Source organism: Fibrobacter sp. UWS1, assembly GCF_002300445.1.
Lineage (GTDB): Bacteria > Fibrobacterota > Fibrobacteria > Fibrobacterales > Fibrobacteraceae > Hallerella > Hallerella intestinalis.
In genome coordinates, this window is the sequence record NZ_NSGW01000002.1 from 1 (window position 1) to 57,441 (window position 57,441).

General features: G+C 49.3%; 53 protein-coding genes and 2 pseudogenes (1 of these 55 only partly in view). 42 read left to right on the top strand and 13 right to left on the bottom strand.

Going from position 1 to position 57,441, the window contains the following annotated elements:
• From BGX14_RS16135 to BGX14_RS16145, 3 genes are all read left to right on the top strand, one after another.
• The coding region (locus tag BGX14_RS16135; RefSeq protein ID WP_233126500.1) for a hypothetical protein at positions 1-225 on the top strand (225 nt) is incomplete at its 5' end.
• A gap of 501 nt (positions 226-726) precedes the next feature.
• Positions 727-885, top strand: coding sequence for a hypothetical protein (locus BGX14_RS16140; RefSeq protein WP_233126501.1), 159 nt, complete (start codon positions 727-729; stop codon positions 883-885).
• A gap of 226 nt (positions 886-1,111) precedes the next feature.
• On the top strand, positions 1,112-1,357 hold the full coding sequence (locus tag BGX14_RS16145; RefSeq protein WP_233126502.1) for a hypothetical protein: 246 nt from the start codon (positions 1,112-1,114) through the stop codon (positions 1,355-1,357).
• A 79-nt stretch (positions 1,358-1,436) separates the two neighbouring features.
• On the opposite strand, the pseudogene BGX14_RS09945 reads toward BGX14_RS16145, so the two are convergent.
• A pseudogene (locus tag BGX14_RS09945) lies at positions 1,437-1,742 on the bottom strand (HU family DNA-binding protein); the annotation flags it as partial.
• 127 nt (positions 1,743-1,869) lie between these two features.
• Here BGX14_RS09945 and BGX14_RS16150 point away from each other — a divergent pair.
• Both BGX14_RS16150 and BGX14_RS09950 read left to right on the top strand, forming a co-directional pair.
• Positions 1,870-2,049, top strand: coding sequence for a tRNA-dihydrouridine synthase (locus BGX14_RS16150; protein WP_233126504.1), 180 nt, complete (start codon positions 1,870-1,872; stop codon positions 2,047-2,049).
• A complete protein-coding gene (locus BGX14_RS09950) occupies positions 2,046-2,954 on the top strand; it encodes a tRNA-dihydrouridine synthase (RefSeq protein ID WP_233126505.1) in 909 nt (302 codons plus the stop codon). Before BGX14_RS16150 ends, BGX14_RS09950 begins: the two co-directional genes overlap by 4 nt.
• Here the strand turns inward: BGX14_RS09950 and atzF are convergent.
• The 3 genes from atzF to BGX14_RS09965 form a co-directional block, all read right to left on the bottom strand.
• The gene (gene atzF, locus BGX14_RS09955) at positions 2,944-4,647 is read right to left on the bottom strand and encodes an allophanate hydrolase (RefSeq protein ID WP_095879740.1); all 1,704 of its coding nucleotides are present in this window, start codon (positions 4,645-4,647) and stop codon (positions 2,944-2,946) included. The genes BGX14_RS09950 and atzF overlap by 11 nt on opposite strands.
• Positions 4,648-4,787: 140 nt before the next feature.
• Complete coding sequence (locus BGX14_RS09960; RefSeq protein ID WP_073304856.1) at positions 4,788-5,783, bottom strand: ROK family protein; 996 nt, start codon at positions 5,781-5,783, stop codon at positions 4,788-4,790.
• A 121-nt stretch (positions 5,784-5,904) separates the two neighbouring features.
• Positions 5,905-7,113 (bottom strand): IS4 family transposase, encoded by a 1,209-nt coding sequence (locus tag BGX14_RS09965; RefSeq protein WP_095878730.1) that lies wholly within the window; start codon positions 7,111-7,113, stop codon positions 5,905-5,907.
• A gap of 384 nt (positions 7,114-7,497) precedes the next feature.
• On the opposite strand from BGX14_RS09965, the gene BGX14_RS09970 reads away from it, so the two are divergent.
• The 8 genes and pseudogenes from BGX14_RS09970 (at position 7,498) to uca (ending at position 16,904) form a co-directional block, all read left to right on the top strand.
• Positions 7,498-8,481, top strand: coding sequence for an ABC transporter substrate-binding protein (locus BGX14_RS09970; protein WP_078775928.1), 984 nt, complete (start codon positions 7,498-7,500; stop codon positions 8,479-8,481).
• Between the two features lie 29 nt (positions 8,482-8,510).
• Positions 8,511-9,455, top strand: a pseudogene (locus BGX14_RS09975) (ABC transporter permease); the annotation flags it as partial.
• Between the two features lie 106 nt (positions 9,456-9,561).
• Positions 9,562-10,401, top strand: coding sequence for an ABC transporter ATP-binding protein (locus tag BGX14_RS09980; protein ID WP_095879822.1), 840 nt, complete (start codon positions 9,562-9,564; stop codon positions 10,399-10,401).
• Positions 10,402-10,437: 36 nt separating this feature from the next.
• The gene (locus BGX14_RS09985) at positions 10,438-11,154 is read left to right on the top strand and encodes an urea amidolyase associated protein UAAP1 (RefSeq protein ID WP_095879823.1); all 717 of its coding nucleotides are present in this window, start codon (positions 10,438-10,440) and stop codon (positions 11,152-11,154) included.
• Positions 11,155-11,168: 14 nt separating this feature from the next.
• Positions 11,169-11,822 (top strand): urea amidolyase associated protein UAAP2, encoded by a 654-nt coding sequence (locus BGX14_RS09990; RefSeq protein ID WP_095879824.1) that lies wholly within the window; start codon positions 11,169-11,171, stop codon positions 11,820-11,822.
• Complete coding sequence (locus tag BGX14_RS09995; RefSeq protein WP_073304845.1) at positions 11,819-12,454, top strand: DUF1989 domain-containing protein; 636 nt, start codon at positions 11,819-11,821, stop codon at positions 12,452-12,454. The genes BGX14_RS09990 and BGX14_RS09995 overlap by 4 nt, the downstream gene beginning before the upstream one ends.
• Positions 12,447-13,274 carry an alpha/beta hydrolase gene (locus tag BGX14_RS10000; protein ID WP_095879825.1) on the top strand — a complete coding sequence of 276 codons (828 nt, stop codon included), beginning with the start codon at positions 12,447-12,449 and terminating at the stop codon, positions 13,272-13,274. The genes BGX14_RS09995 and BGX14_RS10000 overlap by 8 nt, the downstream gene beginning before the upstream one ends.
• Positions 13,275-13,301: 27 nt before the next feature.
• Positions 13,302-16,904 carry an urea carboxylase gene (gene uca / locus BGX14_RS10005; protein ID WP_095879826.1) on the top strand — a complete coding sequence of 1,201 codons (3,603 nt, stop codon included), beginning with the start codon at positions 13,302-13,304 and terminating at the stop codon, positions 16,902-16,904.
• A gap of 110 nt (positions 16,905-17,014) precedes the next feature.
• On the opposite strand, the gene BGX14_RS15565 is transcribed toward uca, so the two are convergent.
• Positions 17,015-17,188 (bottom strand): hypothetical protein, encoded by a 174-nt coding sequence (locus BGX14_RS15565; protein WP_158223293.1) that lies wholly within the window; start codon positions 17,186-17,188, stop codon positions 17,015-17,017.
• 12 nt (positions 17,189-17,200) lie between these two features.
• Positions 17,201-18,721 (bottom strand): hypothetical protein, encoded by a 1,521-nt coding sequence (locus BGX14_RS10010; RefSeq protein ID WP_073304839.1) that lies wholly within the window; start codon positions 18,719-18,721, stop codon positions 17,201-17,203.
• 80 nt (positions 18,722-18,801) lie between these two features.
• On the opposite strand from BGX14_RS10010, the gene BGX14_RS10015 reads away from it, so the two are divergent.
• From BGX14_RS10015 to BGX14_RS10030, 4 genes are read left to right on the top strand one after another with little or no spacing between them, the layout of a single operon-like run.
• Complete coding sequence (locus BGX14_RS10015; RefSeq protein ID WP_073304837.1) at positions 18,802-19,839, top strand: hypothetical protein; 1,038 nt, start codon at positions 18,802-18,804, stop codon at positions 19,837-19,839.
• A gap of 2 nt (positions 19,840-19,841) precedes the next feature.
• Positions 19,842-20,603: a phosphoribosylformimino-5-aminoimidazole carboxamide ribotide isomerase gene (hisA, locus tag BGX14_RS10020; protein ID WP_073304835.1), complete on the top strand. Its 762-nt coding sequence runs from the start codon at positions 19,842-19,844 to the stop codon at positions 20,601-20,603.
• Positions 20,548-21,975 carry a glycosyltransferase gene (locus tag BGX14_RS10025; RefSeq protein ID WP_233126506.1) on the top strand — a complete coding sequence of 476 codons (1,428 nt, stop codon included), beginning with the start codon at positions 20,548-20,550 and terminating at the stop codon, positions 21,973-21,975. Before hisA ends, BGX14_RS10025 begins: the two co-directional genes overlap by 56 nt.
• Positions 21,976-22,033: 58 nt before the next feature.
• Complete coding sequence (locus BGX14_RS10030; RefSeq protein WP_143159425.1) at positions 22,034-23,041, top strand: A/G-specific adenine glycosylase; 1,008 nt, start codon at positions 22,034-22,036, stop codon at positions 23,039-23,041.
• A gap of 52 nt (positions 23,042-23,093) precedes the next feature.
• Here BGX14_RS10030 and BGX14_RS10035 read toward each other — a convergent pair whose 3' ends face one another.
• A complete protein-coding gene (locus BGX14_RS10035; protein ID WP_095878741.1) occupies positions 23,094-24,053 on the bottom strand; it encodes an IS30 family transposase in 960 nt (319 codons plus the stop codon).
• A 173-nt stretch (positions 24,054-24,226) separates the two neighbouring features.
• On the opposite strand from BGX14_RS10035, the gene BGX14_RS10045 reads away from it, so the two are divergent.
• From BGX14_RS10045 to BGX14_RS10065, 5 genes are read left to right on the top strand one after another with little or no spacing between them, the layout of a single operon-like run.
• The gene (locus tag BGX14_RS10045; RefSeq protein WP_095879828.1) at positions 24,227-25,714 is read left to right on the top strand and encodes a succinate CoA transferase; all 1,488 of its coding nucleotides are present in this window, start codon (positions 24,227-24,229) and stop codon (positions 25,712-25,714) included.
• Between the two features lie 59 nt (positions 25,715-25,773).
• Positions 25,774-27,327, top strand: coding sequence for an acyl-CoA carboxylase subunit beta (locus BGX14_RS10050; RefSeq protein ID WP_073304829.1), 1,554 nt, complete (start codon positions 25,774-25,776; stop codon positions 27,325-27,327).
• A complete protein-coding gene (locus BGX14_RS10055) occupies positions 27,324-28,100 on the top strand; it encodes a hypothetical protein (protein ID WP_073304827.1) in 777 nt (258 codons plus the stop codon). The genes BGX14_RS10050 and BGX14_RS10055 overlap by 4 nt, the downstream gene beginning before the upstream one ends.
• 18 nt (positions 28,101-28,118) lie before the next feature.
• On the top strand, positions 28,119-28,511 hold the full coding sequence (locus BGX14_RS10060) for an acetyl-CoA carboxylase biotin carboxyl carrier protein subunit (RefSeq protein ID WP_073304826.1): 393 nt from the start codon (positions 28,119-28,121) through the stop codon (positions 28,509-28,511).
• Positions 28,512-28,524: 13 nt separating this feature from the next.
• On the top strand, positions 28,525-29,688 hold the full coding sequence (locus BGX14_RS10065; protein WP_073304824.1) for a sodium ion-translocating decarboxylase subunit beta: 1,164 nt from the start codon (positions 28,525-28,527) through the stop codon (positions 29,686-29,688).
• A gap of 120 nt (positions 29,689-29,808) precedes the next feature.
• Here the strand turns inward: BGX14_RS10065 and BGX14_RS10070 are convergent, their stop codons facing one another.
• Positions 29,809-30,687 carry an IS30 family transposase gene (locus BGX14_RS10070; protein ID WP_095879463.1) on the bottom strand — a complete coding sequence of 293 codons (879 nt, stop codon included), beginning with the start codon at positions 30,685-30,687 and terminating at the stop codon, positions 29,809-29,811.
• Between the two features lie 230 nt (positions 30,688-30,917).
• On the opposite strand from BGX14_RS10070, the gene pta reads away from it, so the two are divergent.
• The 7 genes from pta to BGX14_RS10100 all read left to right on the top strand — a co-directional run bounded on the left by pta (position 30,918) and on the right by BGX14_RS10100 (position 38,428).
• Positions 30,918-32,351, top strand: a complete 1,434-nt coding sequence (gene pta / locus BGX14_RS10075; protein WP_073304883.1) for a phosphate acetyltransferase — start codon at positions 30,918-30,920, stop codon at positions 32,349-32,351.
• 196 nt (positions 32,352-32,547) lie between these two features.
• A complete protein-coding gene (locus tag BGX14_RS10080; protein ID WP_073304881.1) occupies positions 32,548-33,354 on the top strand; it encodes a hypothetical protein in 807 nt (268 codons plus the stop codon).
• 14 nt (positions 33,355-33,368) lie between these two features.
• On the top strand, positions 33,369-34,082 hold the full coding sequence (locus BGX14_RS10085; protein ID WP_073304822.1) for a response regulator transcription factor: 714 nt from the start codon (positions 33,369-33,371) through the stop codon (positions 34,080-34,082).
• Positions 34,082-35,884, top strand: coding sequence for a sensor histidine kinase KdpD (locus BGX14_RS10090; protein WP_095879829.1), 1,803 nt, complete (start codon positions 34,082-34,084; stop codon positions 35,882-35,884). The genes BGX14_RS10085 and BGX14_RS10090 overlap by 1 nt, the downstream gene beginning before the upstream one ends.
• A gap of 248 nt (positions 35,885-36,132) precedes the next feature.
• Positions 36,133-37,482, top strand: a complete 1,350-nt coding sequence (locus BGX14_RS10095; protein WP_073304818.1) for an ATP-dependent 6-phosphofructokinase — start codon at positions 36,133-36,135, stop codon at positions 37,480-37,482.
• A 44-nt stretch (positions 37,483-37,526) separates the two neighbouring features.
• Complete coding sequence (locus BGX14_RS15570) at positions 37,527-37,670, top strand: hypothetical protein (protein ID WP_158222186.1); 144 nt, start codon at positions 37,527-37,529, stop codon at positions 37,668-37,670.
• Between the two features lie 11 nt (positions 37,671-37,681).
• On the top strand, positions 37,682-38,428 hold the full coding sequence (locus BGX14_RS10100; protein WP_095879830.1) for a hypothetical protein: 747 nt from the start codon (positions 37,682-37,684) through the stop codon (positions 38,426-38,428).
• 104 nt (positions 38,429-38,532) lie between these two features.
• On the opposite strand, the gene BGX14_RS15315 is transcribed toward BGX14_RS10100, so the two are convergent.
• The 4 genes from BGX14_RS15315 to BGX14_RS10120 all read right to left on the bottom strand — a co-directional run bounded on the left by BGX14_RS15315 (position 38,533) and on the right by BGX14_RS10120 (position 41,709).
• On the bottom strand, positions 38,533-39,015 hold the full coding sequence (locus BGX14_RS15315) for a hypothetical protein (RefSeq protein WP_143394216.1): 483 nt from the start codon (positions 39,013-39,015) through the stop codon (positions 38,533-38,535).
• Complete coding sequence (locus BGX14_RS10110) at positions 39,015-39,809, bottom strand: hypothetical protein (RefSeq protein WP_095879832.1); 795 nt, start codon at positions 39,807-39,809, stop codon at positions 39,015-39,017. The genes BGX14_RS15315 and BGX14_RS10110 overlap by 1 nt, the downstream gene beginning before the upstream one ends.
• 1 nt (position 39,810) lies before the next feature.
• On the bottom strand, positions 39,811-40,146 hold the full coding sequence (locus BGX14_RS10115) for a hypothetical protein (protein ID WP_073304810.1): 336 nt from the start codon (positions 40,144-40,146) through the stop codon (positions 39,811-39,813).
• Between the two features lie 252 nt (positions 40,147-40,398).
• Positions 40,399-41,709: a replication-associated recombination protein A gene (locus BGX14_RS10120; RefSeq protein ID WP_073304808.1), complete on the bottom strand. Its 1,311-nt coding sequence runs from the start codon at positions 41,707-41,709 to the stop codon at positions 40,399-40,401.
• 183 nt (positions 41,710-41,892) lie between these two features.
• Between BGX14_RS10120 and nuoB the strand changes: the two genes are divergently transcribed.
• From nuoB to BGX14_RS10185, 13 genes are read left to right on the top strand one after another with little or no spacing between them, the layout of a single operon-like run.
• On the top strand, positions 41,893-42,540 hold the full coding sequence (gene nuoB, locus BGX14_RS10125) for an NADH-quinone oxidoreductase subunit NuoB (RefSeq protein ID WP_353889894.1): 648 nt from the start codon (positions 41,893-41,895) through the stop codon (positions 42,538-42,540).
• Positions 42,540-43,193, top strand: coding sequence for an NADH-quinone oxidoreductase subunit C (locus BGX14_RS10130; protein WP_073304804.1), 654 nt, complete (start codon positions 42,540-42,542; stop codon positions 43,191-43,193). Before nuoB ends, BGX14_RS10130 begins: the two co-directional genes overlap by 1 nt.
• Positions 43,190-44,383, top strand: coding sequence for an NADH dehydrogenase (quinone) subunit D (nuoD, locus tag BGX14_RS10135; RefSeq protein WP_095879833.1), 1,194 nt, complete (start codon positions 43,190-43,192; stop codon positions 44,381-44,383). The genes BGX14_RS10130 and nuoD overlap by 4 nt, the downstream gene beginning before the upstream one ends.
• Entirely contained in the window at positions 44,380-45,471 is a 1,092-nt protein-coding gene (gene nuoE, locus BGX14_RS10140) for an NAD(P)H-dependent oxidoreductase subunit E (protein ID WP_095879834.1), read from the top strand. Before nuoD ends, nuoE begins: the two co-directional genes overlap by 4 nt.
• Positions 45,472-45,473: 2 nt before the next feature.
• Complete coding sequence (gene nuoF, locus BGX14_RS10145; protein ID WP_073304798.1) at positions 45,474-46,784, top strand: NADH-quinone oxidoreductase subunit NuoF; 1,311 nt, start codon at positions 45,474-45,476, stop codon at positions 46,782-46,784.
• Between the two features lie 22 nt (positions 46,785-46,806).
• The gene (locus BGX14_RS10150) at positions 46,807-48,393 is read left to right on the top strand and encodes a 2Fe-2S iron-sulfur cluster-binding protein (protein ID WP_233126508.1); all 1,587 of its coding nucleotides are present in this window, start codon (positions 46,807-46,809) and stop codon (positions 48,391-48,393) included.
• Positions 48,390-49,751 (top strand): complex I subunit 1 family protein, encoded by a 1,362-nt coding sequence (locus tag BGX14_RS10155; RefSeq protein WP_233126509.1) that lies wholly within the window; start codon positions 48,390-48,392, stop codon positions 49,749-49,751. Before BGX14_RS10150 ends, BGX14_RS10155 begins: the two co-directional genes overlap by 4 nt.
• Complete coding sequence (locus BGX14_RS10160) at positions 49,751-50,317, top strand: NADH-quinone oxidoreductase subunit I (protein ID WP_233126510.1); 567 nt, start codon at positions 49,751-49,753, stop codon at positions 50,315-50,317. The genes BGX14_RS10155 and BGX14_RS10160 overlap by 1 nt, the downstream gene beginning before the upstream one ends.
• A complete protein-coding gene (locus BGX14_RS10165) occupies positions 50,317-50,862 on the top strand; it encodes an NADH-quinone oxidoreductase subunit J (RefSeq protein WP_073304794.1) in 546 nt (181 codons plus the stop codon). The genes BGX14_RS10160 and BGX14_RS10165 overlap by 1 nt, the downstream gene beginning before the upstream one ends.
• The gene (gene nuoK / locus BGX14_RS10170) at positions 50,862-51,170 is read left to right on the top strand and encodes an NADH-quinone oxidoreductase subunit NuoK (RefSeq protein WP_073304792.1); all 309 of its coding nucleotides are present in this window, start codon (positions 50,862-50,864) and stop codon (positions 51,168-51,170) included. The genes BGX14_RS10165 and nuoK overlap by 1 nt, the downstream gene beginning before the upstream one ends.
• A gap of 6 nt (positions 51,171-51,176) precedes the next feature.
• The gene (nuoL, locus tag BGX14_RS10175) at positions 51,177-53,135 is read left to right on the top strand and encodes an NADH-quinone oxidoreductase subunit L (protein WP_078775954.1); all 1,959 of its coding nucleotides are present in this window, start codon (positions 51,177-51,179) and stop codon (positions 53,133-53,135) included.
• Positions 53,135-54,796 carry a NuoM family protein gene (locus BGX14_RS10180; RefSeq protein WP_078775955.1) on the top strand — a complete coding sequence of 554 codons (1,662 nt, stop codon included), beginning with the start codon at positions 53,135-53,137 and terminating at the stop codon, positions 54,794-54,796. The genes nuoL and BGX14_RS10180 overlap by 1 nt, the downstream gene beginning before the upstream one ends.
• A complete protein-coding gene (locus BGX14_RS10185; RefSeq protein ID WP_078775956.1) occupies positions 54,783-56,186 on the top strand; it encodes an NADH-quinone oxidoreductase subunit N in 1,404 nt (467 codons plus the stop codon). The genes BGX14_RS10180 and BGX14_RS10185 overlap by 14 nt, the downstream gene beginning before the upstream one ends.
• A gap of 352 nt (positions 56,187-56,538) precedes the next feature.
• Here BGX14_RS10185 and BGX14_RS10190 read toward each other — a convergent pair whose 3' ends face one another.
• Positions 56,539-57,441, bottom strand: the 3' portion of a protein-coding gene (locus BGX14_RS10190; RefSeq protein WP_073305235.1) for a fibrobacter succinogenes major paralogous domain-containing protein. It continues 201 nt past the right edge of the window; the window shows 903 of its 1,104 coding nt (coding positions 202-1,104); its start codon lies off the right edge, out of view — the gene reads right to left on this strand; the stop codon is at positions 56,539-56,541.

Below are 57,441 nucleotides of genomic sequence, written 5' to 3' on the forward strand. Positions count from 1 at the left end.
GATTTCCGAGGAAGATGCCGACTCGGATTTGAAATTGCCGGAGGATTTCGAAGAGCTGGCAGCAAAAAGGACGATTTCGATTCCGAAAATCCATGGAAGGAATCCCTGTCGGAAGAAAAGACAACGCGTCCGCTTGATGCCGGTGAAAATTGCAGCCCGCTTCTTTTTGAAAAGAAGAGCGATTCGGCTGCTGAAAAAAATACTTCAGCGACAAAAAAAAGGTAGATAAGAGAAAAAAACGAAAAGAAGAAAAGCCAAAAAAGAAAATTCGGATCGAGAATTTTTGACCTTGATTGTCGAACCGGTTTTTGAAAGAAAATTCTAAAGGCGTTTTTCGTTTGGGCCGGTCGTTTTTTCGTTTATTTCATTGCCGCTTTGAGCCGACTGTTGTGGAGGGAATCCGTTGGAATGAGGACTATGAACGAATGGGCTATGTGGTCGGTGGATTGAATGCGATGAGTGGAATTGTCCCGTTTTTTTGAAAATTGGATTTTTCTTGCGGATTGGACGGGCGAAAAGCCTTTGAGGATTGAAGGCGGATTTGTAGCCTCTTTTTCAATTGCTAGAATTTTGGGATTTATTTTTATCAGTGCTAAAACGATTGCGGAATTGAGGTGTATTATTTTTGGAATCGACGGCGATATCGAAAAAATCGGATAGCGTTCGGCTGTGTTCTGGCGGCGTTGGATTGTTCGTTTTTTTATCTTCCCTTAAATAGAGATTTGTATGCAAAAATTAACCGTAGAAAGATTGCTGTCCCGCTTGGGATTTGGAACCCGGAAAATTGTAGGGATGGTGCGCTTTGGATTGGTTGCCATCGCGGAAGAATATCGAAGATCATTTGAAGAGTTGGAAAGAAACCGGAATCCTCGAGGTCAATGGTGAGAGGTTTCGACCGGGAAGAACTGTATTTGATGATGAATAAACCTTGCGATATGAAATGCAGCATCACAAGAGACCATGAATCCGTATTTGACTTGCTTCTCGGATGGATTGAAATGGGTTTGAATTGTGTTGGGCGTTTGGATGCGGAACTCACGTCTTCTTTTGTTTCAATCAGGGGCAGTTTATCCATCGGGTGGAAAGTCGAAAAAAGGAATGCTCAAAACTTATGAAGCGCGGCTGGCCCGTCCGATTACGAGGCGCAAGTTCGGATTTTGAAAGAAGGCGTATTGTTGAAAGGAGAAAAGAAGCCTTTCATTGCTCGGAAATTGGAAAAATTTCTGATACACTCGTGCGCATTTCGATTGCAGAGGGCGTGTATCACGAAGTGCGCCGGATGTTTGCCGCGTGTCAATCACGTGGAAGAGCTTCAGCGGATTTCGATTGGGGCCTTGCTCTTGGACTCTTCGCTTGAAAAAGGCGCATGGCGAAACTTGACTCCGGAAGAAGTCGCCCTGTTTATTTAAAACGATAGCTCGCCGATTGTCTTGGTGTCAGACTGTTTTTGCTGTGGAAACTTTTTCTGTTTGAAGTTCCACTGAACGTGCGATAGCCGCTTTGAGTTCCGCGGAAAATTTAAATGTCGGTATGGTTCTGGATTTTAAAAATACCGGTTCGCCCGTTCGAGGGTTGCGCACAGGACGTGCTTTCCGAACTTTATTGGCAAACGTGCCAAATCCACGGATTTCAATGGAATTTCCCTCGACGAGGGATTCTCCCACGAAATCCAGGAATTGTTCCACAACAACACGCACTTTGTTTTTGACAATGCCTGTGGATCGGCTTACCGATTGAATTAAATCTTGTTTGTTCTATTCGTCACGTTCAAAATATAAGAACCTATGGCCGAAAAAATTACATTTGCTGCGAGATAAATTCTTTTTTTGTCTTGTAATTGTTGGCTATTTCGTGGATAAATGTGAAGAAATGTTGAAAAATAAATTTCAGTTTGCCGGAGTCGGCGTTTCTCCCTGTACGGTGCTTTCTCCTATGGCCGGCGTGACCGACGCTCCTTTTCGCCGATTATGTCGGATTTTGTCCGGAAATCGAATGGGACTTCTGGTTTCGGAATTTGTATCGACAGATGGAACTTCGCCGTTTGTTTGAAAAATCGCAAACAGCTCCATTTTTACCCGGAAGAACGCCCCTTTGGAATTCAAATTTTTGGCCGGGATCCGGAGCGGATGGCTTATGCGGCTCAAGTTCTTGAATCTTTGCGGCCCGATTACATTGAAGTCAATGCGGGCTGTCCTGTTCCAAAAGTCGCTGGAAAAGGCGGAGGCGCGGGGCTTTTAAAGGACTTGCCGCGACTGGCCAAAATTCTTTCGGAAGTCAAAAAGGCGATAGCGATTCCGATGACGCTCAAATGTCGTGTCGGCTGGGATGAAAATTCCATCAATGTCATGGAAACTTTGAAAATTGCAGAAGCGGAAGGGGCTGATATGCTGACGGTCCATGGCAGAACACGAGTGCAGGGGTATAACGGTTTTGCGGACTGGAACTTGATTGGCGAAGTTGCTGCTGCGGCAAGGATTCCTGTGGTCGGCAACGGCGATGTTTCCAGCGTTCAATCCGCTCTTGAAAAATTGGAAAAATATGCGATTAGCGGAGTTTCCATTGGACGAGGAGCTTTGCACAATCCGTGGCTTTTTGGTGAAATTGCGGACGCATTAGAAGGCAAACCTGCGCGGGATGTGTCCGCACAAGAAGCTTGTGGTATTTTCAAAATTTATTACGAATTGATGGCGGAAGGATGCGAATCTTCGCCTTTTGGAATGCTTGGGCGATTGAAACAGCTGGCGGCCAGACTATGCAAGGGCTTTGAACCGGACTCGTCGGAATTTCGGCAGCGGGTATTGACAAGCCAGAGCTTAGAAGAGCTTTTTGAAAATGCGGACAGGTTTGCAGAATTTGCGCAAAGCAACGGAATACGCTTTAATCCTTCGCGCTTGGTTAATTTGAACGGTCGCAAGGAAAATTCGGTTTCGTTTGACAGGCAATTCAAAGGCTGAGGAAATACTTTCGCCAGTCGCCAAATTCGGAAATATTCTTGCCGATTTTTTGCACTATTGGTTCTCCTAAAAATCCGGAAACTTCCGTTCCGTTTTCCAAGCGGATTTTCCCGATGCTGAGTGGCGCGGGGATCTGGGAAATAAATTTTCCGAATTCTTCCGCTGGGAGCGCGTAGAGCTCTACATGGAAGGAACTTCCGCCTTTTTCCGCACGGACGAGTGCTGGTTTGGGAATGTTCCCAGGAAGGGCGAACATGGTGTATTCCGCAGCAGTTTTTTGGGTCCCTAGAAATTCGGCGTCTTCGAGTTCCCCATGAAGAGGCATTCCCTGTAGATGCGCTCCGCAAACGGCAATCGCCATTTTGGGCGCTAGGAACGAACGGAGCTTTTCTGCGGCGGAGAAAAGGACATTTTCCGCGAAGGCTTTACCGACGAGAGTGACACCGAATGGCAACTTCCCCGCAAATCCCACAGGAATGGCTAGCGCCGAAAAGTCGAGGAGATTCATGTAGTTTGTATAGTATCCGAGATTCGAGTTGAGGCGGATCGGATCGGCTTCGACTTCGGCTGTCTTGTAGCAGGTGCCGACGGTTGGCGTTATAAGAAAATCGACTTGATCCATCTCCCGGTCGGCAAGAGCTTTTGCGTGGCGCAGTTTGTGAAATGCGTCGAAGATTTGCGACGGATGCGGCGTTGATGGAGGAATAATAATTTTGCGTGTCACGGGATGAATTTGTGCGGAATGCTCTTCGATGAATTTTCCGACAGCGGAATGCCGTTCAAAAACCCAAGGTCCTTCGTACAAGAGTCGAGCCGCTTCGAGAAAAGGTTTAAAATGGATTCGTCGCATTTTTCCGCCGGCTTTTTCCGCAGCTGTGATGGAGTCTTCGAAGAGCTTCCGATAATTTTCGTTTCCAAAAAAATTAAGTTCCGATTCTTCGGGAACGCCGAACGCCCAATTTTCCGGAAGATGCGCCAAGTTTTCAGGAGCTTTTCGCGAATAATCGTCGTCTTCGTCATAGCCTTTTGCAATTTCGAGAAGCCGCTTTGCATCGCTTAAATTGAGCGCAAAGAGAGAAACGCAGTCAAGACTTCGGCATGCGGGGACGACTCCTTTTGTGCTTAAAAGTCCACAAGTCGGTTTCACGCCATAAAGATTGTTGAATGCCGCAGGGACGCGCCCGGAACCTGCCGTGTCCGTTCCGAGGGAAAAAGAGCAAAGTCCATAGGCGAGTGCTGCTGCGGACCCGCTGCTAGATCCTCCAGAAATGTATTCGGGAGCGAATCGGTTGGGGATTGCGCCGTAGGGAGTACGCACTCCGACAAGACCTGTGGCGAATTGATCCATATTTGTCTTGCCGAGGGGAATGGCTCCTGCGCGAATGAGCTTGCCCACGACGGTTGCGGAACGGTTTGGGGTGTAGGCGAATGCTGGGCAGCCGGCTGTCGTTTCGCAGTTTTCGAGGTCGATGTTGTCCTTGATGGCGAAGGGAATTCCGTAGAGCGGAAGATCGCGGGGAGATTTCAAATGCAGGTTTTTCAGATAGCGGGAAAGGGATTCGTCGGAAGTATGCGAAATCCAAATGGAAGCCGGCGCTTCAGCGATTTTTTTCTTTAATTCGGTTATAACTTTTTCGGGAGTCGTGGATCCATCGCGATAGGCAGAAAGCAATGAGCGGATGTCGAGTTTCATTAGGAACCTCTTGACTTTATAAAAACCTTTTATAAAGTAGTTTTGCGGAGAGAAAAAATAAAGAGAAATGCAAAAAAAAATCGATCCAAAAATGTGAATCGATTTTCAAATTCGTTCAAAAATGTTGAAACAAGCCCCGATCAGATTTTTAAAAGCCTTTGAATGGATAGTTGCGCAATTCCGGCAAAGTATTCTTCTTGCGTATTCGGCTGGATGAGGAGCTTGGGCAATTTTGATTTAGCGAATCGCATTTGTAAACGTTTTTCAAAGTTCAGCTTTTTTAGATCTTCCGAGAGGCTGCCGGTGAGAAGAATGACTGCGGGGTCGAAGAAGACGATTGTCGCTTGGACGACTTGCAAGATGCCGGGCAGTGCTCGCTTTGCGTTGTCGAAAAATCGCCGCTGGCTCCCTTTGGGAAAGGGGAAGGGGAAATAGGAAAGTTCGCCGGAAAGACTCGAATGTCCGCGGACGATATTCCCATCGACGAGAAATCCTCCGGCAGGCGGGTTGCCTTTTGGAAAAAAGAGAATGGCTATGTCTTTTTCGTTTTGGTTTACGCGCGAGTAGCCTAGTGCGATGGAATTCATGTCGTTTTCGACGAAGACGGGAATTTTGAGCGCGCTTTCTAATTCGCTTTGGACTGCGCGCCCGTCTAATTCGGGGAAATCGCTAAAGGCGACGATTCCTTCGTGGACGCAGCCTTGAACGCCGAGGGTGACGAGTCGGATAGCCGGATTCTTTTTCAAAATTCCCATTGCCATTTTTTTCAAGGTGGGAAGATTCACTTGGCGGACGAGGGAGGAACCTTGGCTGTGCGTTTTTTCAGCGACATCGACAACTCTGTAGTAGATTTTTTCCGTACCATTCTCGGAAATGGCGAGAAGGCTGAGAAATTGCGTTTTCTCGGCGCAGTAGCGGTAAGCTTGTGCCGGGCGCCCGCCATTGGAGAATCGCAGGTTTTCCGCTACAGCGTCTCCGGATTTGGCCATTTCGTTTAGCAGGTTTCCGCAAGTGGCGACTGTCAATCCCGTGTGTTTGGCGATTTCGGGTTTTGTCGCAGAACCGAGCGCAATGAGTGCCCGTTTGATTTGCAAAATGTTTTGCTGTTTGATTTTTATAATGGAATTGGAGGACATCTTGGTTAAAAGATAAATTCAAATTATTGTTATCCGCTAAACTTTAATTCATGAATTCATAATCCCCAAAACGTCCCGTTTTCAAGGAAAACGGGACTTGTTTCAAAATACGAGCCCCCCCTCAGTTCAGTTGGGACAGGAATGACTGCTGTGATTGCGGTGGAGCGAGTCCACCGACGTATGCATCCCTTACAGCCTTTATTGGAGATTCCAGGAGTTTGTACAGGTCTACGTAGTAGGTTGCACACTGGCGTATCAGCAGAACCGTGCTGGAGAAACTCAGCTTCCTTTTTGTCTGCGCACGAACAATGGCTGTCAGCAGGTTAGCTATCATTACTATCCAGATCTGTATCCGGATCGCATTCTCGCTGTCTCCGTAAAAGAAATGAAGCGGAAAATTCTGCTTGAGACTGCGGTAGAAGGTTTCTATCTGCCAGCGTCTTCGATAAATTTCGACTATTTCCTTGGCAGGAAGTTCATTGTTGTTCGTAAGCAGCCGCCATGTCTTTCCCGTCTCCTCGACATAATGTTCGACTATGCGGGCCCTGTGAACTCGCTCCTTCTTGCGGGAGACAAAATGAAATTGGACATTCTCGTCCCGAAGTATGTTGTCTGAAACGGGGTTGTCCGACACATGGTCGTACTTGAGGTTCTTCTTCATCCTGGTCACGTAGGTCGTTTTCTTTTTGGAGAAGCTCTCGAACAACTTGTAGTCGATGTATGCCCTGTCTATAGCAAGAAATGATTCCGAGGGAAGCTTGACTTTCTTGAGTTCAGTGCTGTCATGTTTCGCTGCCGGGGTCACGATGACGAACTCCGGCGCTCCAGACGAATCCTTCATCACGGTGTGCGCCTTGACTCCGCCCTTCTTCTTGCCCAGCTTCGGGTTCCTGCCGGCACCCTTCATCACGTCGGTGAAGAGGGAGACAGTCGTCGAGTCCATGACATAAAGCCTTTTGGACCAAAAATAGTCCCGGCTGTCCGCTAAACAGTGCTCGTACTTCTTGTGCAACTCATGGTAGAGCCGTTCAAATATCGCGGCCGGTCTCCGTCCGTTCGCGTCAGCGAATGTGCTTCTTTTGGGGATCTCCGTAAGTCCGGCGTGGACTAGTCGTCTCGATTCCGCTTCGAGCCCCAGCAAGATTTGATTGATGGACTTGTACTGCTCCATGACGGAAAACAAGAGCACAAGCAAATGCTGGTACGCATCGAACTTCTTGACATAGCGTTCCCCGCCGTTCTGTCTAGATAGGGACAGGACAAGGTTCTTGGGAATAAGCTTCATTATCTGGGAAAATACCGGCTGTCCGCTAAAGTTGCTATCTTTCATACTGCTTTTGGTTCCTTTTATTTGTGGTTATTTAAAACGATACCAAAAGTGACGGCTCTCGATTATCGGGAACCGTCTTTTTTTATAACTTTTCTACGAAATTGATTAACTTTTAGCGGACACTATTAAATTCAAATTTTAACGTAATGAGAAAAATCTTTATAAAAATGTTTTACAAAGTATGCTTGATTTCTGGGAAAACGACGAAAAGGGCTAAAATGTTTTTTCTCTCTACAAATCTGTCAGGACTTTATAAAAAGTTTTTATAAAGTCGGAGTGAAAAAAAAATAAAAAGCGGCGAAATTCGTTGAAAAAACGGAAACTTTTCGATTTTGGCATTGCTTTTGCTTTGTGGACTGCAGAAACTCTTCACGCGAGGTACTTATGAAAATGCCAAAAATCCTTCTTGCCGCGGCCATGGGTCTTGCGGCGACACTTTACGCTGAAAAGCCGGTCTTGAAAATTGCTTATAGCGATTGGCCTGGCTGGACTGCTTGGGAAATTGCCGACAAAAAGGGATTTTTCAAGAAGCACGACGTGAATGTAAAACTCGAGTGGTTCGAATATGGGCCGTCTATGGATGCCTTTGCCGCGAAGAAAGTCGATGCTGTTGGAGTGGCGAATGGCGATGCGATGGTCTTGAATGCAACGGGTGCACGGAACGTGACGATTTTGATAAATGACTATAGTAACGGAAATGATAAAATTGTTGGAGCTCCGGGAATTTCTTCCATCAAGGATTTAAAAGGGAAGAAAGTCGGCGTGGAAATCGGTTGCCTTTCCCATGCACTTCTCATCAACGCCCTTTTGAAGAATGGTCTCAAGGAATCGGACGTGACTCTGGTGAACATGCCGACCCACCAAGCGCTCCAAACTTTGGAAAGTGGCGAAGTCTCGGCAGTTGTTGCCTGGGTTCCGCATTCCGTAAACGCACTTGAGAAGGTGACGGGTTCCAAGGAGCTTTACACGAGTGCTGACGAACCGGGCATCATCTATGATGTCTTGGCCGTTTCGCAAGAATCGCTGATGAAGTACAAGGACGAATGGATGAAAGTCGTTGCTGCGTGGGACGATGTGGTCGCCTACATGAATGATCCTAAAAACAAGAAGGAAATGGTCAAAATCCTGGCGGATCGCGTTGGTGTTCCGGAATCGCAATATGCGAAGTTTATCGGCGGAACGCGTTTCTTGCGGCTGAACGAATCGATCAAATTCTTCAACAAGAAGGATTCTTCTTACGGGTCGATTTACGGTTCGAGTAAACGAGTCGATGAATTCTTTGTGAAGAACAAAGTCTATGACAAACACGTTGATGTGAACCGCTATATCAATCCTTCGTTCACAGAAAAGCTCGTTAACGGAAAGTAGAAAAGACAAATTAACCCGGGACGTAAAACATGAACTGTCCAATTGGAATACGAAAGGAAGCCGGGAAGCGCGGAAGAATAATTTTGGCCATTCTTTCGTTCGCCTTGCCGCTCGCGCTTTGGTGTGCGGTAAGCTATATCCCGTTTATTTATCATCCGCTGATTCAAATAACGGGTGCGGGCGGAAGTATGTTTTGCGAACCGGGCGATGAAATCGCCAGGGAAAATTTTGAGGAAGAGAATGCGAACTTGCTTGCAGTGGGAGAGGTGCCGATGAAAGGCGTGCGCGTGAATCCCGCTTATCTACCGGCTCCCCATTCTGTGGCAAAAGCGCTGGTGACCGCTTTCCGCACGCCGCCGAAACGCGATGGGGACGTCTGGTTTTACGAAAGTATTTTGCATTCGATAAAAATCGTTTTCCTAGCGTTTTTCCTTTCGAGTCTTGTCGGACTTCCTCTTGGCATTCTCAGCGGTTCCATTCCTTTTGTGGAAAGGCTGACCGCTCCCTTTATCGAGTTTTTTCGGTATTTTCCAGCTCCGGTTTTTGGGGCGCTCGCTGTCGCTGTTCTCGGCATTAACGATGCCCCGAAAATCGCAATTATCATTATTGGAACTTTTTTTCAACAAGTTCCGATGCTATCCGCAACGACGCGTCATGCGGATCCGGCTTTGACAGAAGCGGCGCGGACTTTGGGTGCGTCTCCTTTACGCGTGCTGATGAAAGTCATTATTCCAGAAATTGCGCCGAAAATTTACAAGGATATGCGAATCCTGCTCGGTTGGGCTTGGACGTATTTGATTGTCGCGGAAGTAGTCGGTACGAGTTCCGGCATTACCTGGTTCATTAATCAACAAGCGAAGTATCGGAATTTCGATAACGTTTATGCGGCGATTGTCATTTTAGGAATCATCGGACTCGGTTGCGATCTTGTTCTTTCAAGAATAGGAAAGGACTTGTTCGCTTGGGAAGATGGGCGCGTGAGTTTCCTCGTGAAATTGCGTCGGGAACTAACCGCTCCAAAGAACTACGTATTTTCCTTTCGCTTGACAGAAGCGGAAAAAGAATTGAAGGAAAAGAATAATGGAAAACTTTGATTTCATTATTGAAGCGAAAAACATCGTGAAAGATTTTCCTGAAAGCGATGGCGGCTTGCGTCGCGTCCTCGACGGAATTTCTTTTGGAGTGAAACGTCGCGAATTCCTTTCGATCATCGGACCATCGGGATGTGGAAAGTCAACGCTCATTCGCATTGCTGCCGGTCTTGAAACGGCGACGGATGGATGCTTTTTGTTGGACGGCAAGAAAGTTTCCGGTACGGGAGCCGAGCGAGGAATGGTGTTCCAAAAATACACGCTTTTCCCTTGGCTTTCGGTGAAGCAAAATGTGATGTTCGGACTTGAATCGTCGGGATTCGGGAAGGATGAAGCGGAAGAAACGGCGAGGCAATGGCTGGAAATCGTCGGGCTTGACAGGTATTCGGAATACTATCCGAAGCAACTTTCGGGTGGTATGCAACAACGCGTCGCCATTGCCCGCGCGCTTGCCCCGCAACCTCGAGTTCTTTTGATGGACGAGCCTTTTGGCGCTCTGGATGCACAAACGCGTTCGCAAATGCAAAAATATTTGCTCGAAGTCTGGAAGAACATCGACATCACGATTCTTTTTGTGACGCACGATTTGGACGAAGCCGTATTCCTTTCGGACAGGATTCTGACTCTCCAGGCGAACCCCGGCAAGGTAAAAGAATTTGTAGAAGTCGATGTGCCGCGTCCGCGGAACGAAGAAAGCCTGTTCCTTCCGCAATTCGTAGAAACGCGGAAGTATGTGGAAGACCTGATTCATCCGACGGTGGAAAACAAGGTTCCCGTGGAAACGTTTAACATCGTGAACATGGTTGGGAAGAAAAACTCGACCAAGTAAAATTCACCAACAAAATTCCAACAAGAGGTAAATACTATGGAAAACGAAAAAGTTTTGACTTCAAAAACGATTGCGGGTGGCTGGAACTATTCCCGCATTGTGAAACGCGGTCAGAAAATCCGACTTACAGATTTGGAAGGCGGCGCAAACGCTTCGCTCCTTTGCTACAACGCAAAGAATTTTACGGAACGCTTTAACTTGGGCGATACTTTGAAAATTCAACATGTCTTTCGCATTGCCGAGAATTGCTGCCTTTACAGCGATATGGGACGCATTCTTTTGAGCGTTGTCAAGGATACAGTCGGCTGGCATGATCCGCTTTGCGGTTGTACGCATGCGAACTTGATCAAGGAACGCTTTGGTGAGCACGACTATCAACATTATCAAAATGATTTTTTCCAAAATGGTTACGATTCCCTTTTGGTGGAAATCGGCAAATATGGAATGACCAAACGCGATTTTACGGAACTCGTGAACTTCTTCTCGAAAGTCGTGGTGACATCGGACGGCAAGATGACGTTTGTCGAAAACAATTCAAAACCCGGCGATTATGTGGAACTACGCGCCGAAATGGATACGCTTGTCGTTATCGACACGGGAATGCACCCGCTGAATCCATCGAAGGAATATCTGCGGAAGCCTGTCAAGGTGGAACTCTTGCCTTGCGAATTTTCGGAGGCAGATGATCCATGCTTCATCTGGTGCCCAGAAAATGGACGCGGATTTATAAATACGGCAGATTACAATCTTTAAAGGATGGTTTCAAAATGGTGACGAAATATTTGGAAAGCTCCCTTCGGGAAGAAGACGCCGTCTATTCGGAAGATGTGCCTGCAGGCGAGGGCTGGATGCACTTAATTAAAAAAGGCCAGATTTTCCGCATTTTGGATCTCGAAGGAAACCAGGCCGTTGATACGCTATTCATCAGCGCAACAAATCCAGAAGAACGCTACAGTGTGCAGCAAACTGTGCAACGTCAGTCGAATTGTTTGGTGGGTGTAGGCACGAAGCTCTATTCAAATGACGACAATCCGATGCTTACCGTTATTGCGGATACCTGCGGCGATCATGATACGCTCGGGAGCGCATGCTCTTGCGAAAGCAACACGTGCCGCTATGCTTTGGACAAACGTTACATGCACGCATGCCGTGAATCATTTCTCAAGGTTTTGCTTGCGAAGCCTGGATTTGACAAGCGCGATCAAGTGAACAATTTGAACTTTTTCATGTACGTTCCCTTTGATGAACAGGGAAATTTGAATTTCGCAGATGGCATTTCGAGCCCGGGAAAGTATGTGGAAATGAAAGCGGAAATGGATGTGTATGCCGTTGTGAGCAATTGTCCGCAACTGAACAACCCCTGTAACGCGTATAACCCGACTCCGGTGAGAATGCTCATCTGGGACGAGGAGGATCTATGAAGCTGAAAGAAAGCGATCGGAAATTGGAAGAAGCGGTCTATGATGTGACCGTTTATGCGGGCGAAGGCAAGATGCTCCCGCTTCGGAAAGGCCAGGTTCTTCGACTGATCGATGTGGAAGGAAATCAGTCCGGAGACGTTCAAATTTACAACGCCCACGATACGGCAGAACGCTACAGCGCTCCGAATACGATTACCGCACAGAGGAATACGATGATTGAGGTGGGGACGGTCATTCGTTCCAACGACGACAATCCGATGCTCACCGTGATTGCGGACACTTGCGGAGAGCATGATACTCTCGGCAGCGGATGCTCCGCCGAAGGAAACGTCGTGCGTTATACGGACAAGACGAGATATATGCACAGTTGTCGCGACACATTCGTCCGGACTCTTGAAGATTTTGGGATGAGTAAGCGCGATCAGGTCTGCAATTTGAATTTTTTCACAAAGGTCATTTTGGACGACAAAGGACGCTTGGAATTTGCGGACGGCATTTCGGGACCGGGAAAGTATATCGAAATGCGCGCGGACATGGATGTTCTTTTTTTGCTTTCGGATTGCGCACAATTAAACAATCCGTGCAATGATTACAACCCGACTCCCATCCGGATGGTCGTTTTTGATGCGTGAAATTGTCTATAGAGAATTTTCCCAAGAAGATTTGGACGCTGCATACGACAATACGCGTGCAGTTTTTGAAAGTGCAAAAATCTTGGAAGGATTTGAAATTCGCAGCGCAGAAATTGCCGCAGCGTTTCCGGACACGATGGATATTCCATACGGAACGCTTCCGCGTGAGAAAATAGACTATTTTCCGGGAAATCCAGGAAGTCCGATCCTTGTCTTTATCCACGGCGGGTATTGGCAAATGCGGCGAAAGGAAACTTTTCGTTTTTTGGCGAAGGGTCCGCTTTCTTTGGGATTCCACGTGGCATCGGTTGGCTATACTCTCGCACCGAATGCATCGCTGACGGAAATTGTCCAAGAAATCCGTTCTGCGTTGGATTTTCTTCGTAAGAATGCGGGGCGTTTCGGTGCCGATGTCTCCCGGATATTTGTTTCGGGATGGTCCGCCGGGGCGCATCTAGCCGTTTCCGTTCTCTCCGAGGAAAGTGTTCGAGGAGCTCTTGCGATTAGCGGAATCTACGATTTGCTTCCGATTTCCAAGTCGTATTTGAATAAAGCTCTGTCTTTTTCGGAGTGCGAAATCCAGAACTTGAGCCCGATGCGTTCCCCTTGCATTGCAAAGCCCGTTGTCGTCGCTTGCGGTGCGGATGAACTTCCGGAACTCCGGCGTCAAAGCTTGGAATTTGCAGAGTTGCGATCCCGTGAACGAATCCCCGGGTATTTTGCCGAACTGCCGGGCAAAAATCATTTTTCCATTCTCGAGGAGCTAGAAAATCCGAATGGCATTTTAACTCTTCTGTTGAGAATTCTCTCCGTTTCTTAAAAAGTTTTCATTATTCAAGGAGTTTGTATGTTTCGCAAAATTTTGATTGCCAATCGAGGCGAAATTGCGTGCCGAGTGATCCGTACGTTGAAAACGATGGGAATCCAATCCGTTGCCGTCTATTCGGATCCAGACGAATCTGCGGCACACGTTCTGATGGCGGACGAAGCGGTTCGCATCGGGCCTGCTGCAGCCAAGGACAGCTATCTGAATGTGCCTGTCATTTTGGAAGCGATTAAAAAGACAGGAGCCGAAGCAGTGCATCCGGGCTATGGATTCCTTAGTGAAAATGCGGATTTTGCGAAGGCTCTAGAAGAAAATGGAGTCTCGTTTATTGGACCGACTCCGAAACAGCTTGTGGAATTTGGCATGAAGCATCGCAGCAAGGAACTTGCCGAGAAATTCGGCGTTCCCCTGGTTCCCGGAACAGGTCTTTTAAAAGACATTGAAGATGCGGTTCGTGGTGCAGATGAAATCGGCTATCCGGTAATGTTGAAAAGTACGGCGGGTGGTGGTGGCATCGGCATGACGATTTGCCGTTCCGAAGAAGACCTGCGAAATAGCTTTGACAAAATTCGACATTTAAGCGAAAATAACTTTAAGGACTCTGGACTTTTCGTCGAAAAGTATGTGGAACGCGGTCGCCATGTTGAAGTACAGATTTTTGGAGATGGCGAAGGAAATGCCGTTGTTCTCGGTGAACGCGATTGCTCTGTGCAAAGGCGCAACCAGAAAGTCGTCGAAGAAACTCCGGCCCCGAATCTGCCGGAAATGACGCGCGAAGCTTTGCACGCTGCAGCATTGCGATTGGTTCAAGGAGTCAAGTATCGTTCTGCGGGAACCGTAGAATTTATCTACGATGCGAAAAATGACAAGTTCTATTTTCTGGAAGTGAATACCCGCTTACAGGTGGAACACGGAGTGACTGAAACCGTGTTCAATGTTGATCTTGTTCGCTGGATGATCGAGCAGGCTGCGGGAATCCGCCCGTTTGAAATCGGACAGAAATTTGCCCCTCAAGGGCATGCGATGGAGTTTCGTGTTTATGCGGAAGACCCCGGCAAAAATTACCGCCCTTCGAGCGGTCTTTTGACGGAAGTTTCTTTCCCGGAAGGAGTGCGCATTGATACCTGGGTTTCGTGCGGGACAGATGTTAGCGCATTCTACGATCCGCTTCTGGCGAAGGTTATTGTCGCTGGCAAGGATCGGGACGAAAATATCGAAAGGGCGAAATCGGTTCTTGCGAAAGTGCGACTCTGCGGATTTGAAACAAATATCAAGCTTTTGAAAGACGTTCTTGAAATGGCCGCTTTTGTCACGGGAAATGTTTCTACTTGGATTCTGAACGATTATCAATACAAGAATCGCACGTTCGAAATTCTCGCACCGGGCCTCCAAACGACTGTCCAAGATTATCCGGGTCGCTTGAAGTTATGGGATGTTGGCATTCCACCTTCTGGCCCGATGGACAATTACAGTTTCCGCTTGGCGAATAAAATTGTCGGCAATGCGGAAGGCGCTGCCGGTATTGAAATGACGATTTCCGGTTGCTCGGTGTGCTTTCATACGGAAACGGTTATCGCTTGGACGGGCGGCGATTTTCCGGCGAAACTGAATGGACAGGCGTGTCCGAAAAATGCTCCGGTCAAAATTTCGGCAGGCGATGTTCTGAAATTCGGCATGACGAAATGTGGCAACCGCGCTTATTTGGCAATTCGCGGCGGAATTGACGTGCCGGATTATCTGGGCAGCAAATCGACGTTTACGCTAGGCGGTTTTGGCGGCCATGGCGGTCGCGCTCTTTCGGCGGGCGATATTCTCCATATTGGAAACGACATGGATGGACATCCGGTTACGTCCTCTCCGAAGGCGATTCCTGAATTGACTTCCGAATGGAATATCGGCGTGGTATATGGTCCGCATGGCGCTCCAGATTATTTGACGGAAAAGGATATCGAAGAATTTTTCGGTGCGACTTGGGAAGTGCATTACAACTCGTCGCGGACTGGCATCCGCTTGATTGGACCGCAACCGAAGTGGGCTCGCCCGGACGGCGGGGAAGCAGGTCTGCATCCTTCGAATTTGCATGATAACGCGTATGCCGTCGGAACTGTCGATTTTACGGGAGATATGCCGATAATTCTCGGTGTCGATGGACCAAGTCTCGGCGGTTTCGCATGCCCGGTGACTATCGTTTCAGCGGAACTTTGGAAAATGGGTCAGCTGAAGAGTGGAGACAAAGTTCATTTTGTTCCCATTTCCGTGGAAAAAGCAGAAGAAATCCGGTTGGCCCGGGAAGCGAATTTGCAAAATCCGGAAAAGGCCTCTGCAGAAATTCCTGCTCTCGAAGCCGTGCCGGTGACGACACCCATTATTGCCGAATTTCACAAAGAAAACGAGATGGAGCGCATTGTCGTCCGCGCCGATGGCGACGACTATTTGCTGCTCGAATTCGGACCCGCGGTAATTGACTTGCGGCTCCGTTTCACAGCGCATGCCTGGATGCTTGCCGTAAAAGATCGGATGCAGGATTTCGTTATCGATGTGACGCCCGGCATTCGTTCCATCCAGATTCATTATGACATCAGGAAGATTCGCCAAGGCGAAGTTCTAAAAATTCTCAAGGAACTTTCGGAACATTTGAAAAAGAACAAAGTGACGAAGGTCCCGACAAGAACGGTTTATTTGCCGCTTTCTTGGGATGATCCGCAGACTCGCATCGCCATTGAAAAATATGTGACAACAGTTCGCCCCGGCGCGCCTTGGTGCTGCCCGAACAACATCGAGTTTATCCGTCGCGTAAATGGACTCGATTCGATTGAGGACGTCAAGAAAATCATTTTCGATGCGGACTACCTCGTAATGGGGCTTGGCGATGTCTATTTGGGTGCGCCTGTCGCGACTCCTCTCGATCCGCGACATCGCCTGGTGACGACCAAGTACAATCCTGCGCGCACGTGGACTCCGGAAAATGCCGTGGGCATCGGCGGAGCTTACATGTGCGTCTATGGAATGGAAGGCCCGGGCGGTTATCAATTTGTAGGAAGAACGGTGCAAATGTGGAACCGGTTCAAAAAGACTGCAGACTTTCCGTTGCCGTATTTGCTGCGCTTTTTTGACCAGATTCGCTTTTACGAAGTTTCTGCAGATGATCTTTTGCAGATGCGGAAGGATTTCGTCGCGGGTAAGTTCCATGTCAAAATCGAGGAAAGTTCGTTCGACATCACGGAATACGAGAATTTTCTCGCGGACAACGCTCAGTCGATTGCCGCTTTTGAAATCAAGCGGAAAACGGCTTTTGAAGAGGAAAAGGAACGCTGGATTCGCACGGGGCAATTCACCTTTGAAAGCCACAGTGCCGAATCGGCGCCTGTTGCCGAGGTGACGCTTTCCGAAGGCGAAGAAGGTGTTTATTCGCCGGTCGCCGGAAGCCTGTGGAAACTTGTCGTCAGCGAAGCCGGGAAGCGTGTCAAGGCTGGCGAGACTCTGGCTGTCCTTGAAAGCATGAAGACGGAAATCCCCGTTGTCGCGGACGAAGATGTCGTCGTTTCGCAGGTCTTTGCGAAGCCCTCGATGGAAGTGCGTTCCGGCCAGTGTCTGTTTGCTGTTAAACCTTCGCCGTGTTCTTAAAAATATCTCTGTCGCGATTTATTCCACTTATAAAAAATCCTTGAAAAAGTCGTGAGCTTTTTCAAGGATTTTTGCTTTTCGCCAGACTTTATTTGGCGTGCTGATAGGGATTACTCTTCGGAATCTTCCGAAGAGTAATCCCTATCAGCAGACGAACTGCTTACATAACCGCTTTCGTTGACAATGCCGGAGTTGTTGTAATCTCCGGATACAACGTCGGCACTGCAAGCGATAAACAAAGAAAGAGACAGAAGGAATAAAAATGCAATCGTTGTTTTTTTCATTTTTCAATCTCCTTAGAAGTTCAGGAAAAATCCCATATTGAGGAACAGGTTTTCGCCATTGAATGCCGCCGCAAAAGACTTTTCATAGACAACGTCTTCGAGGCTTGCTTCTACGGCGAGCATCTTCCACTGGAAGCGCAGACCGAGTTGGGCTTTGGTTTGCGAGGAGTGGATTTGCATTAGCGATTCTTCGGAATCGTCGTCATATTTGACGGTTTCATAGCCAAACACCAGGATATTGTGGGAAAGGCCGCCGAATGCGAACCAGTTGTCTGTGATGGCAACGTCCGCCCAGATATTCGGCGTAATCTGGAGACCAAATTCCATGTGTTCTTTATAAGTGTCCGAAGCGGCGTCGCCTTTGTCAAAGATTTGCACGGCAAACATGTTATTGGAACCGAGCATTACGCGGGCCATATCGTTTTGAAGAACTTTAAAGGCGAAGTTGAAATACGGGTCGATTTCGATGCGGCTATTCGGAGAGGTGATGTCCACCGTTTTTCCGCCAGAGGTAAGCTCCTGTGTTTCCGTGTTCCGTAAAAATTGCAATCCTGCGGACCAGCCGAAATCTCTGGCACTGGGATTATTTGTCAAGCCGATAGAGCCGCTTAGACGCCAAAGATCATTTTCTTCTTCATCGGTTGTTTCTTCGTCGCCTGTGGTGAGCCAATCCGCGCTGATGGCAAGAGCCAGTCCACCGATGGGCATAGCGAAATTCAAACCTACGTCGTCGCCAACGTTGATGGTCGTCGTTTCCACTTCATCGCCGCCGTCCGGTTTTTCGGTACGATAATTTTTGGAAATGCCGATATCCACACCTAAGCCGAAAGAAGGCGAAGCGATACCGATGGTCATCAGGCCGACTTCTCCAACGGAATTGTCGAGGCCGCCATAAAAGGTCAATCCCTTTTTGAAAGAAACATATCCCTTATTGTTTGTAGGTTCCACATAGAGGAATTGGTCAAAGGACATCATATAGGGAAGTCCGAGACGAAGGCCGACGGTGGGTGCAGCGAGTTCGTTTCCCACGAAATTGTACGAGTTGCCGCGAAGAACCGATAGCTTGGCATCTAATGGGCTGAGCGGTTCAAGCTTTTTTTCTTCGACAGGCTGAACGGCTGGAGCGGCTTGCATTTGCGTTCCTTGAACCGGCTGGGCGACAGGCATCATCTGAACGCCTTGCGCCGTTTGAACGGGCACCATCTGCGTCGCTTGCGGTTGATCGGCGGTCTGCATTTGCGTTCCTTGAACCGGCTGGGCGACAGGCATCATCTGAACGCCTTGCGCCGTTTGAACGGGCACCATCTGCGCTGCTTGCGGTTGGTCGGCGGTCTGCATTTGCGTTGGCTGAGCGGCTTGCATTTGCGTTCCTTGAACCGGTTGAGCGACGGGCATCATTTGAATGCCCTGCGCTGTTTGAACGGGCACCATCTGAACGCCTTGTACGGGCGCCGTCTGTGTGTATGAAGCATCTTGTGCAAAAGTTGCGGATGCGATAATCGCCCCGCAGCTAGCCCATAATTTCAAGTTCATGAATCCTCCGTATGGTGATAGAACGTGTACAGAGAAATATAATAACTTAACGGACATTCACTTTTTCTAATTTTAAGAATATGCGAATTTTAAATTCTTTCGTTTTTATTTTTGCTTTTGCAGGAATCGTTTTGGCAGCAGCCGGAAATGAAATTCAACAGCCCTCCGGCAATTTTCGCCATACGGATAATTCGGATTTTTTTGCTAAAGCGATGAAGTCTGAAAAATCCACCGAAGCGTGGACCTATTCTTTCGTATTTGATAATGGTACGCGCGCCTATGTAAATTATGCGACGATCATCATTCCGACTTCGGGGAAGAAAATCGGTTGCGATATTGCGTTTGTCGGGCTAAAAGGCAAGAATTCCAATATCGGTCGGCAATATCCGCTGGAGCGTTTTTCCGAAGACAAATCCAAAGTTCGCATTTCCATCAAAGAGGAATATCTGATGGAGAATAAGCCTGGTAAGGGACATCGGGTTCTCTTTACGGCGAACAAGGAAAATTTTGGTTCCTTTCTTTTGGATGTGACATTTTCCAGCGCGCATAAGGGAATGGTTCCGGGCAATGGCAATTGGAAAGTCGGCGATAACCAGTATGGCTCGGCGATTTTGATTCCCTACGGACGGGTGAGTGGAAAAATCGCTCATGACAAGGACACGCTGGAAGTGAAAGGCTATGGCTATATGGAGCATACCTGGCAATCAGGAAATGCGACGGACATCGCCGTTCGGGCATTCAATTTGAGCGAAGCGACAAAAGGCGCTTATGCCGGTCGTATCGCAATCGACAAGAAGGGAAATCCTTTCGGGTATTTGTTGCAGCAAACGACCGACGGAACGCAGATTCTTTTTCCGAAAAGAATTGTTGCAGACGGTAAAGATTACAACGGCAAGAATTTTCCTAAATCGCCTTTTCAAGTTTTGTGGCAAAATGCGTCGGATACGCTGACCATAGATATGACCAAGCCCCGGCAGAAATTTTCCATGCTCGAAAATTTTGATGGTTGGTTTGCCAAAAAAGCGACAAAACTGATGCTCGGCGGAGAAATCTATTTTTGGCGCGGACGCTCCAAGGCGAACGGCAATGTTTTTGATTGGAGCATTACAGGATTTTAAATATGACTTTATTTCGCCCCTGTATCGATATTCATCAAGGCAAAGTTAAACAGATTGTCGGCGGGACCCTTTCGGATTCGGAAACGCCCCTGACGCATTTTACCAGCGAACATTCTCCGGCTTATTTCGCCCATCTTTACAAAAAAGACGGATTGAAGGGCGGGCACGTCATTATGCTCGGCAAGGGCTGCGCAGAAGCTGCCAAGGAAGCTCTGCAAGCATATCCGAACGGGTTGCAAGTCGGCGGCGGCATTACTCCGGAAAATGCCAAGGAATTTTTGGATGCTGGAGCTAGCCATGTGATTGTCACCAGCTGGATTTTTAACGGCGGAAAGTTGGATATGGAAAAAGTCAAGGCGCTTTCATTTGCCGTCGGAAAAGAAAAGCTCGTTCTGGATTTGAGCTGCCGCAAAACCGCAAACGGTTGGAATGTCGCCACAAACCGCTGGCAGACGATTACCGATTCCGAAGTGGACGAAAAACTTTTGGAATCCCTTGCTGCATACGCCAGCGAATTTCTGGTTCACGCAGCCGATGTGGAAGGCCTGGAAAAAGGAATGGATGAATCGCTCATCCGCTTTCTCGCTCAAAAAAGCCCGATTCCTGTGACTTATGCCGGCGGAGCAAAAAGTATTGACGATTTAATCCGCTGCAATGAAATTTCAAGTGGACGGGTGGATTTGACAATCGGCAGTTCTTTGGATATTTTTGGCGGAACAGGTACTCGCTATGCAGAATGCGTTCAATTCAACAACCGACACTAGGCCTTCGATTTTCGGAAGAACGGTCACGAGCGTTTTTCCCAAGTTTTTTTCGTTCAAACATCAGCCGCCGGGCAACATTCGCACTTGCATGATTCCGCCCATTGTCTTTTGGGAAATTCTCAGAAATTTGCCGAAACTTTTAAAGCTCCGCTTCTATTTGAAAAAAAAACGGGCGGAACATTCTGCAGACGATATTTGTGTCGCGTTCTACTCGGACAATTTGGATGAAGTGAACGGCATTGCCAATAATTTGCGCCATGTCATTTCTTTTATGCGAGGACACGGCTATAAGGCGGCTCTTGTCGGAAACGCTTTTAATACGCGGGAAAGGGGAGTGGTGGAAAATGGCTACGTCATTCTTTTGCCTCGCATTTTTAGCATGGAACAGCTGGGTTATGCAAATAGCGAACTGGCCATTCCGCATATTGCGCCGGCACTTCGTCTGCTGAAGCGTTATCCCGTTGATTTGATTGAAGTGGAAACGCCGAGTCCCGGAGCGTGGGCGGTTGCTTTGTGCGCCAAAGTTGCGGGAATCAAGGTGATAAGCCATTATCGCACAGACGTTCCGACTTACACAAAGACGCTGGTCAAAGCGAAGTGGATGCACCGTTACGTTTTAATGCTTATGCAGATTTTTTACGGTTTTACGCGCCCGGTCATTAGCCCGTGTAAAGACTATATGAACATTTTAAATAAGGACATCAAAGTTCCATTCAAAGATATTGAAATTATTCGGCGCGGAATCCCCCTGGACAATTACAGCCCGGATTTTCGTGGCAAGGGAACGTGGGAACGCTTTTCGGATTCCAAAAACAAAGTTCGCTTTGTCTATGTCGGTCGTATTTCCAAAGAAAAAAATCTTCCGCTGCTTAAAAATCTGTGGCTGGAATTTAGAAAGTCGCATGATGATGCGGAGCTGATGTTTGTCGGTGACGGCTGGTATTTGGATGAGCTTAAAAAGGATTTTGCTGGTGCGCCGGAAGTGCATTTTGCAGGTGTTCAGGGCGGTGAAATTTTGGCGGGTCTTTACGCCGATGCGGACTTTTTGCTTTTCCCCAGCACCACGGATACCTTTGGAAATGTTGTTGTCGAAGCGCTTGCTTCGGGAACGCCCGCCATTGTAAGTGATAAGGGCGGACCGCAAGATATTGTTTTCGGCAAGGACTGCGGTTACATCCTTCCCAGCGACGATGCGACGGCGTGGATGAATCAGCTTGACGAATGTATTCAACTGCGTCGAAACGAGTCGTCTTATTTGCCGATGCGCGAAAACGCTTACAAGCGCAGTAAGGATTTTACGTTGGAAAAAGCGGCTGCCGCTCAATGGGAATTTTATAAAAAGGTTTATCACGAGTATTATTTCGGCAAATAGATCCCTGTGCAAGTGGTTTGTAGAGAGCAGGGAATCGTTTCCTTGGCGTTTGGAGAATTTGTACGAATTTCGAAATCCTTATGCGGTTTGGATAAGCGAAACGATGTTGCAGCAGACGCAGGTTTCTGCGGTGCAAACGGCATTCAAAAAATGGATGCAGGATTTTCCGGATGTATTGACGCTTGCAAAGGCAAAAGAAAACGATGTTTTGCAGCATTGGCAAGGGCTTGGCTATTACAGTCGGGCGAAAAATATTTTACGGACAGCAAAAATTCTTGCGGAAAACGGAGGAATGTTTCCGCAGGCGCGCAAAGAATTGGAACAGTTGCCGGGAATAGGCGCTTATACGGCGGGAGCCATTTTAAGTCTTGCTTTTCACCTGCCCGAAGCGATTTTGGACGGCAATCTTGTACGCATTTTTGCCAGATTGCGACTGTGGGATTTTTTACCCGCCGAAGGAAAAAAGGAAAGAGATTTTTATTGGGATGAAGCGTTTCGTTGGGCGAAAGCGGATAAGGCGTTTTTAACAAACGAAGCTTTGATGGAACTCGGACGGAAAATTTGCAAACGCTCAAATCCGGATTGTGAAAACTGTCCGCTTCAAAAAATCTGTCAGGCAAAACAGGAAAATCGGCAAAATGAATTTCCGAAAAAGAAAGTAGTCCGCTACGAATCGTGGACGGGTTTTGCGCTTGTCGTTTGCGACAAAAATGAAAATTTTTTGTTGCGAGTCTCTCCTCGTTCTCCGTTTCTTAAAAATCAGTTGATGTTCCCGCTTTTTGAATACGCCGACGCGTTTCGCAATCGGATTCCTGGAATTGTAGAGTCCGTGATTCCTTGGGAAAAAATCGACCAGTGCAGTTGGGCAGGAATTGTAGAGCATTCCATTACCCGTTACAAGATTCGCTGCCGAGTGTTAAAAGTGCAAATCAAGCCGAACGCGGGTTTAGATGGAATCTGGGTTTCTGCTTCGGAACTTTTTGAAAAACTCCCATCTAGTTTTGCGCAAAAAATCGCTCAAGTGGCAGAGGAAGATGCTGGGTTGTCTAAGAATCCCCTTTTCTGAAATACGCGCGATAGGATCTTTTTACAAGGCGGATTTTCGTCGCTAACGCGACTTAGGTTTGTAGTTTAACTTGCGTATAAATATACTCTAAAGGGGTCATAAAGTCAAGCCTTTTTCGAGGCCTGTTGTTCAGTTTATCCTGTATCCAGCGAACTTTCCGGGGAGAGATTCCCTTGAACGACTCCTTCTTGGGAAGATATTGGCGTATTAGACCGTTCATGTTCTCGTTGGCACCGCGCTCCCAGGAGTGGTACGGGTTCGCAAAGTAGTAATCCGCCTTCATAGCTTTCGCTATTTCTGCGTGACAGGCGAACTCCTTCCCGTTGTCCGAAGTGATTGTGAGAATCTTGACTTCGAACGTTTTCTCAAAGTCCTTCAGCGCCCTCACAAGCGTTCTCTTCAGGTCTTTCGCGTTCTTCGTCGGAAGATACCTTATCAGGCTGTAATTCGTCATCCTGTCGTTGATCGTGAGCAGGTTCGCGTCATGGTCCGCGCTGTTTATCAGGTCTATCTCGATGTCGCCTACGCGTGATTTCTCGTCCACGATTGCCGGACGTTCCTCGATGGGCACGCGGCCTACAATCTGGCCTCTCTTGTCCTTCTTCTCCCCGCGCTTACGGTATGGTTTCTTGCCGTGCCGCAAGTGCTTCTTCAGGTCCTCGTCCTTGTTCACATGCCTGTATATCGTGGCGACGCTAGGGACACCCATCCCATCGAGTTTCGCGCGTCCGTTCACCTGTTCGGGAGAGTAGTCTTCCTTGATTTTCCCGTCCACGATTTTCCAGTCGTCCTCGTCGTAGTCGTAATGCAGGTGACTTGTCGCGGCAAGGAGGTCTGCCCGTTCCTGCGACTTGACCGGGTCGTAATGCTGGCGGCCGCCGCCCCTGTTTAGTTCCCTGTAGATTGTGGATTTGTGGACCTTCAGCTGCAAGGCTATGTTTTTCGGGGGGATCTTTGCCGCATTGAGCGCTCGTATTTCGTATCTTTGTGCTTGGTTGAGACTCACCGCCATGTCCTTTTTTGGTAGAATCGGCAAGGTAGAAAAGTTTCGGCCAGGTTCCCCAGGGGCTAGCCCTAGGGAACTTTTTTTCTTCCCGATTCAACCTATATCAGTCGCATTGACGGTGAAAATTCGCGCAACAAGAAGGCGCAATATACTGCGGAAAAATATATACATTCGGGGTGATGCAACTGTCTTGTAAAACGATGTCCGCAGAAGAAGCCGCGGAACTGATTCGGCACGATGAAATTCTCGGCGTTTCGGGATTTACCCTTGCCGGTTATCCCAAGGCGGTTCCAACAGCGCTTGCAAAACGGGCGGAACGCCTGCACGCTCAAGGAAAGCCGTTTCAAGTATCCCTTTTTTCAGGGGCTTCGACCGGGGACGAATGCGATGGTGCGCTCGCTCGGGCCAACGCTATTCGGTATCGCGCGCCCTACCAATCGAATAAAGATTTGCGCTCCGCTATCAATCAGGGAAAAATCTTTTATACCGACGCCCATCTGGGTATAATGGGACGTTGGATTCGTTCGGGAGCTTTGCCGCATCCGACGACAGCCATTATAGAAGCGACGGAAGTTTCTGATGACGGAAAAATTCGGCTTTCCACTTCTTGCGGAAATTCGATGGAATTTCTGCAAATGGCTGACCGCATTATCGTCGAGTTGAACTCCCTTTACGGCGATGCTTTGGCGGGCATTCACGATTGTTATTTACCCGATATGCCTCCTCACGCTCGTCCTATTCCCGTCTCTCATGTTTTGGATCGTGTCGGAACGGATTTTGTGCAAGTCGATCCGGAAAAAATTGTGGCGATTGTCCACACGCAAGCGGGCGACAGTGTGCACCCTTTTACAGAACCCGACGAAATTTCTAAAACCATTGCCGGGCACATTTTGGAATTTCTTGCGCACGAAAGAAAAAAGGGACGGCTGCCATCGGGACTTCCTTATCAGAGTGGGGTGGGCAACGTGGCGAATGCCGTCCTCACTGCGATGGCGCGCAATCCGCTGCAAGAGCCGATAAGCCTTTTTACCGAAGTCATTCAAGAAGCCGTCTTTGAACTGATTCAGTCGGACAAATTGCTCGGTGCGAGCGGGACTGCTTTGACGTGTTCCGCCAAAGCTCGGAAATATTTTCTGGCGAATGCGTTTGCGCTTAAACGGAAATTTGTTTTGCGCCCTCAGGAAGTGTCGAATCATCCCGAAGTCATTCGGCGATTGGGCGTTATTGCGATGAATACGGCAATCGAATGCGATATTTTCGGGAACGTCAATTCGTCCCATATCTGTGGTTCTTCAGTGATGAACGGCATCGGCGGCTCTGCTGACTTTTCGAGAAATTGCCTGCTGGGATTCTTTATGACGCCTTCTACGGCAAAAAACGGGACCATTAGTGCGATTGTGCCGCTGGTTTCGCATTTGGACCATTCCGACCATGAAACTGATATTTTTGTTACGGAACAGGGGCTGGCCGACCTGCGCGGACTGGATCCCGTTGCTCGTGCGCATCGCATAATTGACGCCTGTTCGCACCCCGACTACCGCCAACAATTAAATGATTATTTAAACTATAGTGTGAAGTCCGCCAAAGGAAAGCACATTCCCATTGCTCTTGACCGAGCGTTCAATATGCACTTGCGTTTTCTTTCCGACGGCTCCATGAAGGAATAACAAAATTCTTTGGAATTCTATTTTTCATTTGAAACTGCAAAATTTCAAAGGAACATGAAATGGCAATTAGACAAGAATTACTGGATCAACTTGAAGAACGCAGAAAATCTGCTCTTTCCTCCGGCTGTGGTCCGGAGAAAGCGGAAGCTCGTCATGCGAAAGGGCTTTTGACCGCTCGCGAACGGATTGATGACCTTGTAGATGCGGGTTCCTTCCAAGAAGCGGGAATGTTCGTGGAACATGATGTCCGCGGATTCGGCTTTGAAAAAAAACATCTTGCCGGTGACGGCGTTGTGACAGGAATAGGCAATGTGGATGGTCGGCCGGTGACCGTGATTTCTCAGGATTTTTTGGTGAGTGGAGGTTCCCTCGGCAGCCGTCATGCGCAAAAAATGTCCGAAGCCATGCAACGCGCGATTGAACTCGGTACGCCGATTATTTCGGTGAACGATTCCGGTGGAGCGCGCATCCAGGAAGGCGTCAAGAGCCTTGCTGGTTATGGGAAAGTCTTTCGGGCGAATGTTCTGGCATCGGGAGTCGTTCCTCAGATCGCGGTCATTGCGGGACCTTGCGCTGGCGGTGCATCCTACAGTCCAGCATTGATGGACTTCTGCATTCAGCTCAAGGACAATTCCAATATGTTCATCTGCGGTCCGCAGGTGATTAAAGCTTCTACCGGCGAAGAGGCTCCTCTTGAAAAGTTTGCTTCGGCGACGGCGCATGCCACGGTTTCCGGCAACGTTCATTTTGTGGCGAACGACGACAAGCACGCGACCCAGATTATCAAAAAGCTTCTCAGCTTCTTGCCGTCGAATAATGCGGAGCAGCCTCCGCACAAACTCACCGACATCGTTTTAGACGATGATTCCGGCATGAACGAAATCATTCCGTCCGATTCTAACCATCCGCTTGATGCGTACAAAGTAATCGAACGTCTGGTGGATCCGAACGAATGGCTTGAAGTCAAGCGCGACTTTGCGAAAAATATCATTACGGGCTTTGGCCGCATTAATGGTATGGTCGTGGGCATCGTTGCGAACCAGCCGACTTACAAAGCGGGTTGCTTGGACATTGATTCGTCGGACAAGGGCGCTGAATTTGTGATGTTCTGCGACGCATTCAATATCCCTATTGTCACTTTGACGGATGTGCCGGGCTTTATGCCGGGACTCGCTCAGGAACGCGGAGGTATCATTCGTCATGGGGCGAAAATGCTTTATGCGTATGCGTCTTGCACGGTTCCTCTGGTGACGGTGATTATGCGCAAGGCTTACGGCGGAGCTTACATTGCTATGGCATCAAAGGATCTCGGTGGCGATGTCGTTTTCGCTTGGCCCACAGCGGAAATCGCCGTGATGGGCGCGGAAGGCGCAGCAAAGATTATTTACAAGAAAGAGCTTGCCGCGGCTGAAAATAAAGACGAGCTGTATAAATCTCTCGTTGCCGACTACCGCGAAAAATTTTCGAAGCCTTACCAGGCCGCGGAATCTGGAATCATCACTGATGTTATCAATCCCGCGGAAACAAAGGCAAAAGTTTCTCTCGCTTTGAGGACTTTGCTTTCGAAGCGGGTAAAACGTCCCAATAAAAAACACGGATTGAGTCCCCTATGACAACAACAGAACAACAAAAAAGCATAGTCGGCCCTTATCCCGTTCCTGAACGGTTTAAGGAACAGTTAGCGATTATGCCTGACTCGATTAGCGCGCCCATTAAAGAGCAGCTGACCTTAATGCCCGATTCGACGGTTCTCGAAATTTACGAAGGCGGGCACAAGACTTCTGTCCTTTACAAGACGAATGCGCAATCTCGTGAAGCGAACGCTCGTCAAGACAGCATTAGAACGGAAAATGGTTCTGGCAATGTTTTGCCGATTGCTAAAGCGAAACTCGGTTCCCAGTATATGACGGAACAGGGTGAAGTGCAGACGTTCTCTTTCGGAAAGCTCGTGGAATTTCAGGCGACGGGTCTGATTATCGTGATGATTGTCATTATCAGCATCATGATTCTCACCTACCTGATGGGCTATGTCGTGAACAAATTCGTTGTTCCGATTACCACCAAAAAATCTGCGGCCCCTACTGCGCCGGCTGCTCCTGCGCAGGCTTCCGTGGCTCCTGCTCAATGTTCTCTAGATCCGAACGCTCCGAGTGTTCATCCTGGATTTACGAATAAGCAGTTGCAGGCTTTCTTAAGCATTGCGGCCATTTCCGCTTTGGATATTCATCCGGGTCTTACGAACGAACAGCTGGCAATGATTTTTGCTGTTGCTGCCGCCGAAGTTCTCGGATCTCCCGTGAATGTCGTCAAATTCAAACCCCAAAATTCGACCGAATGGGCATGGACAGCTCAAGGTCGTGCAGAACTACAAACCAACGGGCTCTAAGCTCAAGAGGAAAATACCATGAAGAAAACCCTCCGTATCAGTTTTGAAGGTAAGAGCTACGATGTCGAAGTCGAAGTTCTCGATAACAATCAAATTGCTCCTGTTGCTGTTGCTCCTGTTGCCGCGGCTTCAGTTGCTCCCGCACCTGCTCCGGTTGCGGCTCCGGTTGCCGCGCCCGCACCCGCAGCTCCTGCTGGCGGCACCCCGGTCCCAAGCCCGATGATGGGCATTGTATTCAAACTCAAAGTCAAAGTCGGCGACAAGGTGGCTAAGAATCAGGAAGTCGCCGTTCTCGAAGCGATGAAAATGGAAAACTCCATCATCAGCCCTTGCGATGGAACGGTAGCATCTATCGCTGTCAAGGAACAGGAATCGGTCTCCGAAGGCCAGGTTCTGATGACCATCGCCTAAAGGAATTTTACCTATGAGCGGTATCCTAAACTCAGTCGCAGAGATGTTCTCGTCCGGTACGGGATTTTCCATGATTACCGGACCGATGATCATCATGTGGATTGTCTGTTTTGTGCTGATGTATCTGGCCATCGTCAAGAAGTATGAACCATTGCTTCTTTTGCCGATTGCGCTGGGTGCGCTCGCCGTAAACATCCCAAGCCGAGGCTTCTACGAAGGGGGCTGGGGTATTGAAGGAATGTTTACTCCGACAGCGGGCCTTTACTACTATATCAGTCAAGGCATCCATCTAGAACTTTTCCCTCCTATTATCTTCCTTGGTGTCGGTGCCATGACCGACTTTGGACCGCTGATTGCCAACCCGCGTACTCTGATTCTCGGAGGCGGTGCGCAATTCGGCGTGTTTATCACGATGTTCTGCGCGGTTGCCTTTGGCGGATTTACTCTCGGCGAGGCGGCTTCGATTGGCATTATCGGTGGCGCGGATGGACCTACATCCATTTTTACTGCGAATAAACTCGCTCCCCATCTTATTGGACCGATCGCGGTTGCTGCATATACCTATATGGCTTTGGTTCCTTTAATCCAACCGCCGATTATGCGGGCGATGACGACTCCTAAAGAGCGCGTGATTCGCATGAAAAGCCTGCGCAAGGTTTCCAAATTGGAACGCATCGTTTTTGCCGTTATGGTGATGGTTGTGTGCATTTTGGTCGTTCCAGATGCGTCGGCTTTGATTATCATGCTCATGATGGGAAACATCTTCAAGGAGTCCGGTGTGGTGGATCGCTTGGTGAAAACTTCCCAGAATGAACTGATGAACATTGTCACCATTTTCTTGGGAACTTCCGTTGGCCTTACGATGTCCGCTGATATTTTCCTTCAACCGAAGACGTTGATGATTATCGCGATGGGCGTTGTCGCTTTTGGATTCTCCACGTTTGGTGGACTTTTGCTTGCCAAAATTATGAACAAGTGCTCGCCCAATAATCCGGTGAACCCTTTGATTGGTTCCGCGGGCGTTTCTGCGGTTCCGATGGCGGCGAGGGTTTCTCAAGTGGAAGGCGCAAAATATGATCCGCAGAACTTCCTTCTGATGCACGCGATGGGACCCAATGTCTCCGGCGTTATTGGAACGGCGATTTGTGCGGGATATATGATTTCTCGGCTCGCCTGATTTTGCCGAATTTATTTAGGCCTCGACATTTGTCGGGGCTTTTTCTATTGGCGAATTTTGTGCGATGTCCGGTTGAATTTTCTATAATAATGATTGGCGGATTTTCGTCGCTAACGCGACTTAGGTTTGTAGTTTAACTTGCGTATAAATATACTCTAAAGGGGTCATAAAGTCAAGCCTTTTTCGAGGCCTGTTGTTCAGTTTATCCTGTATCCAGCGAACTTTCCGGGGAGAGATTCCCTTGAACGACTCCTTCTTGGGAAGATATTGGCGTATTAGACCGTTCATGTTCTCGTTGGCACCGCGCTCCCAGGAGTGGTACGGGTTCGCAAAGTAGTAATCCGCCTTCATAGCTTTCGCTATTTCTGCGTGACAGGCGAACTCCTTCCCGTTGTCCGAAGTGATTGTGAGAATCTTGACTTCGAACGTTTTCTCAAAGTCCTTCAGCGCCCTCACAAGCGTTCTCTTCAGGTCTTTCGCGTTCTTCGTCGGAAGATACCTTATCAGGCTGTAATTCGTCATCCTGTCGTTGATCGTGAGCAGGTTCGCGTCATGGTCCGCGCTGTTTATCAGGTCTATCTCGATGTCGCCTACGCGTGATTTCTCGTCCACGATTGCCGGACGTTCCTCGATGGGCACGCGGCCTACAATCTGGCCTCTCTTGTCCTTCTTCTCCCCGCGCTTACGGTATGGTTTCTTGCCGTGCCGCAAGTGCTTCTTCAGGTCCTCGTCCTTGTTCACATGCCTGTATATCGTGGCGACGCTAGGGACACCCATCCCATCGAGTTTCGCGCGTCCGTTCACCTGTTCGGGAGAGTAGTCTTCCTTGATTTTCCCGTCCACGATTTTCCAGTCGTCCTCGTCGTAGTCGTAATGCAGGTGACTTGTCGCGGCAAGGAGGTCTGCCCGTTCCTGCGACTTGACCGGGTCGTAATGCTGGCGGCCGCCGCCCCTGTTTAGTTCCCTGTAGATTGTGGATTTGTGGACCTTCAGCTGCAAGGCTATGTTTTTCGGGGGATCTTTGCCGCATTGAGCGCTCGTATTTCGTATCTTTGTGCTTGGTTGAGACTCACCGCCATGTCCTTTTTTGGTAGAATCGGCAAGGTAGAAAAGTTTCGGCCAGGTTCCCCAGGGGCTAGCCCTAGGGAACTTTTTTTCTTCCCGATTCAACCTATATCAGTCGCATTGACGGTGAAAATTCGCGATTGAAAAATTCTCGGAGTAAAAAAATGAAACATATCTTTCTCGTTGCGCCGGCTGCTGTCGGCATTGATTTGGCTTACGCCACAAAATCCGTTTTTGAAACCGTCCAAAAGGAATCCGCCTCTGCTGAAATGTGGGTTGCCGCTGAAAAAGTGCCCGCGATTCTCCAATCTGTCGAAGCGGACTCCGCTATGGAAGCCATTGTGGGGATTGTTCAGGAATCTTCTGCAGAGACGTTGGTCGTTGCCGGGGTTTCTTTTCAGGAAAGCGTCCGCGCGGAGCAAATAAATATGCTGTTGGCAGCGGCTCTTGATGCGGATGTCGTTCTCGTTGCGGATTCCGACGAGTCGGGAGCTCTTGTTGCTGCCGACTTTGCTCTGCAAAAAATTCGGGTGGCTTTTGTTTGTGCCGAGGGCGATTGCGCCCATGCGGAAGCGGTAAAGAAAATTCTGGACAATGAAACCGAGCATCGGATTTCCCAAGCGGAATTTCGTCGGAATCTGATTCGGTTGGCTTCGCGCCATCTCAAACGGATCGTTCTTCCAGAAGGAGCCGAACCTCGTACGCTGAAGGCGGCAATAGAAGCTTACAATCGCAAAATCGCCATTCCCGTTTTGATTGCGAAAAAGGCCGATGTTGAAGCGGAAGCCGCCCGGCAGAACTTGACGATTCCCGACGGATTTGAAATCATTGAACCGACTGCGGAATTGGCTGAAAAATATGTGCCGCTGCTGGTGGAACTTCGCAAAGCTAAAGGGATGACCGAAGAAAAAGCCCGAGAGACTCTTAAAGATTCGGTTTTCCTCGGTACGATGATGCTCAAGAAAAATGAAGTGGATGGGCTGGTTTCGGGTGCCGTCCATTCGACTGCTGATACGGTTCGTCCCGCCTTGCAGATTATCAAGTGCGCGCCTGGCGTCAAATCCATCAGTTCCGTATTTTTTGTGTGCCTCCCTTCGCAGACTTATGTGTTTGGCGATTGCGCAATCAACCTGAATCCGACCGATGAAGAACTCGCAGGCATTGCTATCCAGAGCTACGATACGGCCAAGGCTTTCGGTATTCCGGCTCGGGTTGCCATGCTCAGTTATGGCACGGGAAAAAGCGGCAAGGGCGATGATGTGGAATTGGTCGTTAATGCGACGCAAAAAATTCGGGAAGCCCGCCCTGATATTCCTGTCGATGGACCGCTGCAATACGACGCGGCTACCACGGAAGACGTTGCAAGGCTGAAGGCTCCAGAAAGCAAGGTAGCTGGCAAGGCGACTGTGTGCATTTTCCCCGATCTTTCGGCGGGAAACATCTGCTATAAGGCTGTCCAGCGTTCCGCTCCGGGAGTTATCGCCGTGGGGCCTATGCTTCAGGGACTTGCTAAACCCGTGAATGACCTTTCCCGCGGTGCGCTCGTCGAAGATATCGTATATACCATCGCTCTGACTTCGATTCAAGCACAGGCCTAATTCTTTTGCGCGGAAAGCGGGGTGGATGCTCCGCTTTTTTACGCCAAAGTTTTTCATTTTGGCGTAATTTGCGTTTTTTCTGCTCATTTTCGTATTGATGCAGGATACAAGCCGTGCTTTAAAGGAAAAAAATTATCCGTTTTTCGCCGTTTTAATATACTTTGGGGGTAAACCTACTCACCGAGGAGTTTTCGGAATGAATTTTAAAATATTTGCCGCCGTTGCAGCCCTTTGTGTTGCCCCGTCTTTTGCCATTGTTGGAATCGGTTTTCATTACGCTCCGAATTTCGGTACTAGCATGGATGCGGTACAGAACGAACATTTGCTCGATTTGTCCGCGAGCAAAGACGGCTCTTCCCTCTCTCTCGGTTCGGTGGATTATCGCCACGGCTCCTTTAGCGGCGTTCAGGGATTCGGTATTAAAGTTTGGGTGGACTTCCTTCCGATTATCGATGTGGAAGCGACTTATAATTTGCAGTGGGGTTCCTACAGTTCGACCCTGACTTTAAACGGTGCAGACGGTTCGGTAAAAGAACAGGATATCGAATTGGAATTTGACGGGGTTCCTTTCGGCAAGGCTTCTCCGAAATTCATTGCGATGAACGGCGACCTTTCTATCACCTATCCGATCACGAGTCTTCCGATCATTCGACCCTATATCGGTGGCGGTATTACTTACTATCTCAGCACTCCGGTGATGACGACAAAATTCATCAAAAAATATACGGACCATCTTGATGGTGAACTTAAAACGGCATTCCTTGCAGGAACGATGACCGAAGATCAGATGAAACAGCTGGCTCATAATCTTTCCGAAGAATTGCAGGACGACGGATTGAATACGAATTTGGGCGGACACATTCTTGTGGGTGTTCGCGCCAAGCTGCCGATTATTCCGATTGCGGCTTATGTGAATGGAAAGTATTATTTTGGTGTGGACTATGATTCTGCCGTTGACGCTTCTTCTTTTGTTTTGGAAGCCGGCGTAGGCTTTGCTCTTTAATCGTTGGAGTTTTCATGGATAAAAAGAATTCAAATGTGACGATTCTCGTTATAGAAGACGAAATTGCGATTGCAGAAGGTCTTGTGGATCTTTTGGAATTTCAAGGCTATCGTGTAAAGCATGTCGCTGATGGCATTTCAGGTTTGGAAGAAGGTTTGAGCGGCAAATACGGGCTGATTCTTTTGGATTTGATGCTCCCCGGCATGGACGGCTTTACCGTTTGCGATAAAATCCGCGAAAAGGACAAGGATATTCCGATTATCATTCTTTCGGCAAAAAATACCGACAAAGATATTATCGACGGGCTCAAATACGGAGCGGACGATTATGTTCCAAAGCCTTTTGCCGTCCCCATGCTGCTGGCTCGTATTTCTGCGGTTTTACGCCGTGCGCGCCAGACTATGGAAGGCGATGGCAAATTGGTTGCGGGGAATCTCCGGGTGAATTTCCGGGAATACAGCGGTTTCCGCGGTTCCGAAAAATTGTCGTTCACGCGAAAGGAAATTGAAATTCTGGAATATCTGTGGAATAATCGGGATCGTGCGGTTCCCCGGGCGGAATTGCTGAATAAAGTCTGGGGCTACGAAAACGCAGAATCGGTTGATACTCGAACCGTGGATATCCACATTACAAAGCTTCGCAAAAAAATTGAAGACGACCCGTCGCATCCGTGCCTGCTGGTCACATTCCGCGGCGAAGGCTATCAACTCAGAGAAACACCGGACTGATGAATCGGCTCAAGCTGATTTTCATCTTCTTGTTTTTGGTGATAGCGATTCCGGTCGCTATCCTTTTAGTTAATTCCTATCAGCATTTTGAAACGGAATCCCAATACGCTTACAAGGAACAGGCGTATTTTATTTTGCAAATGCTGAATCAGCGTATTTACGATGATTTGGCTATCGAAGAGCAACGCTCGTATTCGGAATATCGTTTTATTCGGGCGGTTCCCATTATCGGCGGCGAGGAAGTCACCATTTCCAAGCTGGCGGAAATGCCCATTCGCAGTCATTATGGCGGCATGATCGGCTATTTTCAGCTGGATCCGGACGGTGGAATGCACACACCTGTTTTGCCGGATGGGATTCTGGAAAAAATCCCCGTGGAAGATCGGGCGAAACGGGAAATCGTGCGGGACAGCATCCAGAATGTGCTGAAGCAATTGGATTTGCACAATGAAGGTTTGCAGCGGACGCAGGTGCAGGCCAGCACTCAAGACAGTTTGGATCGCCTTTATGGAAAAAATCTGAAACTCGCCGTCAAATTGAATGATTCCAAAAAATTCCAGCGGCGTTACGAGCAAAGTTCCCAAACGGAAAGTTTTCTTTTTGATGTGGAATCGGCGAGAATTCTCCGCATTTCGGAAAACGGGCGGGAAGAAACCGAAGACGATTCTCTTCAGGTGCCCAATATCCTTGAAGTGGAAATCGATCCTTTTCAGGCGACTCTTAACGAGAATTACATCGTCTATTATCGTAACGTGTGGAGAAACAACGAACAGTTTATCCAAGGTTATGCCGTGCGAGTCCGTCCTTACTTGGAAAATCTGGTCATCAATGAATTGCAGTTCAATCCGGCGGAACAGGGCATTTCCTTGGAATTTGGCACCAAGCAAAAACCCTTTGTGACTTTTGGTAGCAAAGCCAATTCCCGAGGTGTCTTGCTGGAAATCCCGCTGCAATTCCCTTTGAACGAAATGCTGCTTTCCGTTTATTTGACGGATGCGGGTTCCAGTCACAGCTGTTTCTTTTTGATTTTAATCGGTCTGGTGATGTTCACTGTCTTGGCGGGGGGATTTATCGCCGTTTTCCGTTCGACGAGGAGCCAGCTTCAGCTTGCCAACAAGCGGCAGGATTTTGTTTCGGCGGTAAGTCATGAATTGAAAACGCCGCTGACAGCGATTCGGATGTATGCGGAACTGCTGCAAAATTCCTGGGTCGCCAATGAAACAAAACGCCAGAAATATTACGGCTTAATTGTGGGCGAAACGGAAAGGCTTTCCCGGTTGATTCAGAACGTGTTGAACCTTTCCAAATTGGAACGCGGAAACTGGAACGTGCAATTCACCCGGATCAATCCCAAGACGATTCTCGATACTTTTGTTTCGACCTACACGCAAAACGTGGAAAAGAACGGATTTGATTTGACGGTCACGAGCGATATTTGCAATATGCAGCTGACTTTGGATAAAGACGCCGTGATGCAAGTTCTGATGAATGTGGTGGACAATTCTCTCAAATTTGCGAGAAATTCTGCCTACAAGATGATTGCGCTGGAGTTGCGCGTTGCCGAAAACGATGTGTATTTTGTGGTTCGGGATTATGGACCCGGCATTCCGCCCAAGGAAATGGAGCACGTCTTTGACGAGTTTTATCGGGTGGGTAACGAAATGACGCGCACGACGTCGGGAACGGGAATCGGCCTTTCCATGGTCAAAAAGCTTTGCGATAAGACCAATATGAAGGTGGAAATTGAAAATGCGAATCCCGGATTGCGGACAAAACTGCACTTGCCGATGCTGGATATTTAAGACCGGCATTTAGACGTGAACGAACTTTATCGGCGAGCCTTTGAAGAGAATGCTTCGGCTATTTCTGCGGCCAGAGAGAATGTTTTGTCTTCGGAATTGTAATTCTGTTTTTTGTTAATGAATGTCCGTTTATCTTGGCCGAAGACCTTTTAAGAATCAAAAAAATCCAGCAAACATTTTATCTCAAAATGGTTATACCTTTGTCGCCCATCTTTTTTTAAATTTCCAAGCAGAAAAGCGAGGCTCTTATGACAAAGGAAGACATTCTCGAAAACCCGGACAACTACGATCTTTCCATTGAAACCGTTGGCAAAGGCACTTTGGTTTCCCCGATGAAAGGACTGAAATTCGTTGACGACAGCAAACGCGTCAGTTTGGCAACGGATGTGGAGTCCTTGGAAAAATTTGTCCATTCGAGCAAAGGGATTCCTTCGCTGGAAGCGGCGGGGCCTCGCGAAATGATTTATCATGACCCGTCTTGGACTCGGGCGGCGATTGTCACTTGTGGCGGGCTTTGCCCCGGTTTGAACAATGTGATTAAAAGCCTTGTTCGTGTTCTGTGGTTTGATTATGGCGTGCGCAATATCTTCGGCATTCCTTACGGATATCGCGGATTGAATCCGGATTATGGATACGCTCCCAAGATTTTGGATCCGGACATTGTCGATAATATCCAGGAAGACGGCGGCACGATTTTGGGCAGTTCCCGTGGCGAACAAAGTTCCGAAGTGATGGTGGATACGCTCATGCGCTTGAACATCAATATGCTTTTTTGCATTGGCGGGGACGGTACTCTTCGGGGAGCCCGTGATATCGCTAAAGAAGTCAAGCGCCGTCATCAGCCGATTTCGGTGATAGGCATTCCCAAAACCATTGACAACGATTTGAATTTGGTGGACCGGACGTTCGGCTTTGAAACCGCTGTTTTGGCCGCTTGTGCAGTCATCAATAGTGCGCATTGTGAAGCGAATGGCGCTTACAATGGGCTTGGACTTGTCAAGCTAATGGGAAGGGATTCGGGATTTATTGCTGCCGATGCCGCTTTGGCTACGACCGTTGTGAACTTTTGCCTGATTCCCGAAGTTCCTTTTAAATTAGAGGGTGAAGGCGGGCTGTTTAACGCTTTGGAAAATCGCTATGCCATCGGCAAAACGCACGCCGTTGTTGTCGTTGCCGAAGGTGCGGGACAGCATTTGTTCAAAGGCCTTCCGCAAAGAAAGGATGCTTCGGGAAATATCCTCAAATACGATATTGGCGACTATCTGGTGGAAAAAATCGATGAGCATTTCAAAAAAATCGGAATGGAAATCAACATCAAATATTTTGACCCAAGTTACACGGTCCGCAGTATTCCCGCCAAAGGAACCGATGCCATTTTTTGTCATCAGCTTGCAGAAAATGCCGTCCATGCGGCGATGGCTGGCAAAACGAATATGGTCGTGGGCAGCATGAATGGAAAATTTACGCATGTTCCTATCGACTTTGCTGTCAGCGAACGCCGAAAAATCAAGCCCGATAGCCCGCTTTGGCACGCCGTTCTCGGCTCTACTCGGCAATTGGATTACTTTAACGGAAAACAAAAACGTAAAAAGCAATAAATCGTAACAAACAAGCGGACAAAGATTTTTAATTTATAGCTACTATGCTCAAGAAAGAAGAAAAAGTCATCATCCGCACAGCTCTTATGGAGTATCGCAACCTTCTTTTTAAGGCATTCCATGGAACTGAAGAAGAAAAAAGCCGGATTGCTTCGGTGAACAAGCTTCTTCAGACTTGGAAAATCTAGCCGGGAAAGCGATGCTTCGCATTGTTGTTTGCCTTTTTTTGCTGGCGGGAATCGCTCTTGCCAACAAAGATTTGGAAACGGGAAATTATTGGTTTGATAACCGAGCGCAAAATTCCAAAAACGACCATGCGGATTCTTCCATTGTTGAAAAGATGATCAACGCTTATAAACGTGCGCTGAAAGATTCTTCGGTGCAAGAAAAAGCGGCAGAGCGTCTTTTGTATGCCTATTATTTTAAGGGCTGTTATGCGGTTTCGGATCACAAGACCCGTTTGAAGCTTTTTGCCGAATCCAAAAAATTCGGCGAAGAAATGTATGCGAAATACCCGAAAAACAAGGTTATCATTTCGCTTTATGCTCAAAATCTTTCGCTGTGGGCGAACGAATATGGAGCGTTTCAGGCGGTTAAAGAAGGCATTGCCAAAAAAGTGCGGGATCTTTCCACAGAAGCGGAAAACTGGCAGTTTTTGGGACGAGTGCATCAGTTGCTCCCTTACATTCCCATTCTTTTGAACTGGCCCGATAAAGATTTGGCAGATAAGTATTTAGTGATGGCGCATCAAAAAGAACCGGAGGACATCAATACGATGCTCTTTATTGCGGAATTGCGAACGGACCAAAAGCGTTATCAGGAAGCTTTGCAAATGGTCGAAGAAGCTTTAAAACGCGGAGTGCGCCCGACGTTTGTCGTCGAAGACAAGCGAACCCGCTGGAAATTGAAAAATCTTCGCCAGAAAATCAAAGAAAAGATGGAATAAGGCTGAGGTCGGAAGACCGCCCTAACTGCCGACAAGTCGCCCTTTCTTATTTTCACTAGCCCTTTGGTGGATAAGGCGGCGACAGAGCTTCCCTTTGTTAGACTTTATTCAATCGACGGATAAGATTCCTGATCCGAAATGGCTTCGTCCAAATCTTTCAACGGGAACTTCAAAAGGGCTTCCCAATTCGCCACATACAGGGTATCACCGACGGCAACCATATCAAAAGAAGCGGCATGAGCTAGACAAATAAGGTGGGAGCAAAAGTTGCCAAAAATCCATCGCCAGCCCTTTTCCTCATTTCCGTATGGAGGCCCATAGTCACCCATGTAAACATAAGGTGCCGCATCGCTACCTGCAACAAACAAATGTTTTCCATCTGAAGCTAGGGAAAAACGCCGGTACGGCCCATTCTTATAAACTCTATGTCCACGATAGGGGTCGGCAAAAGGGTCCGTCGTGTCAATAGTCTCGTCGTAGGTCTCAATGACGCTGTCTATAGGGTTCCACAAGTCCAATGCTTCGTCATATTCAAGGATGCTGGTAGAAGAATATTGACCTATAACATAGATTTTACCCTTATGCACTACATGTCCATAATTCCTTCTGTCGTATCATTTTCATCAAGCCATGTTGCCCAACTAGGGTATGGATATTTCGCCATCTTTTTCCAGCTGCCGTCATAGCGCCACATGCCACGGGCACCGCTAATCGTGTACAACTTGCCATTTAGCTCAACCCCCTTGTGGAACTGCATCGGGTTTTCCTTGGGCGAATCGTAGTTATACGTGATATCCACCCATCCGGTATCCGTCTGCATTTTCATCGTAAGCTTTATGGTTTCGTTGCGCTTATCGGTACGGTCCTCGAAGCCGGCGAGGCATACAACGGGGCGGCCTTGGTAAATGGCAATTCCATAGACGTTGTACAAACCGAGCGAATCAAACGGGTGCGCATATATTACGTCCCACTTGCCGCGATCGAAATCGTACTTCAGGGCCTTGCCGCTGAGCTGGGTTCCGGCATAGAGGCCTGTGGAGGCCCCGTACACGTAGCGAATCCACTCGGAACTGGCAAGCGTGTCCCAATGAGTCGATCCAATTTTTGAGGCAAATACCCTTGGGGTATAGGTGACAGACTCCAGGGAAGTATACTCGTTGCTGGACCAGTAATCGTCAACCAGAACAATCCTGTCGCCGACATGATAAATAGATTTCAGGCCTCCAAACGACTTGGATTCGTCTAGCACCGGGATGAAATCCCCCTTGCGCCAGCCAAAATCCGGATCGTATTCTTTCTCTCTGTAGGCCTGCGTTACCGAAGATTCGTCGAAACAGGCGAACAGAAGCAACGCCAAAAGGAAAATGCACAGATTCTTCATGTCAAATTCTCCATACATACTGGAGATTCAAGAGACTGGGTGCATCGTATGCCTTGCATTCTTCAACGGAAGGTGCTTTCCCGAAAATCACATTTCCTTCGGAAACAAGCAACGCAATTTCGCAGACGGTTTTGTCGAAGGGACTCCAGTCTGTCAAATGAAGCCCAACATTCTCACAAACATTGTAAGGCAAATAAGTCTCGTCATAAGGAACATTCCATTGAACTTCTTCTGTAATTTTTGAAGGATAATTATTAAAAGATTTTACGGCGTCATCATAATCCGTTTCTGCAAAAGCTGTTGCAGAAAACAACGCGAACAATAATCTTGCTTTCATAAAGCATTCTCGTTAAAAAACGAAAAGTTGCTGTAAATTTTAATAAGTTATAAAATCGTTCCAGCTTTGCTGATGTTAATTCGTTAAAAATGACGGTTGCTAACAAAAAAATGTTTCAAAATTCTTTCATAAAGTCGCAATTATGTGAGTGTGATTAACAGAGGCTTGGCGCATTTCAGATGCGCAAGAGCGACTACACTGAACATACTTGCGTAAGGAATGAGGCGGTCACTTTCACCTAGCCACTACCCACTAATAACTTTTTCTCTCCTCGCTCTTGGCTTTTTTGATGGCTTTTAATTCGGCGAGGCGGTCGGCGAGTTTTTTTTCTTTGCCGTATTCTGTCGGCGTATAAATTTCTGTGCCGACAAGTTCTTTGGGCAGATGTTCTTGTGCGGAATAGGCTCCTGGGCTGTCGTGATCGTATAAGTAGCCGTTGCCGTAACCCAGTTGCTTGCCGACTTGGGTGACCGAATTGCGGAACGCTCTTGGTACGGGCAAAGTTCCCGTCCGCTTGATAATCTGATCGGCGGTCATGCCGGCGACTTCTACGCTGTTGCTTTTGGGCGCAAGAGCCAAGTAGATGGCAACTTCATCCAGCCCGATGAGCCCTTCGGGAACTCCCAAAAAATCAAAAGCTTCCCGGGCGGCGGTAGCGAGTAAAATCGCATTGGGATCGGCGAGTCCCACGTCTTCCATCGCCATACGGATAAGACGGCGTAAAATAAATCGCGGGTCTTCGCCTCCTTGCAGCATCCGGTGCAGCCAATAAACGGCAGCGTCCGGGTCGCTTCCTCGAATGGATTTGTGAAGAGCCGAAATCAGGTTGTAATGTTCTTCGCTGGACTTGTCGTAACGGAGCGGTTTTTTATACTGGATTTCGTCCAGCATTTTTTCGTCGATGGTTTTGCGCCCGCCCAAATTTTTGGCGATCCATTCGATTTGGTTTAGCAGAAAACGCGCATCGCCATCGGCTTGGGCGACGAGTTTTGCCATAGATTCTTCGGAAATTTCAACGTCTTGAAGCCCGAGCCCGCGGGGGTGTTCCTTGAGGGCGAGAAGCGCCAATTGGGAAAGTTCCGCCGTCGAAAGCGGAGCGAATAGAATCAGCTGGCATCGGGAAAGGAGCGCTGAATTGACTTCAAACCCCGGATTTTCCGTCGTTGCGCCAATCAACGTAATCGTTCCGTCTTCGACCGCTTTGAGAAGGGCGTCCTGCTGGCTTTTATTGAAGCGGTGGATTTCGTCGATAAATAGAATCGTCCTCAGGCCCATTTCCAAATTCGCTTTGGCTTCGGCGAGAACCGCCTTGACTTCTTTGACGCCGCATTCTACGGCGGAAAGGGAAACAAAGCGCTTTTGGGTGTGCATCCGGATGACGTTGGCCAAACTGGTTTTTCCACAGCCCGGAGGCCCCCAGAAAATCATGCTGGGTACGGAATCGCTTTCGACGCTTTGCCGAAGCATGCTCTTGTCTCCCAGAATTTTGTTCTGTCCTAAAAATTCGTCGAGGGAAGTCGGGCGTAAACGTTCCGCCAAGGGCTTTTCATTGGGATTGTTCATCGCGTGCAAATATAGCAACGATTTTGTGCAGTGCACAAGAAAGGAGGGACTCTATTTTAACCGGAGAGGAAAAGGGAAATTTTGAACGTTTCTTTAAGCGAGGAATGCGGGGCGAACATTTTTGGCGTTTTCGTTTGCAAAAGCCGTTCAAATTGCTAATTTTGGAGCCGATATTTACGAGGTATCTCTATGGCAGTTGAAGCCCAAGAAGCCAATTTCTTTACAACGAAACTGGACTTCATCGTCAACTGGGGACGTAAAAACTCCCTGTGGCCTTTCCCTTATGGAACGGCATGTTGTGCGATTGAATTTATGAGTACGGAAACAAGCCCCTACGACCTTTCTCGGATAGGGTCCGAATACGTCCGCTTTACACCGCGCCAGTCCGATGTTCTGGCTGTTCAAGGAACGATTACTTACAAGCAGGCGCCGATTCTCAAACGTATTTACGAGCAGATGGCGGAACCGAAATGGGTCATTGCTATGGGAGCCTGCGCAACGTCCGGCGGCATTTACGATTGCTATTGCACGGTGCCCGGGATTGATAATATTATTCCTGTGGATGTTTATATCGGCGGTTGCCCCAGCCGTCCCGAGGCGTTCTTCGATGCCATGTTCGAAATCCAGAAAAAACTTTCGGACGAATCCTATATGCAGCAGCGCAAGGAACGTGTGAAGGAACAGTGGGAAGCTTTGCAGGCTAAAACGGCGCAGGCCAAAGCCGAACTGGCGGAATATTCGCACGAGAAAGTTCGGGAATGGAAAGAAAAGGCGGAAAACATCAAAGATTCCGCAATCCGCAAGGCTGAATTTTGGAAGGAGAATCCGTAATGGCAGTCTCTGAAGAAAATGTGAAGGAACCGGTTGTCGCGACAGCCGAAGCCCGCAAGTCCTTTGAAGAGCAGGCGCTTGCCCGCTTGGAAAATTTCGGAGGCGTTCGTTCCGAAAAAAATCCGTGGAGCTTGACGGTCGTCGTGAATAGCGCTCGGTTGCATGATGCGGTTCTCGCTGTCCGCGATGAACTCGGACTCGATATGCTGCTCGACATTGTCGGCATCGACTACTTGGGATTCAAAGACTACGCCGGACCACGGTTTGCGGTCGAATATGTTTTCAAAAGCGTCTATGACCCGGCCAAGCGTCTTATTTTGAAAGTCTTTGCTGAAGAAGCGGACTTGAAAATCCCGACTATTTCCGATCTTTATGAAATTGCGAATTGGCAGGAACGCGAAGTTTATGACCAGTATGGCGTGACTTTTGTCGGGCATCCGGACTTGCGCCGCTTGTTGAACCATGTTGAATTTGTCGGGCATCCGCTCCGCAAGGATTATCCGGCGCATCGCCGCCAGTGGCTTTCCACGAACGATTATCTGTATCCGGCGCTGGAAAAGCGGCTGGAATCCAAAGGCTACAAGATTTTGGAACGTCCGGAAGAAATCCTGCCGAACGAAGTTGAATTTTTGCAAGGGAGCATCAAGAAATGAAAGTTCTCACTCCTGATGGTGAACAAAAGAACTTGATGGTGCTGAATATCGGCCCGTCGCATGGTGCCACGCATGGCTGCCTTCGCTACATTACGGCTTTGGACGGCGAAAACATCGTCGCTTCTGTGGGCGAAATCGGCTACTTGCACCGCGGATTTGAAAAAATGGCGGAACGGGGAAATTGGCAGCAGGTTTTGCCGCTCACGGACCGCCTCGACTATTGCTCGGCGATGATGAACAACTTTGCCTATTGCCGCGCAGCCGAACAAATGCTCGGTATCGAAATCCCCGAACGCGCCAAAGTGCTGCGGGTGATTGTCAATGAACTTTCCCGTATTGCGGACCACTTTATTTGCGTTGCCGCCGCTGCGCAGGATCTGGGTTCGACGACAGGTTTCTTTTACCTGTTCGACTCCCGGGAAATGACGATGCGCATTTGGGAAAAATTGACCGGTGCTCGCTTGACGAACAGCTATGGGCGAATCGGCGGGCTTTATCGCGACACTTACGAAGGCTTTGAAGAAGACGTTCTTCGCGTGTGCAAACAGGTCGAAAAGAACTTGCACGACGTGCACGCTTGCTTTGACAGAAACCGCATTTTCTTGGACAGAACGGTCGATGTGGGAAACATCAGCCCGGAAAAGGCAATTCAGTTTGGCTGGACCGGACCTTGTCTGCGGGCGACCGGAGTCGCTAGCGACTTGCGCAAAGACGAACCGTATTGGGATTACGAAACCTACGATTGGAACGTGGTCACGGGAACGCACGGCGATGTTTATGACCGCCTGATGGTGCGTCTTGCCGAAGCGGAAGAATCGGTGAAAATTATCCGCCAGGCGTTGAAGCGTTTGGCACCGGGCCCTGTCAGCGTAGAGGATCCGAGAATCCGCATCCCTTCGCACGAACGAATTTACCAAGAAATGGAAGCGTTGGCGGGACACTTTAAAAGCGTCCTCGAAGGCATTCGCATTCCAGCCGGGGAATACTATTCCGGCTCCGAAACCGCGAACGGCGAACTCGGATTTACCCTGATTTCTGACGGTTCCGGCCATCCCTGGAGAGTGAAAGTCCGCCCGCCGTGCTTTACGCAATTTGCCGCTTTCCATGAACTGGTGGAAGGCAGCCTGATTGCCGACTCCATTGCCTGCCTTTCGAGCATCAATATCATTGCAGGAGAATTGGACAGATGAGTATTCTTAAAGGCGCCATTCAAGACGTTGCAAACAATACGCTGGCCTATACGCATGGCCCAACGCCTGTCGAAACATATCCCTCTCCCGCGGAACAATTCGGGCATGCCAATCCGATTCAGAAGCAGCCGACCTGGGCGGAAATCGCCCCCAAGCTTGAAACGGCGGCGATCAAAGCCCGTGTTGCCGATATGCTTTCCCGCTATCCTGTGAAGCAGGGGGCGCTTCTTGAAGTCCTGTGGATTGCTCAAGACGCTATCGGATGGCTTCCGCACGAAGCGATTCGTTGGGCTGCCGATGTCTGTGCCTGTTCTCCGGCGCACGCCTACGGCGTTTCGACTTTCTACACGATGTACAAGCACGTTCCGACGGGAAGATTTCTTTTGCAGTTCTGCCACAATGTGAGCTGCCATTTGCGCGGGGCGGAAAGCATGCTGGAATACGCCCGCAAGTCGCTGAACTTGAAACCGGGCGAAACGACTCCGGACGGTCTTTTCACCATTGTGGAAGTGGAATGCCTTGCCGCTTGCGGAAACGCTCCTGCGATGCTGGTGAACGACGACTACGCGACCGATGTGGAAAACGGTGAACTGGTGATGAAGCCCGGCGTTTGCTTGACCCCGGAACGTTTTGATAAAATTTTGCAGTGGTGCTACGCTCGTGAAGAAAAATTCCCGAATGCGGAACCTCCGCGGGAAGTTCTTGGCGGCGTGGTGAAAGGACACGGCGGACATCCGGGTGCTCCCGGGGCGACGGCAAAGCCGCAAAATCCGACGTATGCTCCTCCGGCTCCGGTTTTGAATGTCGTCGCTCTTGTCGATGAAAACGGCGCGACCCTTACCTGGAAAAGCGCTCCGGAATGTACAGAGCTTTCTGTGGAAAAAAACATGAACGGTTCCTGGACGGAAGTCGGCAAACCCGGCGTTAAAGACAAGACGTTTGTAGATGCTTCGGGTAAAGTCGGTGACGAATATCGGATGATTGCGACGAGCGGAACCCGTACGGCGAAGCCTTCTCCAGTTTCTAAAGCCAAGGCGGCTCCGCTTCCCGAAGATTCCGCAGCACCAGTAACGGCAAAGAAGGTCTGATTATGCAAGAGTCGATGAAAGTTTGTACGGGAAATTTTGGAAAGAACGCCCAGAGCATCGATGCCTACAAGAAGCTCGGCGGCTATTCTACGATTTCCGAGCATCTTTTTGAAATGTCCCAGTTTGAAGTGATTGACCGCGTGCAGCGTTCTGGACTTCGCGGGCGTGGCGGTGCGGGATTTCCCACGGGAATGAAGTGGAGCTTTGTTCCCCGCAATACGGGCAAGCCTGTCTATATTGTGGTGAATGCCGATGAAGGCGAAGGCGGAACGTTCAAAGATCACTTTTTGCTTTTGGAAGATCCGCATCGTTTGATCGAAGGCCTGATTATCGCTGGATGGGCACTAGGGGCCCGCAGTGCCTACATTTATGCTCGCGGCGAATTTCTGCCGTGCATCGAAAGCGTGAACAAAGCACTGAACGAAGCTTACGCGGCGGGTTATCTGGGCGAAAACATCCTGGGAACCCAATTCAGCTTTGACATTTTCGTCCATCGTGGTGCCGGCGCTTACATTTGCGGTGAAGAAACGGCTCTCATCAATTCGCTGGAAGGCCAAAAGGGACAGCCCCGTTTGAAGCCGCCTTTCCCGGCGGTCGCTGGCGCATGGGCATCGCCGACCTGTGTGAACAACGTCGAAACGATTATGTCGTTGCCTTGGATTTTTTCGCATCCGGTCGAAGAATACACCAAAATGGGAACTCCCAGAGCTCACGGCACAAAAGTCTTTTGCGTCTCGGGCGACGTCAAGCGTCCGGGAATCTACGAAGCTCCTTTGGGAACTCCGCTCATGGAAATGCTCGAAAGCGAGGAATACTGCCAGGGCGTCATCGGAAAACTGAAAGGCGTCATTCCGGGCGGCTCTTCTTGTCCGCCGCTTCTTCCCGAAGAATGCGAGCACGCTACTTTGGACTATGAGTGCATGGCTTCGCTGAAAACCATGTTCGGTTCTGGCGCCATCATCGTCTTTAACGATTCGCACAATGCGGTCGATATTTTGGACGTTCTCGGGCATTTCTACTCGCACGAATCCTGCGGACAATGCACTCCCTGCCGCGAAGGAACGGGATTTGCCAAGCGCGTTCTGGACGCCATTGTCAAGGGCGAAGGTCACGACGGCGACATCGAGCTGTTGCAAAGCATTTCCGCGGGTTTTGGCGGAACGACGATTTGCCCGCTCTCCATTTCCTTGGGCGGTCCGCTGAACGTGTACACGAGAAAATATCGTGCCGACTTTGAAGAATACATCGCAAAAAATCCGAAACATGCGGAACCTCGTTTAAGATCAACCGTTCGTTTGGGAGCATACTGGTAATATTATGAGCAATCATTACAACATGCCTCACCTTCCGACTGCCGACAGTCCCCGAGTTACTATCGAGGTTGACGGCAAAAATGTGGAAGTGCCTGGCGATACGAACCTGCTCGAAGCGTTGAAAGCTGTGGGCATCGAAACTCCGCACATCTGCTACCATCCGTATCTTCCGGTTTCCGGCAATTGCCGCCAGTGTCTGGTCGAAACGGAAGGCCCGCGTGGAAAAATGCTGATTATTTCCTGCTTCACCCCGGTGAAAGAAGGAATGAAGGTGTTTACTCCGCGCTCCAGCGAACGGGTAAAAAGCGCTCGCGCCGCGGTTTCCGAATTTATGCTGTTGAACCATCCGCTCGACTGTCCGATTTGCGACAAGGCCGGCGAATGCTCTTTGCAGGAAAATTATGTCGAAGCGGGCAAGGCTTCGGGGCATCTTTATCCGGAGATCGGCAAAAATTATCACGGCAATCCCGATCACCAATTCTACGATACCAAAGGTCAGCTTCGCGGTGGCAAGCGCATCGATCTTGGCCCACGGATTTCTTTGGATGAAGAACGCTGTGTGCAATGTGACCGTTGCGTCCGCTTTATGCGCGACGTGTGTCACGACGAGCAGTTGCAACTGGCTGCCCGAGCGGATAAAACCTACATCACGACTTTCCCCGGAAGCAAGCTGGATCACGAATACGATTTGTGCGTTTCCGACATTTGTCCGACGGGTGCATTGACGGCCAAGTATTTCCGTTTTCAGCAGCGGACTTGGATGCTCAAGCGCACGGCGAGCGTTTCCATGGACGATTCCTTGGGCGCGAACATCTGGATTGACCACAATGAAGGATTTATCTGGCGAGTGATGCCTCGTTGCAATCCTCAGGTGAATCGAACTTGGATTTCGAATACGAGCCGTTTGGCTTTTCAGGAATTTTCCAAAAATCGTCTTCCTGTCGGGAATCTGGATTCTGTCCAGGCGGTCTTGAATGGCGATGGAAAAATCGCGTTTGTTCTCGGCGGCGCAGCGACGAATGAAGATGCCGCTGCCCTTAAGACTCTTGTCCATAAGCTCGGCGATCGCGCGGAAGTATTCGTCGGCACGTTTGAACCGGTAAAATCTCCCGACGGCATTTCCAAAAGCGGGGATCCGTTGGCGAATCGCGCTGGCTTTGCGCTTTTCGGCTTTACGCAGACCGCAGAGGATCTGGCGCGTCGTGCGTCCGAATTTAAAACGCTGGTTTCGCTTTCCGCCGACTTGTGGGGAAGCGACGCTCAAAAGGCAAGCGCTTTGGAAACGATTCCGACCCGCATTGCTATTTCGGCAAAAAATGACGAGACCGCAAAAAAATCGTCTATCGTCTATGGCGTCAATCATTGGTCCGAAGTGAACGGCACGATGGTGAACGTGCATTCCATTTTGCAAAAACTGAATGCGGCCCCTACGGCCCCCAGCGGCGATCTGCAACCGCTTTTCCAGGTTCTTTTCTCCCTCGCCGGCGAAAACGTGGAAAGTGCGGCTGTCGCATACCAAAAGGCGGGAGCCTTTGTTCCGGTTCTTGCCAAATTCTCTTTTGATGCCATCCATAGCACGGGCGAATTGCTCGATGGAGTTGCTGTATGATGGAAATAATCGATTCTAAAACCTGGATTGAATGGCTCCTGACGTTGGCGAAGCTTTGTCTCGCCTTTGTTCCCGTGCTTTTCATTCTGCTTCTTATTCCGATGGAACGCCGTGGCGCCGGATTCATTCAGGACCGTCAAGGCCCGAACCGTTCCTACGTCAAGCTTCCGTTCTTTGGGAAAGTCCGGTTTTTCGGCTGGGTGCAAAACGCCTGCGACGGTCTGAAGCTGTTTTTCAAGGAACAATACGCTCCGGCGAATGTGAACAAAGTCCTGTTCGCGCTCGCTCCGGCGATTCCTTTTGGGCTCACTCTCCTGACGCCTTGCGTTCTTCCGTATTTCGCTTCATTGAATTTCACTTTCGGTGATACGGTTGTGCATATTCCCGCGGCGAATATCGATACGGATGTCGGCATTCTTCTGATGTTCGGGCTTTCTTCGCTTTCCGTTTTTGGAACGGTGCTTTCGGGTTGGGCTTCCAAATCCAAATTCCCGTTCCTCGGCGCATTGCGCGCGACGGCGACGAGTATCAGCTACGAAGTCTGCTTGGGAATTTCGATGATGGGCATGGTGCTTCTCGCTGGAACCTTTAGCGTCGAAGGCATTGTCGGTTGGCAGGAACAGCACGCTTGGGGCATTTTCGTTCAGCCGGTCGCATTCTTCTGCTTCCTTCTTGCGGCCATCGCCGAAACGGGACGTCCTCCGTTTGACGTTTCGGAAGGCGACCCGGAACTGGTTGCCGGTTATCACACGGAATACGGCGCCATGCAATTCGGTATGTTCTACATGGGCGAATACGGCCACGTCGGAATCAACAGTATTTTGATGGCGACGCTCTTTTTGGGCGGCTACTCGATTCCGTTCATGACGACCGCCGATATTCAGGCGAATTTGGGAACGGTTTTGGCGGTTCTCTTTGGCATTTGCGCATTCCTTGCTCTGGCGTTCCTGCACATGGTTTATCGCTGGCTGCGAGCGTTCAACAAGGGACAGGCTTCCAACAAAGCGGAAATCAACCGCGAGTATCTGCTTTACAAGACCATCGCTTGGATTGCGGTTCCCGTGTTCATTGCCTTGGCAATCGTTTCCGGTCTCTTTATCCACCCCGAAGCGACGATGGTGAACGGAACCGCTGTTTATGGCATCGGCACGGCACTCGGTACGGCTGCCTTGCAGTTCCTTGTTTTGATGATTAAAACCGTATTCTTCTGCTGGGTTTGGATTTGGGTGCGCTGGACGCTTCCGCGCTTCCGCTATGACCAGATTATGCATCTCGGCTGGAAGATTCTTTTGAACATCGCACTTTTGAACTTGGTCGTGACGGCGATAATCGCCAAACTCGTCATGGGAGGCAACTAATGGTTCGCGTCGTAAAGCACAAGTCGATGAACTGGATCGAACGCTTGTATATATTCGAAGCGTTCCGAGGCCTTTACACCACCATCAAGCATTTTCTTCGCGGCTTTTTCCGCTATGAAACGCTGCCGACTACGGGTTATCCGGAAGTAAAGCCTTACATTCCGAGGGATTACCGCGCAAAGCACCGTATGATGCTCCGTCCCGATGGAACGCCGCGCTGCGTGGCGTGCTTTATGTGCGCAACGGCTTGCCCTGCGCACTGCATTTTCATTGAAGCGGCGCAATCCGAAGACGGACGCATTGAAAAGCGCGTCGCCCGTTTTGATATAGACCATTCCGTTTGCATTTTCTGCGGTCTTTGCGTAGAAGCTTGCCCGCTGGATGCGCTTCGGATGGATACTTGTGAAACAAGCTTTGTGCACCGCAAGCGTGAAGATTTTATCGTCTCGCTCTACGATTTGACCAACTGGGATCCCAAGGATTATCCGGATGACCCTCAAAGTCAGGTCGCTCCCGGCGGTACAAAAAACAAGCAGGCACTTGCTGCTTGGGGAGAAGTCCAATAATGCTAGCTCTCGTTTATTTCATTCTTTTATCCGTCATCGCGGTCGGCTGTTCCATTTGCATTTTGCTGAATCGGCATCCGCTCTACGCTTCTATTGCTATGGTGACGACGATGCTTTCGCTCGCGGGCATTTATGGTTTGCTCGGGAGTCCTTTCGTCGGCGTCGTCCAGGTGATGGTCTATGCCGGAGCCATCATGACGCTCCTCATGTTCATCATTTTTGTGCTGAACGGTTCTCGGGACAATCGCACGAAACGCTTTGACAAGACGTCGCTTTTTGTTCTAGTTTCGGTGATTGCAATGGCGCTTCTTGCAGCGGTTGCTCTTTGCCGCTCCGCTTTCGACTTTGATGCCGGCGCGGTCAGGGGATCTGTCGATGTGACGGCGAAAACCCTTTTCGATATGAATGCCAGCGGGCAAGGCTACTATCTGATATTCCTTTCCATTGGGCTGGTTCTTCTTTCGGCAATGGCTACAGCCGTTATACTCGCCCGCAAGCGCATCGCTTCGGATCCGGAAACGGCAAAGTCTGAGGAGGTTCACTAATGCAAGCGATTTATGTGCAAATCCTGGCACTCATTCTCCTGTCGCTCGGTATCGCAACGGCCTTGTGCCGTCGAAACGTGTTCTTTGTTCTTATGGGCGTTGAACTCGCTCTGAATGCAGTGAACTTGAGCATCATCGGATTTTCTAAAACGCTCCCCGGCGTTGAAAGCGTCGTGGGGCAGATTGTTCCGCTGTTCACCATCGCCGTCGCTGCTGCGGAAGCTTGCGTCGGTCTGGCGATTGTCATCCTGATTTTTAGAAACCAGGACAGCGTGGACATTGACAATTATTCCAATATGAGGGGGTAATAAAATATGATTCCTCTTTGGCTCATCCCTCTGTTTCCGCTGGCAGGAACAATCGTTCTCGCCCTGATTGCGGTCGCGTCTTCGGACAGCAAAAAAGGTCCGGACGAAGGTCTTGTCGGCTTTTTAGGCGTTCTGTTTCCGCTGTTGGCTTTTGTCGCCACGGGACTTCTGGCGTGGAACATGCCTCAAGACGGCATTCACCAGACTCTCGGCAGCTGGATTGACTCGCCGTTGCTTTCTGTCCATTTCGGGCTTCTTTTTGACGGGCTTTCCCGGACAATGCTCCTGTTCATCACGGGAATCGCGACGCTCATCATTCTGTACTCGACCGGTTATATGCACAAAGATCGCGGATTTGCCCGTTTCTTTGCTTACATGAATCTCTTCCTGTTCAGCATGGTCGTGCTTGTCCTTTCCGATTCTCTGGTGCTGACTTTCCTCGGCTGGGAAGGCGTCGGGCTTTGCTCTTACCTGCTTATCGGATTCTGGAATAAGGATTTGAACAATTGCAAGGCGGCGAATAAAGCGTTCTTGGTGAACCGGGTCGGTGATGTCGGCTTTTTGCTCGGCATGGCGATTCTCGTTACCATTGGCGGTTCGGCGTTTTTGAACTATGCGGATTTGACGGCGTGGCTTGTGAATCCCGCATTTCGCGATGTGTTGATTGCGAACCTTCCGCTTTTGACGGTGGCGGGGCTGCTCTTTTTCTGGGCGTGCACCGCAAAGAGCGCGCAGATTCCGCTCCTTACTTGGTTGCCCGATGCGATGGCCGGTCCGACTCCGGTGTCGGCTCTTATCCATGCGGCAACGATGGTGACCGCCGGCGTTTATCTGGTCGCTCGCCTTTCGCCTTTGTTCGTGCGGCTTCCCTATGTGCTGACGATTATCGCTATTGTGGGTATGCTGACGGCTTTCTGGGCGGCCATCGCTGGCCTTTTGCAAAACGACATCAAAAAGGTTCTTGCTTATTCGACCATTTCCCAGTTGGGTTACATGTTCATGGCGGCGGGAGCGGCTGCATTTGACGTTTCCATTTTCCATGTCTTTACGCACGCTTTCTTCAAGGCGACTTTGTTCTTGGGTGCGGGCGCGGTGATGCACGCTCTTGCTGGCGAACAGGATATGCGCAAAATGGGTGGCTTGCTCAAGAAAACGCCGATTACGGCAATGACGATGCTTTTCGCCTATCTCGCTATTATCGGTTTCCCGGGATTCTCCGGATTCTTCTCCAAAGACCTGATTTTGGAACGTCTTTTTGCGTTCAACCCGTCTCTTGGCCCTGTTCTTTATACAATCGGTCTGATTACCGCTGTCATTACGGCAGTTTACATGACCCGCTTGATGGTTCTCGTTTTCTTGGGCAAGTATCGCGGCGACCTTCCGGAATCCCATATTCACGAAGCACCTCTTTCAATGACTTTCCCGATGGTTGTTCTGTCCATTGGTTCCGCCTTTTCGGGATACGCTTGGAATGTCTTTGTTTCGGGTGCGAATTGGTTTGAACGCTGGCTCGCTCCGGTCGTGGACGGTGCACAGAAATTTGCTGCGGCTGTTCGCCCAGAAATGGAAATGGAACCGTCGGTTTTGGTGTTCGCTATTCTAGGGACGATTGCTGCGGTGGCGGGCGCATTCGTCGGTTACGAAATTTTCACCCGCAAGCGCATTCCTGAACTGAAAAAGAATGCGACTACAGTTCCGGAAGGCAAAGCCGGTTGCTGGACGTTCTTCTTTGATTTTATTCACAACGCTTTCATTACAGCTTTTGAAGCTGCCGCTTGGTTTGTGGATGCCATCATCGACAAGTTCATTCAGATTTTGCAATGGATGATTTGCTCCATCGCCTTGATTTTAGGTGACGGAATCCGGAACCTCCAGGTTCGTAAAATCCGCCTGCAAGTGGGATTCAGCATTGCCGGCATGGTACTTATCGCCATTGCGGTCTATTTCTGCGGAGGACTCTTCTAATGTTATACATTTTGGTTTTTGCTCCGTTCCTTGCGGCTCTTTTGATGCTTGCCGCTTCTGGAAAAGATTCCCGTTCGGCGTCTCGCTTGGCGGTTATTCTTTCTTCGCTCCTCTTTGTTTCGGGGCTTTCCCTGCTGGTTTCGGGCGATTACAATACGACCCCGATTCAGTGGTTCACCATTCCCGGCGCAGATGTCACGGTAACTTTTGCGTTTGCTGTCAATGGCTTTTCGGCGTGGATGGTGTTTTTAGCAAATATCATCACCCTTGCCGCCTTGATTTGCGCTAGGAAATCGGCGGGGAGCAACTATCGCAATTATGCGGTCGGCCTCTTTACGCTTTTGGGAGCTTTGAACGGAACGTTCCTTGCAATCGATGCGGTGCTGTTCTTCTTCTTCTTTGAAGCTCTTGTATTCCCGGCGGCCATTTTAATCGGTTCTTACGGCGGACAGGAACGGCGCGCGGCTTCGCTCAACTTTGCGATTTACACGTTGGTCGGTTCCGCTCCGATGGCGGTGGCGCTTTGGTATTTGATAACCATGGCGGGAACTTCTTATATCCTTCCGGTCGCCCAAGCGGCGCAAACGCTTCCCGAAACGACCCAAGCAATTCTTTTCTGGTGCTTCGCTCTGGCTTTCTGGGTAAAGACTCCGCTCTTCCCATTGCACGGCTGGCAGGCGCAGACATACGCGGAAGCGCCTGCGGGACTCAGTGCGGTTTTAACGGGAGCTATGTCTAAAGCGGGAGTCTATGGATTCTATTTCTGGGTTCTCGCAATTTTCCCGGCGGCCTCTTTCCAAAACGCCAAGCTGCTGATGGGAATGGGACTTTTGACGGCTCTTTATGGTGCCTTCATGGCGATGCGGGCAAAGGACATCAAAAAACTTCTCGCCTTCAGTTCCATGAGCCATCTTGGACTTGCCATTGCGGGACTTTTTACCCTTTCCATCGACGTTTTCCCGGCTCTTCTGGTTTTGCTTGTCGGGCACGGACTTTCGGCATCGGCGTTGTTCATTCTTTCGGGCTCTGCTGAACGCTTTGCGGGCCATCGCCTGCTCGATAAAATGGGCGGCTTGGCAAACCGCAATCCGGTCTTTGCCTTCTTCTTTGGAATTGCGAGCGTTCTGGCTATCGCTATTCCGGGAACGGCGGGATTTATTGGGGAATTTTTGGTGCTTGTCGGCCTGTGGGGCGTTTGCAAAGTCGCCGCAGTCGTTGCTGGAATTTGCATCATTTTGACGGGCGTCTATATGCTTCGTCTGATTCAGAAGGTTTTGTTCGGGCTTCCGGGCGAAATTTCGGAAGAACAGCAGAAGTTGCGCTTTCCGATTGCCGATGCCGTGGCGACGGCTCCGCTCCTGCTCCTTTTGATTGTTTTTGGCATTCACCCGCAGCCGATTTCCCGTACGCTGGATTACACCACGTCTGCGCAGCAGCAAGAAGAGGAAATCGAAGCGGCGATTTCGGCGGCGGCAGTTCAACCGCTTTCCGCAGAGGATTCGGCAAAAATCGCTGAAGTGATGGCGGCTTTTGCGGACAGCTCGGCGCAGGTTGCCGACGTTCAGTTGGATTCCGCAACAAATCAAATGCAGACTTCTGAAATGCAAAAAAATACCGAGATGAAAACAGAAAACGGGGAGGCGCAAAATGACGTCCGCTAGTTTGATGAATCTCTTGCCGATGATCATCGTCGCTTTGGGCGCGATGGTGTGCATCGCAACGGAACCTTTTATCGCCGACAAAAATAAGCAGAAAGTTCTTCCCTGGGTGGCAAGTGCCTTTTTGCTTTTGGGTTTTGTTTCTTTGCGCTTTGTTCATGTCGGGGCTGAATCGCTGTTCGGCTTTTTGGAACTGGATACTTTGCGCATGTTTTTGCTGGCGACCGTCCTTCTTTGCGCGTTCCTCGGCATTGGCGGTTTGCAGGTGACACTCGCTCGGGAAAAATATCCGGCGGGCGAGCCTTATGGACTGACTCTTTTGGCTACGGTCGGTGTGATGATGATGGTGCAGTCGGTGGATTTCCTCCCGCTGTTCATCGGAATGGAACTTGCCGCGTATCCGGTTTACGGTTTGGTAGGACTCCGCAGAAAAGATCGCAACGCCAACGAAGCGACTTTCAAATACTTTGTCACCGGTGCCGTTTTCAGCGTCCTTTTCCTCTATGGGATGGCGCTTGTCTATGGCGCAACGGGAACTACGCATTTTGGCGGTAAGCAGATTGCTGGCCGCGAAAGCCTGTATTCGCTTGGCGTTCTGATTTCGGCATTTGCTCTTCTCTTTAAGGCGGGAGCCGCTCCGGTACATTTCTGGGTCGCCGACGTCTATACCGGAGCCTCTGTGGCCGTTACCGGTTTTATGGCGGCGGTTATCAAGGTCGGCGCATTGAGTGCTCTCGGTGCTCTTTGGATGCGCTCCGGATTTGAAAAGCTGGCTCCGGTCATCATTGTCGTGGGCATCCTTTCCATTGTCATCGGCGCGTTCTCCGGGCTGGTGCAAAAGTCGATTCGCCGGATATTCGCTTTCTCTGCGGTGATGAATGCGGGATTTATCGTCCTCGGTCTTTTGCTCAAAGATTTGGGAACTATGTACTACTTCCTTATCACCTATGCCATTGGTTCTTCGGGTGCTCTTGCCGCCATTGCGGCGTTTAGCGGGAAAGGCGATGCCAAGGAAAATCTGGACGATATCCGTGGACGCGGTCGTCGTCATCCGTTGGAAGGAGTCGCTGCGGTGATTTGCCTTGCCAGCTTGGCCGGACTTCCGCCGCTTTCGGGATTCCTCGCCAAATTCGTCCTCTTTACTGGCGTTGTCAAAACGGGGTACATTGCCTTGGCCGCATTTGGTTTTGCCCTTTCCATTGTAGCGATGTATTATTACTTGCGGATTGCCATAGCACTTTTTGCTCCCGCTCCCGCAGACGAGTCGCATCCATGCTGCTGTTGCGTCAGCAATTCCACCCGATTCCTTTTGCGATTTGGCGTGGTTGTTGCAGCTCTGGTTTTGGCTGCGATGGCTTTTGTGCCGGTTCTTTTGCCGGTTGTCAAATTCTAGCGAAGGATAAGAAAATGAAAATCCGAGAGCTTCTGCTTTCGGATTTTTTGTTATGGACGTATTTTCTTTAGGAAAATTTCGCAGAATTTTTCGCTTTTTTATTTGTGGAAGAGTTGCGCGGCAAAAATTTGGACCGGAAGGATAGAAGGATAGGGACGAAGGAAAAGGACCGTTTATGATTTGCTTGAAATCGCGTGATTAGGGGTTAGCGGTTAGTTGGAAGTTATGAGTTGGGAGCTGGAACTGAAAACTAATAACTAAATTTAATTGCAAGTATTTGCTGGAAGATTGTCCATAATTCCCACAAAAAATGCCGCATGCGCGGCATTTTCAAATTCTCAATTTTATTCCATCAGTCTCCGTCAATGCAGCGAACCGAGTAGCCGTTTTCCGGACGCGGAGCCAATTCACGCACCATGTTGTCGCCCATGCGTCCGAGGACCCAAATCCAAATGGTCGAATTGCGACCGTTCTGCGAACTCCAAAAGGCGGTATATTCTCCCATTTCCACGTAGCGATGCCCGCGGCCCAAAATTTCGCGTCGCCCGGATCCAAACGCCGTAAATCCGTATTCGTCGGTTCCGCCTCCGCCTTGCCAACCGGAACGCGCTTTGAGTTTCGAGGCAAAGGCTTCGCATTTTTGAACGCCGTCATAGCAGCCGGTTAGGCCCGTGAGCATGTCTTGCCATTCCCTGTCCCGCGGCAAATGAAATCCTTTGGGGCAAGCCTTGCGCGCACCCTCCAAAGAATACAAGCGCCCGCTTCGGCTACAATAAGTATCCTTGTCGTCGTAGCACCAGGACTCTCCCGGAATGTTGTAGTTCATATTTTGCGCAAGCCAGGTTCGACCATCGATTTTTATCACCCGGTAAACTTGTCCGTCCCGCGTGTCCGTGATGAATCCGGAATTGCGTTTGACTTCCTGGAAATGCTCCTGTTCCCGAATCCGAAACGCCGCCAGCGAATCCCGCTTGACTTTTTCCGAGCGTTCTTTATTCGCTTTCCAGTATTTTTGCGCTGTGGCATTTTTGAATTTGATGCGCAGATCTTTTAGCGCATACAATTCGTCGTCGCAAGCCAAATCCACGCCCTTGATATCGACAATCAAATTTTCTTTTCCGAAAGCCTGTGGCCCTTGGACGTAAGAAATCCACGCTTCTTTCGTTTTGTTGCAAAGCCCGTAGAAACGCTTGTTCTCGATGGTGTCGGCAGGGACTTTCATCACGCCGGAAACCACAAATTCCACATTGTCGCC

Bases quoted from the DNA above. Each gene is read 5' to 3' on its own strand.
- BGX14_RS09995 (WP_073304845.1), top strand. From the start codon at position 11,819: ATGAAGCTGAAAGAAAGCGATCGGAAATTGGAAGAAGCGGTCTATGAT.
- uca (WP_095879826.1), top strand. From the start codon at position 13,302: ATGTTTCGCAAAATTTTGATTGCCAATCGAGGCGAAATTGCGTGCCGA.
- hisA (WP_073304835.1), top strand. From the start codon at position 19,842: ATGACTTTATTTCGCCCCTGTATCGATATTCATCAAGGCAAAGTTAAA.
- BGX14_RS10155 (WP_233126509.1), top strand. From the start codon at position 48,390: ATGATGGAAATAATCGATTCTAAAACCTGGATTGAATGGCTCCTGACG.
- BGX14_RS10065 (WP_073304824.1), top strand. From the start codon at position 28,525: ATGAGCGGTATCCTAAACTCAGTCGCAGAGATGTTCTCGTCCGGTACG.
- BGX14_RS10000 (WP_095879825.1), top strand. From the start codon at position 12,447: ATGCGTGAAATTGTCTATAGAGAATTTTCCCAAGAAGATTTGGACGCT.
- BGX14_RS10015 (WP_073304837.1), top strand. From the start codon at position 18,802: ATGCGAATTTTAAATTCTTTCGTTTTTATTTTTGCTTTTGCAGGAATC.
- BGX14_RS10180 (WP_078775955.1), top strand. From the start codon at position 53,135: ATGTTATACATTTTGGTTTTTGCTCCGTTCCTTGCGGCTCTTTTGATG.
- BGX14_RS10110 (WP_095879832.1), bottom strand. From the start codon at position 39,809: ATGAAGAATCTGTGCATTTTCCTTTTGGCGTTGCTTCTGTTCGCCTGT.
- BGX14_RS09970 (WP_078775928.1), top strand. From the start codon at position 7,498: ATGAAAATGCCAAAAATCCTTCTTGCCGCGGCCATGGGTCTTGCGGCG.
- nuoF (WP_073304798.1), top strand. From the start codon at position 45,474: ATGCAAGAGTCGATGAAAGTTTGTACGGGAAATTTTGGAAAGAACGCC.
- BGX14_RS10115 (WP_073304810.1), bottom strand. From the start codon at position 40,146: ATGAAAGCAAGATTATTGTTCGCGTTGTTTTCTGCAACAGCTTTTGCA.
- atzF (WP_095879740.1), bottom strand. From the start codon at position 4,647: ATGAAACTCGACATCCGCTCATTGCTTTCTGCCTATCGCGATGGATCC.
- BGX14_RS10045 (WP_095879828.1), top strand. From the start codon at position 24,227: ATGCAACTGTCTTGTAAAACGATGTCCGCAGAAGAAGCCGCGGAACTG.
- BGX14_RS09985 (WP_095879823.1), top strand. From the start codon at position 10,438: ATGGAAAACGAAAAAGTTTTGACTTCAAAAACGATTGCGGGTGGCTGG.
- BGX14_RS09980 (WP_095879822.1), top strand. From the start codon at position 9,562: ATGGAAAACTTTGATTTCATTATTGAAGCGAAAAACATCGTGAAAGAT.
- BGX14_RS10160 (WP_233126510.1), top strand. From the start codon at position 49,751: ATGGTTCGCGTCGTAAAGCACAAGTCGATGAACTGGATCGAACGCTTG.
- BGX14_RS10185 (WP_078775956.1), top strand. From the start codon at position 54,783: ATGACGTCCGCTAGTTTGATGAATCTCTTGCCGATGATCATCGTCGCT.
- BGX14_RS15570 (WP_158222186.1), top strand. From the start codon at position 37,527: ATGCTCAAGAAAGAAGAAAAAGTCATCATCCGCACAGCTCTTATGGAG.
- BGX14_RS10150 (WP_233126508.1), top strand. From the start codon at position 46,807: ATGCCTCACCTTCCGACTGCCGACAGTCCCCGAGTTACTATCGAGGTT.
- BGX14_RS16140 (WP_233126501.1), top strand. From the start codon at position 727: ATGCAAAAATTAACCGTAGAAAGATTGCTGTCCCGCTTGGGATTTGGA.
- BGX14_RS10055 (WP_073304827.1), top strand. From the start codon at position 27,324: ATGACAACAACAGAACAACAAAAAAGCATAGTCGGCCCTTATCCCGTT.
- BGX14_RS10090 (WP_095879829.1), top strand. From the start codon at position 34,082: ATGAATCGGCTCAAGCTGATTTTCATCTTCTTGTTTTTGGTGATAGCG.
- BGX14_RS09960 (WP_073304856.1), bottom strand. From the start codon at position 5,783: ATGTCCTCCAATTCCATTATAAAAATCAAACAGCAAAACATTTTGCAA.
- BGX14_RS16150 (WP_233126504.1), top strand. From the start codon at position 1,870: ATGTTGAAAAATAAATTTCAGTTTGCCGGAGTCGGCGTTTCTCCCTGT.
- BGX14_RS09965 (WP_095878730.1), bottom strand. From the start codon at position 7,113: ATGAAAGATAGCAACTTTAGCGGACAGCCGGTATTTTCCCAGATAATG.
- BGX14_RS10050 (WP_073304829.1), top strand. From the start codon at position 25,774: ATGGCAATTAGACAAGAATTACTGGATCAACTTGAAGAACGCAGAAAA.
- BGX14_RS10085 (WP_073304822.1), top strand. From the start codon at position 33,369: ATGGATAAAAAGAATTCAAATGTGACGATTCTCGTTATAGAAGACGAA.
- nuoK (WP_073304792.1), top strand. From the start codon at position 50,862: ATGCAAGCGATTTATGTGCAAATCCTGGCACTCATTCTCCTGTCGCTC.
- pta (WP_073304883.1), top strand. From the start codon at position 30,918: ATGAAACATATCTTTCTCGTTGCGCCGGCTGCTGTCGGCATTGATTTG.
- BGX14_RS10165 (WP_073304794.1), top strand. From the start codon at position 50,317: ATGCTAGCTCTCGTTTATTTCATTCTTTTATCCGTCATCGCGGTCGGC.
- BGX14_RS10095 (WP_073304818.1), top strand. From the start codon at position 36,133: ATGACAAAGGAAGACATTCTCGAAAACCCGGACAACTACGATCTTTCC.
- BGX14_RS10080 (WP_073304881.1), top strand. From the start codon at position 32,548: ATGAATTTTAAAATATTTGCCGCCGTTGCAGCCCTTTGTGTTGCCCCG.
- BGX14_RS15565 (WP_158223293.1), bottom strand. From the start codon at position 17,188: ATGAAAAAAACAACGATTGCATTTTTATTCCTTCTGTCTCTTTCTTTG.
- nuoD (WP_095879833.1), top strand. From the start codon at position 43,190: ATGAAAGTTCTCACTCCTGATGGTGAACAAAAGAACTTGATGGTGCTG.
- BGX14_RS09990 (WP_095879824.1), top strand. From the start codon at position 11,169: ATGGTGACGAAATATTTGGAAAGCTCCCTTCGGGAAGAAGACGCCGTC.
- BGX14_RS10010 (WP_073304839.1), bottom strand. From the start codon at position 18,721: ATGAACTTGAAATTATGGGCTAGCTGCGGGGCGATTATCGCATCCGCA.
- nuoL (WP_078775954.1), top strand. From the start codon at position 51,177: ATGATTCCTCTTTGGCTCATCCCTCTGTTTCCGCTGGCAGGAACAATC.
- BGX14_RS10100 (WP_095879830.1), top strand. From the start codon at position 37,682: ATGCTTCGCATTGTTGTTTGCCTTTTTTTGCTGGCGGGAATCGCTCTT.
- BGX14_RS10035 (WP_095878741.1), bottom strand. From the start codon at position 24,053: ATGGCGGTGAGTCTCAACCAAGCACAAAGATACGAAATACGAGCGCTC.
- BGX14_RS16145 (WP_233126502.1), top strand. From the start codon at position 1,112: ATGAAGCGCGGCTGGCCCGTCCGATTACGAGGCGCAAGTTCGGATTTT.
- BGX14_RS10120 (WP_073304808.1), bottom strand. From the start codon at position 41,709: ATGAACAATCCCAATGAAAAGCCCTTGGCGGAACGTTTACGCCCGACT.
- BGX14_RS10060 (WP_073304826.1), top strand. From the start codon at position 28,119: ATGAAGAAAACCCTCCGTATCAGTTTTGAAGGTAAGAGCTACGATGTC.
- BGX14_RS10130 (WP_073304804.1), top strand. From the start codon at position 42,540: ATGGCAGTCTCTGAAGAAAATGTGAAGGAACCGGTTGTCGCGACAGCC.
- nuoE (WP_095879834.1), top strand. From the start codon at position 44,380: ATGAGTATTCTTAAAGGCGCCATTCAAGACGTTGCAAACAATACGCTG.